Source organism: Pseudomonas cyclaminis (assembly GCF_015163715.1).
Classification (GTDB): Bacteria; Pseudomonadota; Gammaproteobacteria; order Pseudomonadales; family Pseudomonadaceae; genus Aquipseudomonas; species Aquipseudomonas cyclaminis.
Genome location: NZ_JADDUM010000078.1, coordinates 1 through 50,698, shown reverse-complemented (window position 1 = coordinate 50,698; position 50,698 = coordinate 1). Strand labels below are relative to the sequence as shown.

General features: G+C 61.7%; 36 protein-coding genes, 4 pseudogenes and 1 riboswitch. Of the genes and pseudogenes, 29 read left to right on the top strand and 11 right to left on the bottom strand.

Annotated features, from left to right (window positions below; genetic code table 11):
- Window positions 1–50: 50 nt before the first annotated feature.
- The 4 genes from msrA to aceE all read right to left on the bottom strand — a co-directional run bounded on the left by msrA (window position 51) and on the right by aceE (window position 8,075).
- Complete coding sequence (msrA, locus tag IQK56_RS11725) at window positions 51–698, bottom strand: peptide-methionine (S)-S-oxide reductase MsrA (protein ID WP_099583735.1); 648 nt, start codon at window positions 696–698, stop codon at window positions 51–53.
- 72 nt (window positions 699–770) lie between these two features.
- Window positions 771–3,464: a putative bifunctional diguanylate cyclase/phosphodiesterase gene (locus IQK56_RS11720; RefSeq protein ID WP_193901706.1), complete on the bottom strand. Its 2,694-nt coding sequence runs from the start codon at window positions 3,462–3,464 to the stop codon at window positions 771–773.
- Between the two features lie 304 nt (window positions 3,465–3,768).
- Entirely contained in the window at window positions 3,769–5,418 is a 1,650-nt protein-coding gene (gene aceF / locus IQK56_RS11715) for a dihydrolipoyllysine-residue acetyltransferase (protein WP_099583733.1), read from the bottom strand.
- An 11-nt stretch (window positions 5,419–5,429) separates the two neighbouring features.
- Complete coding sequence (gene aceE / locus IQK56_RS11710; RefSeq protein WP_099583732.1) at window positions 5,430–8,075, bottom strand: pyruvate dehydrogenase (acetyl-transferring), homodimeric type; 2,646 nt, start codon at window positions 8,073–8,075, stop codon at window positions 5,430–5,432.
- A gap of 383 nt (window positions 8,076–8,458) precedes the next feature.
- Here aceE and glnE point away from each other — a divergent pair, with 383 nt between their 5' ends.
- The 13 genes and pseudogenes from glnE to IQK56_RS11645 all read left to right on the top strand — a co-directional run bounded on the left by glnE (window position 8,459) and on the right by IQK56_RS11645 (window position 24,054).
- Entirely contained in the window at window positions 8,459–11,398 is a 2,940-nt protein-coding gene (glnE, locus tag IQK56_RS11705) for a bifunctional [glutamate--ammonia ligase]-adenylyl-L-tyrosine phosphorylase/[glutamate--ammonia-ligase] adenylyltransferase (RefSeq protein WP_193901705.1), read from the top strand.
- 54 nt (window positions 11,399–11,452) lie between these two features.
- A complete protein-coding gene (gene waaF, locus IQK56_RS11700; RefSeq protein WP_150760873.1) occupies window positions 11,453–12,487 on the top strand; it encodes a lipopolysaccharide heptosyltransferase II in 1,035 nt (344 codons plus the stop codon).
- Between the two features lies 1 nt (window position 12,488).
- Window positions 12,489–13,550 (top strand): lipopolysaccharide heptosyltransferase I, encoded by a 1,062-nt coding sequence (gene waaC / locus IQK56_RS11695; RefSeq protein ID WP_150674889.1) that lies wholly within the window; start codon window positions 12,489–12,491, stop codon window positions 13,548–13,550.
- Window positions 13,550–14,674, top strand: coding sequence for a glycosyltransferase family 4 protein (locus IQK56_RS11690; protein ID WP_193861800.1), 1,125 nt, complete (start codon window positions 13,550–13,552; stop codon window positions 14,672–14,674). The genes waaC and IQK56_RS11690 overlap by 1 nt, the downstream gene beginning before the upstream one ends.
- Window positions 14,671–15,477, top strand: coding sequence for a lipopolysaccharide core heptose(I) kinase RfaP (rfaP, locus tag IQK56_RS11685; RefSeq protein ID WP_122306256.1), 807 nt, complete (start codon window positions 14,671–14,673; stop codon window positions 15,475–15,477). The genes IQK56_RS11690 and rfaP overlap by 4 nt, the downstream gene beginning before the upstream one ends.
- Window positions 15,477–16,211 carry a lipopolysaccharide kinase InaA family protein gene (locus tag IQK56_RS11680; RefSeq protein ID WP_099583726.1) on the top strand — a complete coding sequence of 245 codons (735 nt, stop codon included), beginning with the start codon at window positions 15,477–15,479 and terminating at the stop codon, window positions 16,209–16,211. Before rfaP ends, IQK56_RS11680 begins: the two co-directional genes overlap by 1 nt.
- Window positions 16,208–16,960, top strand: a complete 753-nt coding sequence (locus IQK56_RS11675) for a lipopolysaccharide kinase InaA family protein (protein WP_150760875.1) — start codon at window positions 16,208–16,210, stop codon at window positions 16,958–16,960. Before IQK56_RS11680 ends, IQK56_RS11675 begins: the two co-directional genes overlap by 4 nt.
- Window positions 16,960–18,418, top strand: a pseudogene (locus IQK56_RS11670) (lipopolysaccharide kinase InaA family protein). The gene IQK56_RS11675 and the pseudogene IQK56_RS11670 overlap by 1 nt, the downstream one beginning before the upstream one ends.
- 72 nt (window positions 18,419–18,490) lie before the next feature.
- Window positions 18,491–19,369 carry a DUF3800 domain-containing protein gene (locus tag IQK56_RS11665; RefSeq protein ID WP_150674892.1) on the top strand — a complete coding sequence of 293 codons (879 nt, stop codon included), beginning with the start codon at window positions 18,491–18,493 and terminating at the stop codon, window positions 19,367–19,369.
- A gap of 310 nt (window positions 19,370–19,679) precedes the next feature.
- Window positions 19,680–20,666, top strand: coding sequence for a sugar ABC transporter substrate-binding protein (locus IQK56_RS11660; protein WP_193861799.1), 987 nt, complete (start codon window positions 19,680–19,682; stop codon window positions 20,664–20,666).
- Window positions 20,666–22,189 carry a sugar ABC transporter ATP-binding protein gene (locus IQK56_RS11655; protein WP_193861798.1) on the top strand — a complete coding sequence of 508 codons (1,524 nt, stop codon included), beginning with the start codon at window positions 20,666–20,668 and terminating at the stop codon, window positions 22,187–22,189. Before IQK56_RS11660 ends, IQK56_RS11655 begins: the two co-directional genes overlap by 1 nt.
- Window positions 22,182–23,132, top strand: a complete 951-nt coding sequence (locus tag IQK56_RS11650) for an ABC transporter permease (protein WP_122306261.1) — start codon at window positions 22,182–22,184, stop codon at window positions 23,130–23,132. The genes IQK56_RS11655 and IQK56_RS11650 overlap by 8 nt, the downstream gene beginning before the upstream one ends.
- Window positions 23,129–24,054: pseudogene (locus IQK56_RS11645) on the top strand (ABC transporter permease). Before IQK56_RS11650 ends, IQK56_RS11645 begins: the two are co-directional and overlap by 4 nt.
- A gap of 6 nt (window positions 24,055–24,060) precedes the next feature.
- On the opposite strand, the gene IQK56_RS11640 reads toward IQK56_RS11645, so the two are convergent.
- Entirely contained in the window at window positions 24,061–25,446 is a 1,386-nt protein-coding gene (locus IQK56_RS11640) for a surface-adhesin E family protein (RefSeq protein ID WP_193861797.1), read from the bottom strand.
- Window positions 25,447–25,703: 257 nt separating this feature from the next.
- Between IQK56_RS11640 and IQK56_RS11635 the strand changes: the two genes are divergently transcribed.
- From IQK56_RS11635 to IQK56_RS11605, 7 genes are all read left to right on the top strand, one after another.
- On the top strand, window positions 25,704–26,039 hold the full coding sequence (locus IQK56_RS11635; RefSeq protein ID WP_193861796.1) for a YceK/YidQ family lipoprotein: 336 nt from the start codon (window positions 25,704–25,706) through the stop codon (window positions 26,037–26,039).
- Window positions 26,040–26,172: 133 nt separating this feature from the next.
- Complete coding sequence (locus tag IQK56_RS11630) at window positions 26,173–27,930, top strand: carbamoyltransferase family protein (RefSeq protein WP_099583718.1); 1,758 nt, start codon at window positions 26,173–26,175, stop codon at window positions 27,928–27,930.
- A complete protein-coding gene (locus IQK56_RS11625; protein WP_193901704.1) occupies window positions 27,914–29,044 on the top strand; it encodes a glycosyltransferase in 1,131 nt (376 codons plus the stop codon). Before IQK56_RS11630 ends, IQK56_RS11625 begins: the two co-directional genes overlap by 17 nt.
- Window positions 29,044–29,940 carry an antimicrobial resistance protein Mig-14 gene (locus tag IQK56_RS11620; protein ID WP_150674898.1) on the top strand — a complete coding sequence of 299 codons (897 nt, stop codon included), beginning with the start codon at window positions 29,044–29,046 and terminating at the stop codon, window positions 29,938–29,940. The genes IQK56_RS11625 and IQK56_RS11620 overlap by 1 nt, the downstream gene beginning before the upstream one ends.
- Complete coding sequence (locus IQK56_RS11615; protein WP_122306267.1) at window positions 29,937–31,334, top strand: PIG-L deacetylase family protein; 1,398 nt, start codon at window positions 29,937–29,939, stop codon at window positions 31,332–31,334. The genes IQK56_RS11620 and IQK56_RS11615 overlap by 4 nt, the downstream gene beginning before the upstream one ends.
- An 11-nt stretch (window positions 31,335–31,345) precedes the next feature.
- The gene (locus IQK56_RS11610) at window positions 31,346–32,302 is read left to right on the top strand and encodes a glycosyltransferase family protein (RefSeq protein WP_122306268.1); all 957 of its coding nucleotides are present in this window, start codon (window positions 31,346–31,348) and stop codon (window positions 32,300–32,302) included.
- Window positions 32,303–32,349: 47 nt separating this feature from the next.
- Window positions 32,350–33,447 carry a glycosyltransferase gene (locus IQK56_RS11605; RefSeq protein WP_193862113.1) on the top strand — a complete coding sequence of 366 codons (1,098 nt, stop codon included), beginning with the start codon at window positions 32,350–32,352 and terminating at the stop codon, window positions 33,445–33,447.
- Here IQK56_RS11605 and IQK56_RS11600 read toward each other — a convergent pair.
- A complete protein-coding gene (locus tag IQK56_RS11600) occupies window positions 33,436–34,002 on the bottom strand; it encodes a BUD32 family EKC/KEOPS complex subunit (protein WP_183140469.1) in 567 nt (188 codons plus the stop codon). The two genes, IQK56_RS11605 and IQK56_RS11600, sit on opposite strands and share 12 nt — an antisense overlap.
- Before the next feature lie 148 nt (window positions 34,003–34,150).
- Here IQK56_RS11600 and IQK56_RS11595 point away from each other — a divergent pair, with 148 nt between their 5' ends.
- From IQK56_RS11595 to IQK56_RS11570, 6 genes are all read left to right on the top strand, one after another.
- Window positions 34,151–35,329 carry an O-antigen ligase family protein gene (locus tag IQK56_RS11595; protein ID WP_193862114.1) on the top strand — a complete coding sequence of 393 codons (1,179 nt, stop codon included), beginning with the start codon at window positions 34,151–34,153 and terminating at the stop codon, window positions 35,327–35,329.
- 9 nt (window positions 35,330–35,338) lie between these two features.
- A complete protein-coding gene (gene msbA / locus IQK56_RS11590; protein WP_099583710.1) occupies window positions 35,339–37,147 on the top strand; it encodes a lipid A export permease/ATP-binding protein MsbA in 1,809 nt (602 codons plus the stop codon).
- A 153-nt stretch (window positions 37,148–37,300) separates the two neighbouring features.
- Window positions 37,301–38,005, top strand: a complete 705-nt coding sequence (locus IQK56_RS11585; protein WP_193862115.1) for a sulfotransferase family 2 domain-containing protein — start codon at window positions 37,301–37,303, stop codon at window positions 38,003–38,005.
- On the top strand, window positions 37,998–38,606 hold the full coding sequence (gene cysC, locus IQK56_RS11580) for an adenylyl-sulfate kinase (RefSeq protein WP_193862116.1): 609 nt from the start codon (window positions 37,998–38,000) through the stop codon (window positions 38,604–38,606). Before IQK56_RS11585 ends, cysC begins: the two co-directional genes overlap by 8 nt.
- 103 nt (window positions 38,607–38,709) lie before the next feature.
- The gene (gene hldE / locus IQK56_RS11575; protein WP_193901703.1) at window positions 38,710–40,134 is read left to right on the top strand and encodes a bifunctional D-glycero-beta-D-manno-heptose-7-phosphate kinase/D-glycero-beta-D-manno-heptose 1-phosphate adenylyltransferase HldE; all 1,425 of its coding nucleotides are present in this window, start codon (window positions 38,710–38,712) and stop codon (window positions 40,132–40,134) included.
- Window positions 40,127–41,062, top strand: coding sequence for an NAD-dependent epimerase/dehydratase family protein (locus tag IQK56_RS11570; protein ID WP_193862117.1), 936 nt, complete (start codon window positions 40,127–40,129; stop codon window positions 41,060–41,062). Before hldE ends, IQK56_RS11570 begins: the two co-directional genes overlap by 8 nt.
- 55 nt (window positions 41,063–41,117) lie before the next feature.
- Here the strand turns inward: IQK56_RS11570 and IQK56_RS11565 are convergent.
- The 4 genes and pseudogenes from IQK56_RS11565 to IQK56_RS11550 form a co-directional block, all read right to left on the bottom strand.
- Window positions 41,118–42,076 (bottom strand): annotated as a pseudogene (locus IQK56_RS11565) (metal ABC transporter ATPase).
- Window positions 42,077–42,117: 41 nt separating this feature from the next.
- On the bottom strand, window positions 42,118–42,930 hold the full coding sequence (locus IQK56_RS11560) for an aldo/keto reductase (protein ID WP_150760885.1): 813 nt from the start codon (window positions 42,928–42,930) through the stop codon (window positions 42,118–42,120).
- Window positions 42,927–44,102, bottom strand: coding sequence for an NAD(P)/FAD-dependent oxidoreductase (locus tag IQK56_RS11555; protein WP_193901702.1), 1,176 nt, complete (start codon window positions 44,100–44,102; stop codon window positions 42,927–42,929). Before IQK56_RS11555 ends, IQK56_RS11560 begins: the two co-directional genes overlap by 4 nt.
- A gap of 99 nt (window positions 44,103–44,201) precedes the next feature.
- A complete protein-coding gene (locus tag IQK56_RS11550; RefSeq protein ID WP_003236297.1) occupies window positions 44,202–44,537 on the bottom strand; it encodes a DMT family transporter in 336 nt (111 codons plus the stop codon).
- A gap of 97 nt (window positions 44,538–44,634) precedes the next feature.
- Here IQK56_RS11550 and IQK56_RS11545 point away from each other — a divergent pair, with 97 nt between their 5' ends.
- Window positions 44,635–45,525, top strand: coding sequence for a LysR family transcriptional regulator (locus IQK56_RS11545; RefSeq protein WP_122305499.1), 891 nt, complete (start codon window positions 44,635–44,637; stop codon window positions 45,523–45,525).
- A gap of 23 nt (window positions 45,526–45,548) precedes the next feature.
- Window positions 45,549–46,826 (top strand): lipid IV(A) 3-deoxy-D-manno-octulosonic acid transferase, encoded by a 1,278-nt coding sequence (gene waaA, locus IQK56_RS11540; protein ID WP_193862118.1) that lies wholly within the window; start codon window positions 45,549–45,551, stop codon window positions 46,824–46,826.
- A 27-nt stretch (window positions 46,827–46,853) separates the two neighbouring features.
- Here the strand turns inward: waaA and IQK56_RS11535 are convergent, their stop codons facing one another.
- The gene (locus IQK56_RS11535; protein WP_122305497.1) at window positions 46,854–48,293 is read right to left on the bottom strand and encodes a TolC family outer membrane protein; all 1,440 of its coding nucleotides are present in this window, start codon (window positions 48,291–48,293) and stop codon (window positions 46,854–46,856) included.
- A gap of 196 nt (window positions 48,294–48,489) precedes the next feature.
- Window positions 48,490–48,595: riboswitch (TPP riboswitch) on the top strand.
- Window positions 48,596–48,743: 148 nt separating this feature from the next.
- On the opposite strand from IQK56_RS11535, the pseudogene thiC reads away from it, so the two are divergent.
- Window positions 48,744–50,632, top strand: a pseudogene (gene thiC / locus IQK56_RS11530) (phosphomethylpyrimidine synthase ThiC).
- Window positions 50,633–50,698: the final 66 nt, after the last annotated feature.

The window sequence follows — 50,698 nt, the reverse complement described above, 5'->3', positions numbered from 1 at the left end:
ACTCCGCCATCGGGGGCAAGCCCCCTCCCACATTTTGATTCATGTTGATCTTAGATCGGGCAAGTCACACCAGTGCCGCCGATCCCGCAGTAACCCTGGGGATTCTTCGCCAGGTACTGTTGGTGATACGTCTCGGCGAAGTACACCGTTGGCGCCTCGTCGATCTCGGTGGTAATCACACCAAGGCCCGCTTTGGTCAGTTCAGCCTGATACGCCTCGGCGCTGGCCTTTGCCGCAGCCAATTGCTCCGGCGTGGTCGCATAGATCACTGAGCGATACTGGCTGCCGATATCGTTGCCCTGGCGCATGCCCTGGGTCGGGTTGTGCAATTCCCAGAACATTTTCAGCAGGTCTTCGTATTTCACTTTGGCCTGGTCATACACCACCAGCACCACTTCGCTGTGGCCGGTCAGGCCGGAGCAGACTTCTTCGTAAGTCGGGTTTGGCGTGAAGCCGCCCGCGTAGCCGACTACGGTGCTGACCACGCCATCGCGCTGCCAGAACTTGCGCTCCGCACCCCAGAAGCATCCCAGGCCGAAGATCGCGAAGCCGACGTCGTCCATGAAGGGGCCCAGCAGGGGGTTGCCGTTGACGAAATGCGTCTCCGGCAGGTTCATCGGGGTTTCACGACCAGGCAACGCTTGTTCTTGAGTAGGCAGCACGTTTTTGTTCACCAGGATTTCCGAGCGCAAGACCATGATCAGTCCTCTCAGTCAGATTGAGTAAGGTAAGAATTCAGACAGCCAGTGTGCCCGAGTGTTACCGCGCTGTCAGGCGATTGGCCCGCGCGGGTAGCGTTTGAGCATCTCAAGCAGCTCTGCGCCGGGGATGGGCCGGTCGAACAGGTAGCCCTGGCCCACGTCGCAGCGATGCCGGCGCAGGAACGCCAGTTGCTCGGCGGTCTCGATGCCTTCGGCCACGACCTTGAGCTTGAGGTTGTGGGCCATGGCAATCACGGCGGAGGTGATTTCCATGTCGTCCTGGTTGTCCGGGATTTCGTGGATAAAGCTGCGATCGATCTTGATGATGTCGATGGGGAATTTTTTCAGGTAACTCAGCGATGAGTAACCGGTGCCGAAGTCGTCCATGGCCAGGGTCAGGCCGAAACTCTTCAACTGGTCCAGTTGCAGGCGCGTGTCTTCGGTGGCTTCCAGCAGCAGGCCTTCGGTCAGCTCCAGCTCCAGCAGGTTGGCTGGCAGCTTTTCTTCCTTGAGGATGGTGGCAATCGAGGCCACGAGGTCCGGGTCGGAGAACTGCTTGGGCGACAGGTTGATCGCCACCTGCAGGTTGCCCATGCCGGCGGCGCTCAGTTGCTTGCTCATGCGGCAGGCCTGGCGGGCGATCCATTTGCCGATGGGGATGATCAGCCCGGTCTCTTCCGCGACGCTGATGAACTGATCGGGGCGGATCATGCCCTTTTCCGGGTGGTTCCAGCGCAGCAGCGCTTCCATGCCCAGCAACCGGCCGCTGCGCAGGCACAGCTTGGGTTGGTAGAACACATCCAGTTCGTTCTGGGTCAGGGCGCGGCGCAGGTTGTTTTCCACGAACAGCTTGTAGCTGGCTTCGGCGTTCAGCGCTTCGGTAAACACCTGGACCTGGTGTTTGCCGTTGGCCTTGGCCTTGTGCAGGGCCAGGCCGGCGTTGCGCATCAGGGTCTGTGGATCGCGGCCGTGCAGCGGCGCGCAGGCCAGGCCCACGGAGCCGGTGACGCTGATGAGCTGGTTGTCGACGAACATCGGTTTGTCGAGCGTCGCCAACAGTTGGCTGGCAACCTGCTGGCCGCTCTCCAGGTCGGTGTCGTCGAGCAGCACCGCGAACTCGTTACTGGCAAAGCGCGCCAGGCTGCCGCCGGCGCTCAGGCTGTTGCGCAGGCGTCGGGCCAGGCTGATCAGCAGCTTGTCGCCGGTCTGGTGGCCGAGGCTGTCGTTGATGCGCTTGAAGTTGTCGATGTCCACCAGCAGCAGGCTGATCGGGCTGTCGCTGTCGCGGGCAAAGCGTTCATCGAGGTTGCGGATAAACGCCGGGCGGTTGCCCAGGTTGGTCAGGTTGTCGGTGTACGCCAGGCGCTCGATGCGCTGCTGGGCCAGCTTGGTCTGGGTGATGTCTTCGTAGATGCCGATGTAGTGCGTCAGCTCACGGTTGTCGCCATACACCTTGGAAATCGACAGCTGGCCCCAGTAGGGTTCGAGGTTCTTGCGCCGGCTCTTGAATTCGCCCTGCCAGCTGTTGCTCTTGGCCAGGCTCGACGGCGCGTCGAACAGCAATTCGCTGAGGTTTTCCAGCGCGGGCAGTTGCGCCAGGCGGTGGCCGTGGACTTCTTCGGCGCTGTACTGGGTGATCGCGGTAAAGCTCGGGTTGACGTACTCCACCACGCCGTCGCAGTTGACCAGCAGAAAGGCGTTGGCACTTTGCTCCACTGCCCGCTGGAACAGGTGCAGGGCGCTGGTGGCGGTGCGGCGGTTGTGGTTGTTGATCACTTGCGCAAACTGGTCCGCGAGCTCGCCGGCGAAGGCGATTTCGTCAGCCTGCCAGTCACGCGGGCTGCCGCACTGCTCCAGGCACAATACGCCGACCACCTGGCCGTCGACGCGGATGCTCGCATCGAGCATGGCGTGGATGTCTCTGTTGCGCAGGTTCTCGGCCATCTCGCGGGTGCGCGGGTCGCGCATGGCGTTGGTGGCATCGATGGCGCGGCTGCTGTGCAAGGCTTCCAGATAATCCGGGAAGCGGCTGGCATCGATGGGCTCGGGCAGATGGTGCTGTTGGTCGTCGCGGTGGTAAGCCGAGATGGGCGCCAGGCGCTGGCCTTCGAGGTTCCAGATGCTGGCACAGTCGATCTGGTAGATATCGCAGGCGCTGCGCGTGATCAGCTCGGCGGCTTCCTGCAACGAATTGTTGACGGTGTAGCGCTGGCGGGCCAGCAGCAGGATCAGCTCCTGTTGGGCGCGCACGCGTTCCAGATGCTGCAGTTGTTCCTGCTGGGCGCGTTGGTTGAGTTCCAGGGCGATTTGCAGGCGGCTGTTCTGGCTTTCCAGGTCCGCCGTGGGCGCAGCTGAAAAGGGTTCGCTGAACAGGCCGTCGACCACCATCAGGTAGCCGCGCAGCAGATGCCGATTGTGTTGTTTGTAGGCTTCGCCCATTTCCAGCAGGCTCAGGGGGCCGCCACTGGTGTGCAGGGTGTAGCGCACCAGATAGTGAGGGCTCAGGGTCAGTTGTTGCTGGATGGTGTCGTGCAGTTGATAGCGCGCCTGGGGCTCCATCAGGCTGGCATAGGGCGTGCCGAGCAGGGCACACAGTTCGACGGCCGGCAGGCCGAATTGGCGCTCGCAATTGGGGTCGAGGTACAGGAGGGCCCAGCTAGCCTCATTAAGCCGCTCGAAACGCAGCATACCGAGGCGCGAAGGCACCGGTAACTGCGTCACTACCTCGGCCGCCATACGGGCGACATCGGGTTGGCTTTTCATGGGGGGAACTCACTTCAAATAACGCGCACGGCGCCGGGCTCACGCCCTCTTTTCTGTTGCCTATGGCAAGGTTGCATCATGCAGCACAGACTGACAAGAGAGGATGAAGGCTAAGTGCTATAAGCGGGTTATCGGCCGAGCGGCGGATTTCTGTAGGCGCGGTGACAGAAGGTGTACAACCCTGTTCTGTCTGTATAAAAAAGCAAAAAAAAGCCCCGCCAAATTGACGGGGTTGAGGTACGAGCGTGGCGCTCGGAAATCGGTGCAACCAGACCCCCCCGGTAAAGGGGAGGCCTGTAGAGACTTACAGCAAGATAGTGCGAATGTCGTTCAGCAGCTGGCTCAGACGCTGGGTAAAGCGTGCAGCGGCCGCGCCGTTGATCACACGGTGATCGTAGGACAGCGACAGTGGCAGCATCAGCTTCGGCTGGAACGCTTTACCGTCCCAGACTGGCTGGATGGTAGCCTTGGATACACCCAGGATCGCCACTTCCGGCGCGTTGACGATTGGCGTGAAGCCAGTGCCGCCAATGTGCCCGAGGCTGGAGATGGTGAAGCAGGCGCCTTGCATGTCGTCTGCGGTGAGCTTCTTGTCGCGGGCCTTGGCAGCCAGCGCAGCCGCTTCGGCAGCGAGTTGCAGCAGGCTCTTCTGGTCGACGTTCTTGATGACCGGTACCAGCAGGCCGTCAGGAGTGTCTACCGCGAAGCCGACGTTCACGTATTTCTTGCGAATGATCGCTTTGCCGCTTGGCGCCAGCGAGCTGTTGAAGTCCGGCAGTTCCTTGAGCAGGTGTGCACAGGCCTTGAGCAGCAGTGGCAGCACGGTCAGTTTCACGCCAGCCTTCTCGGCCACGGCTTTCTGCGCAACGCGGAAAGCTTCCAGGTCGGTGATGTCGGCCTGGTCGAACTGGGTCACGTGCGGGATATTCAGCCAGCTGCGGTGCAGGCTCGACGCGCCGATTTGCATCAGGCGGGTCATCGGCACTTCTTCGGTCTCGCCGAAGCGGCTGAAGTCCACGACCGGAATCGGTGGAATGCCTGCGCCGCCGGTAGCAGCGCCGGCAGCCGGAGCTTCCTTGGCTTTCTGCATCATGGCCTTGACGTAAACCTGCACGTCTTCCTTCAGCACGCGGCCGTGTGGGCCAGTGGCCGATACGGCGTTCAGCTCGACGCCGAATTCGCGGGCCAGTTGGCGTACCGCCGGGCCAGCGTGAACCTTGGCGCCGCTTGGCGCAGGTGCGGCAACAGCAGGGGCCGGTGCGGCCTCGGCTTTTGCAGCAGGTGCAGGGGCGGCGGCCGGTGCAGCTTCAGCCTTTGCAGCAGCCGGAGCGGCGGCAGGTGCTGGAGCGGCAGCCGGTGCGGCGCCTTGTACTTTCAGCTTGAGGATGAAGTCACCGGTGCCGACTTCGTCTTCCAGCTTGACTGCGATGCTCTCCACCACGCCGGCAGCCGGCGAAGGGATTTCCATGGAGGCCTTGTCGGACTCCAGGGTGATCAGCGACTGGTCGGCTTCGACGGTGTCGCCGACCTTGACCAGCAACTCGATGATCTTGGCCTTGCCCGACGAGCCGATGTCCGGGACGTGAATGTCCTGAACAGAGGCGGCGGCTGGTGCAGCAGCCGGGGCCGCTGGGGCCTCGGCAGCAGCGGCAGGCTTTTCAGCGGCAGGCGCCGGTGCAGCAGCGGCTGCAGGGGCAGCCGCAGGGGCCGCATCAGCGGCACCTTCGATTTCCAGTTCCAGCAGTTCGTCGCCTTCTTTCAGGCGGTCGCCCAGCTTCACTTTCAGGCTCTTGACCACGCCGGCCTTGGGAGCAGGGATTTCCATGCTCGCCTTGTCCGATTCCAGGGTCAGGATGCTCTGGTCGGCTTCGACTTTGTCGCCGACCTTCACAAACAGCTCGATTACTTCACCTTCACCGCTGCCGATGTCAGGTACGCGAATGAGTTCGCTCACAAAAAATCTCCTCAGCAGTCCAGTGGGTTGCGTTTTTCCGGGTTGATCCCGAACTTGACGATAGCGTCAGCCACTACCTTAGGTTCGATCTCACCACGGTCAGCCAAGGCTTCCAGGGCTGCCAACACCACGAAGTGACGGTCGACTTCGAAGAAGTGACGCAGCTTCTTGCGGCTGTCACTACGGCCGAAACCGTCGGTGCCCAGGACTTTGAATTCCTTGGACGGGACCCACTGGCGAATTTGTTCAGCAAACAGTTTCATGTAGTCGGTAGAGGCAATGACTGGACCTTTACGGCCGGCCAGGCACTCTTCGACGTAGCTCTTGGCTGGCTTCTGGCCAGGGTGCAGGCGGTTGCTGCGCTCTACGGCCAGGCCGTCGCGACGCAGTTCGTTGAAGCTGGTAACGCTCCATACGTCGGCGCCGACGTTGAATTCGTCACGCAGGATCTTCGCCGCTTCACGCACTTCGCGCAGGATGGTGCCGGAGCCCATCAGCTGTACGTGGTGCGCTGCTTCCTTGGTGTCTTCTTCGAGCAGGTACATGCCCTTGATGATGCCTTCCTCGACACCGGCCGGCATGGCTGGCTGCTGGTAGGACTCGTTCATCACGGTGATGTAGTAGAAAACGTCCTGCTGCTCTTCGGTCATCTTCTTCATGCCGTCCTGGATGATCACCGCCAGCTCATAGCCGTAGGTTGGATCAAAGGTGCGGCAGTTCGGGATGGTGGCAGCCAGGATGTGGCTGTGACCGTCTTCGTGTTGCAGGCCTTCGCCGTTCAGCGTGGTGCGGCCGGCGGTGCCGCCGATCAGGAAGCCACGGGTACGGCTGTCGCCTGCTGCCCAAGCCAGGTCGCCAATGCGCTGGAAGCCGAACATCGAGTAGAAGATGTAGAACGGCAGCATCGGCTGGTTGTGGCTGGAGTACGAAGTACCGGCAGCGATGAAGGAGCTCATGGCGCCCGCTTCGTTGATGCCTTCTTCGAGGATCTGGCCCTTCTTGTCTTCCTTGTAGAACATCACCTGGTCTTTATCGACTGGCTCGTAGAGCTGGCCGACGGAGGAGTAGATGCCCAACTGACGGAACATGCCTTCCATACCGAAGGTACGGGCTTCGTCCGGGATGATCGGGACGATGCGCGGGCCGATGTCCTTGTCCTTGACCAGTTGCGCGAGGATCCGCACGAAGGCCATGGTGGTGGAGATTTCACGGTCGCCCGAGCCGTCCAGGATGGCCTTGAGGGTGCTCAGGTCCGGCGTCGGTACGGCGAAGCTGTTGGCGCGGCGCTGGGGTACGAAACCGCCCAGTGCAGTACGGCGCTCGCTCAGGTAGCGGGCTTCGGCGCTGTTTGGCTCTGGCTTGAAGAACGGCAGGTCTTCCAGCTCTTCGTCCTTGACCGGGATGTCGAAGCGGTCGCGGAACAGCTTCAGGCTTTCAACATCAACCTTCTTGGTGTTGTGCGCAGTGTTCTTCGCTTCGCCAGCACCCGTGCCATAACCCTTGATGGTCTTGGCCAGGATGACGGTCGGTTGTTCTTTGTGGTTCACCGCTTCGTGGTATGCCGCGTAGACCTTGTACGGGTCGTGGCCGCCACGGTTGAGTTTCCAGATCTCGTCGTCGGACAGGTCGGCAACCATCGCCTTGAGTTCAGGCGTGTTGAAGAAATGTTCACGTACGAACGCGCCGTCTTTGGCTTTGTAGTTCTGGTACTCGCCGTCGATGACTTCGTCCATGCGACGTTGCAGGATGCCGTCCACGTCCTTGGCCAGCAGTGGGTCCCAGAAACGGCCCCAGATGACTTTGGTCACGTTCCACTGAGCACCGCGGAACACGCCTTCGAGTTCCTGGATGATCTTGCCGTTGCCGCGAACCGGGCCGTCGAGGCGCTGCAGGTTGCAGTTGATGACGAAGATCAGGTTGTCCAGCTTCTCGCGGCCGGCCAGGGAGATGGCGCCCAGGGATTCCGGCTCGTCGCACTCGCCGTCGCCCAGGAAGCACCAGACTTTCTGCTTGCCTTCCGGAATGAAGCCACGGGCTTCCAGGTACTTCATGAAGCGAGCCTGGTAGATCGCCTGGATTGGACCCAGACCCATGGAAACGGTCGGGAACTGCCAGAAATCAGGCATCAGCCAAGGGTGTGGGTAGGACGACAAGCCGCCACCGTCCACTTCCTGGCGGAAGTTGTTCATCTGGTCTTCGGTGATGCGACCTTCCATGAACGCACGGGCGTAGACGCCTGGCGAGGTGTGGCCCTGGAAGTAGATCAGGTCGCCGCCGTGTTCGTCGGTCGGGGCCTGGAAGAAGTAGTTGAAGCCGATGTCATACAGGGTTGCGCTGGATGCGAAGCTGGAGATGTGACCGCCCAGGTCCGAATCTTTCAAGTTCGTGCGCATTACCATCGCCATGGCGTTCCAACGTACCAGCGAGCGAATGCGGCGTTCCATGAACAGGTCGCCAGGCATGCGTGCTTCGTGGGTAACGGGGATGGTGTTGCGGTATGGCGTGGTGATGGCGTAAGGCAACTGCGAGCCGCTGCGGGTCGCGAGTTCGCCCATACGGGTCATCAGGTAGTGAGCACGGTCTTCGCCTTCTTTGTCGAGAACCGATTCCAGGGCGTCCAGCCATTCCTGGGTTTCGACGGGATCGAGGTCTTGCATGGCTTGCTCCAGGGCGGAAAGGCTACCAGAATCGGTTGCCTGAAGTTTGCGACTGGCCTTGTGGGCAGACGACATAAATTCTTGGATGGCCGAAGGTTGCTTCGGCGTCCTGTAGTTTTACTACAAATCGTCGGCCATTTCAGCCTTTCGAATGTATATACGAGTAGTAAAACTACACAAGACTGAGCGTATGGCTCGGTCTGGCTGGTGAGCATAATCGTTATTGTTGATCTTTTGCGAACAAGAAAAGGTATGAGCTTAATGTTACCTGCCAATAATTATCAATTTTCAGCTATTTATAACCTTTGTTCGACAGTCCTTCATCGAGCGCGGTGCTTGCGTTCACAACTACAAGCCATTTGCGCGCCGATCAAGGATAGACCATGAGCCTTCCAACGCTGGCCGAATTGCCGGCCATTCTCCTTTCAATTGCCCAGCGGGCCGAGCAGTCATTTCGTGACGCAGTGGCCGCGCTGGACGACGATCATGGCCTTTCTGCGTGGACGCCGCAACGCTGGGCCGACTTCACCCGCGTGTGCGCCGCCAGTGATTTCGTGATTGAACAGAGTGTTCGTGACCCTTTGATGTTGCTGGAGCTGGTGGCCTGGGGCGAGCTGGACCGCGGCTTTGCGCCGGGCGAGCTGTGCGGGCAGATTGCAGGCGCTGTGCAACAGGCTGAAACAGAAGACGAACTGGGCCGCGTCTTGCGTCGCCAGCGCACGCGCCAGCAAGTACGGATTATCTGGCGCGACCTGACCCGCCAGGCCGATCTGGTGCAAACCTGCCGTGATCTTTCCGACATGGCCGACGCCAGCATCGACCAGGCCTATCAATGGTTGTACCAGCGCCACTGCGTGCAGTTCGGTACCCCCACCGGCCGGCGCAGCGGCGAGCCGCAGCACATGGTCATCCTGGGCATGGGCAAGCTCGGCGCGGTGGAGTTGAACCTCTCGTCGGATATCGACCTGATCTTCGCTTACCCCGAAGGCGGCGAGACGGTGGGCGTGAAGCGTTCACTGGATAACCAGGAATTCTTCATTCGTCTTGGTCAAAAACTGATCAAGGCCCTCGACCCAATGACCGTCGACGGTTTTGTGTTCCGCGTCGATATGCGCTTGCGTCCCTACGGTTCGGCCGGTGCACTGGTCCTCAGCTTCAACGCGCTGGAGCAGTACTACCAGGATCAGGGCCGCGACTGGGAACGCTACGCCATGATCAAGGCGCGTGTAGTGGCCGGCGACCAGGTGGCCGGTGCGCAGTTGCTCGATATGCTGCGACCGTTCGTGTACCGCCGCTACCTGGACTTCTCCGCCATCGAAGCGCTGCGCACCATGAAGCAGCTGATCCAGCAGGAAGTGCGGCGCAAAGGCATGGCCGACAACATCAAGTTGGGCTCTGGCGGCATCCGCGAGGTGGAATTTATCGCCCAGGCGTTCCAGTTGATTCACGGCGGTCGTGACTTGAGCCTGCAGCAACGCCCGCTGCTCAAAGTGCTCGGCACGCTCGAAGGCCAGGGTTACCTGCCGCCGGCGGTGATCGCCGAGTTGCGCAATGGCTATGAATTCCTGCGCTACACCGAACACGCGATCCAGGCGATTGCCGACCGCCAGACCCAGATGCTGCCCAACACCCCGGAAGACCAGGCACGCATTGCCTTTATGCTGGGCTTTGCCGACTGGGCCGCGTTCCATGAGCGCCTGATGTACTGGCGTGGCCGGGTGGACTGGCACTTCCGCCAGGTGATTGCCGACCCGGATGAAGAAGAGGGCGAAGAAAGCGAGTTGGTCGTAGGCGGTGAGTGGTTGCCGCTGTGGGAAGAATCCCAAGATGAAGACGCCGCCTGCCGTCAATTGACCGAAGGCGGTTTCACCGACGCGCCCAAGGCGCTCAAGGCCCTGGCCGGTCTACGCGGCAGCCCGCAGTTGCGTGCGATGCAGCGCCTCGGCCGTGAGCGCCTGGATGCGTTCATCCCACGCCTGCTGGCCCAGGCCGTCGAACATGCCAATCCGGACTTGGTGCTGGAGCGCGTGCTGCCACTGGTGGAGGCCGTCGCCCGCCGCTCCGCCTACCTGGTACTGCTCACGGAAAACCCCGATGCCTTGCGCCGCCTGCTGACCCTGTGCGCCGCCAGCCCGTGGATTGCCGAGCAGATCACGCGTTTCCCGCTGCTGCTGGACGAGTTGCTCAACGAAGGTCGCCTGTTCAAGCCACCCCTGGCGCCGGAACTCGCCGCTGAACTGCGCGAGCGCCTCACGCGTATTCCCGAGGACGACCTTGAGCAGCAGATGGAAGCCCTGCGCCACTTCAAGCTTGCCCACCGCCTGCGCGTGGCCGCTTCGGAAATCGCCGGCAGCCTGCCGTTGATGAAAGTCAGTGACTACCTGACCTGGCTCGCCGAGGCCATCCTCGAACAAGTGCTGGCCCTGGCCTGGCGCCAGACCGTGGCGCGCCACGGCTCGCCGCAGCGGCTGGACGGCACCCTGTGCGATCCTGGGTTCATCATTGTCGGATATGGGAAAGTCGGCGGCATCGAACTGGGGCATGGTTCGGACCTGGACCTGGTGTTTATCCACGATGGCGACCCGCAGGCCGAGACCGATGGCGCCAAGCCGATTGACGGCGCGCAGTTCTTCACGCGCCTGGGCCAGCGCATCATTCACCTGCTGACCACCCAGACCAACTCCGGCCAGTTGTACGAAGTGGACATGCGCCTGCGGCCTTCCGGTGCGTCGGGCTTGCTGGTGAGTTCCCTCGGCGCATTTGACCGCTATCAACAAAATGAAGCATGGACCTGGGAACATCAGGCCCTGATCCGCGCGCGGGTACTGGTGGGCAGCCAGGATGTGGGCCGTGCGTTCGAGCAGGTACGGGCTAAAGTGTTGGGACGTGAACGAGACCTGGCGAAGCTGCGCCAGGAGGTCAGCGAGATGCGCGCCAAAATGCGTGACAACCTGGGCACCAAGGCCACTACGGCCGGTACCGGCGCCAATGCCTTCGACGCCACGACGGTGTTCGACCTCAAGCAGGACGCCGGAGGTATCGTCGATATTGAATTTATGGTGCAATACGCGGCTTTGGCGTGGTCTGCCCAGCACCCGTCGTTGCTGCGCTACACCGACAATATCCGCATTCTGGAAGGCCTGGAGCAGGTGGGGTTGATGCCCGCCGCCGATGCCCATCTGCTGCGCGAGGTGTATAAGGCCTACCGTTCCGCCGCGCATCGCCAGGCCTTGCAAAACGAGGCCGGTACGGTCACTGGCGAACAGTTTGCCGACGAACGGCGACAGGTGATGCGTATCTGGCAGGCGCTGGGGTTGAGCTGAAACACTATTAGGGCGGGGAGGCATAAGCCTCCCCGCATCGTTTGTGGAAACTACATGAATATTCTGATCGTTGGGCCCAGTTGGGTCGGTGACATGGTGATGGCACAGACACTGTTCCAGTGCCTGCGCCAGCGCCATCCAGACTGCCAGATCGACGTGCTCGCCCCTGAGTGGAGCCGGCCGATCCTTGAGCGCATGCCCGAAGTACGCAAGGCCTTGAGCTTCCCGCTCGGCCACGGCGCCCTGGAACTGGCGACCCGTCGTCGCATCGGCAAATCCCTGGCCGGCCAGTACGACCAGGCGATCCTGTTGCCCAACTCGCTGAAGTCGGCGCTGGTGCCGTTTTTTGCCGGCATCCCCAAGCGCACCGGCTGGCGCGGCGAGTTTCGCTACGTGCTGCTTAATGATGTGCGCACATTGGATAAAGCGCGCTACCCGCTGATGATCGAACGCTTCATGGCGTTGGCGTATGAGCCTGGCGCGGAGTTGCCCAAGCCGTACCCGCGCCCGAGCCTGCAGATCGACCCGGTAACCCGTGACGCGGCCCTGGCCAAGTTCGGCCTGGCCCTGGATCGTCCGGTGTTGGCGCTGTGTCCAGGCGCGGAGTTTGGCGAGTCCAAGCGCTGGCCGGCGGAGCACTACGCCAAAGTCGCCGAGATGAAGATTCGCGAAGGCTGGCAGGTGTGGTTGTTCGGTTCGAAAAAAGATCACCCGGTGGGTGAAGAGATTCGCCAGCGCCTGATTCCCGGCCTGCGCGAAGAATCGGTCAACCTCAGTGGCGACACGTCGCTGGCCGAGGCGATTGACCTGCTGTCCTGCGCGGATTCGGTGGTTTCCAACGACTCCGGCCTGATGCACGTGGCGGCGGCGCTGAACCGGCCGTTGGTGGCGGTGTACGGTTCGACGTCTCCGGGTTTCACCCCGCCCCTGGCCGACAAGGTCGAAGTGGTGCGCCTGGGCCTGGAGTGCAGCCCGTGTTTTGACCGTACCTGCCGTTTCGGCCACTACAACTGCATGCGCCAATTACTGCCGCAGCCGGTGAACGAAGCTTTGCAGCGGTTGCAGGGCACTGTGGTCGAGGTTCACTGAGTTGCGGGTACTGGTAATCAAGACCTCATCCCTGGGCGACGTGATTCATGCGCTGCCGGCACTCACCGACGCGGCGCGGGCGATCCCCGGCATTCAATTCGACTGGGTGGTGGAAGAAGGCTTTGCCGAGATCCCCACCTGGCACCCGGCGGTGGACAAGGTGATCCCGGTGGCGATCCGCCGCTGGCGCAAGAACCTCTGGCAGACCCTCAAGAGTGGTGAGTGGCGGCGTTTCAAGCAGCAGATCCAGTCGACCAAATACGACCTGGTGATCGACGCCCAAGGCCTGCTCAAAAGTGCCTGGCTGACCCGCTATGTGCGTGCGCCGGTAGCAGGCTTCGACAAGAACTCTGCCCGTGAACCCATCGCGGCGCGCTTCTACTCGCGCCGTCTGGCTGTGGCCCGCGGGCAACACGCGGTGGAGCGTCTGCGCCAGCTGTTCGCCGTGGCGCTGGGCTATGACTTGCCCAAAGGCCTGGGCGACTACGGCCTGAGCACCGAAAAGCTGCTCGGCCTGCCGCCGAAAAAACCCTTCGTGCTGTTGCTGCACGGCACCACCTGGGACACCAAGCACTGGCCCGAAGCCTATTGGCGCGAGCTGGCCGAGCGCATGGGCCGCCTGGGTGTGGACGTGAAGTTGCCGTGGGGCAACGCCGCCGAAAAAGCCCGCGCCGAGCGTCTGGCCCAAGGCCTGAACAACGCCGAAGTGCTGCCCAAACTCAATCTGGCTGGCGTCGCCCGTGTCTTGGCCGGCGCCCGTGCCTGCGTGGCGGTGGACACGGGGCTCGGCCACCTGGCTGCCGCGCTGGACGTGCCGACCATTTCCCTGTTCGGCCCCACCAACCCCGGCCTGACCGGCGCCTACGGCAAGGGCCAGATTCACCTGGGCAGCGACTGGTCGTGCGCCCCGTGCCTGCAAAAGCAATGTACCTATCAACCCACGGCCGACGACCTGCGTCGGTTCGACATCAAGCGCGAGTCGCCCCTGTGCTTCACGCGCCTGAACCCTGAGCGTGTGGCAAGCCGGCTGAGCACGTTGTTATTGGCTGAGGAGCTGCACTGATGCAACTGGCTTTTGTTCTGTACAAATACTTCCCCTTCGGTGGCCTGCAGCGCGACTTCATGCGCATCGCCCTGGAGTGCCAGCAGCGCGGCCATCAGATTCGGGTCTACACGCTGATCTGGGAAGGCGACATCCCGCCCGGCTTCGAAGTGCTGGTGGCGCCGGTCAAGGCGTTCTTCAACCATAAGCGCAACGAGAAGCTCAGTGCGTGGATGGAGGCCGATCTGGCCAAGCGCCCCGTGGACCGCCTGATCGGTTTCAACAAGATGCCCGGCCTGGACGTTTACTACGCCGCCGACGGCTGCTTCGAAGACAAGGCGCAAAACCTGCGTCATTCGCTGTACCGCAGCTTTGGCCGTTACAAGCACTTCGCCGAGTACGAGCGTGCGGTGTTTGCCAAGGACGCCAAGACGCAAGTCCTGATGATCTCCGAAGTGCAGCAGCCGCTGTTCATCAAGCATTACGACACCCCGCTGGAGCGCTTCCACCTGTTGCCGCCGGGGATTGCCCAGGACCGTCGCGCGCCGCCGAATGCGGCCGAAATCCGCGAAGGTTTCCGCAAGGAATTCAACCTCGGCGATGACGACCTGTTGCTGGTGCAGATCGGCTCCGGCTTCAAGACCAAAGGCGTCGACCGCAGCCTCAAGGCCTTGGCCGCGTTGCCGTCTGAGCTGAAGAAGCGCACGCGCCTGTTTGTAATCGGCCAGGACGACCCCAAAGTCTTCCAACTGCAAAGCGCTACCTTGGGGCTGGGCGACAATGTGCAGTTCCTCAAGGGCCGCAGCGATATTCCGCGCTTCCTGCTGGGCGCCGACCTGCTGATCCATCCGGCGTACAACGAAAACACCGGCACCGTGTTGCTCGAAGCCGTGGTGGCCGGGTTGCCGGTGCTGGTTTCTGCCGTGTGTGGCTATGCCCACTACATCGGCGAAGCCGACAGTGGCCTGGTGCTGGATGAGCCGTTCGAACAGGCGCAGTTGAACCAGTACCTGGCGCAGATGTTGACCGATTCTGCACAGCGCGCGGCCTGGGGCCGCAATGGGTTGGCCTTCGCCGAGACGGCCGACCTCTACAGCATGCCGCAGCACGCTGCGGATGTGATTCTGGCGGAGCCAAAACGATGAAGTTGATTCTTGCCGAACCGTTCAAGACGTTATGGGCCGGGCGTGATGCCTTCGCCGAAGTCGAGAAGCTCGAAGGCCAGGTATTCCGTGAACTGGCGGCGCGTCGCACGTTGCGCACGGTGGTAGATGGCCGGCCGTATTTCGTGAAAATCCACCGGGGCATCGGTTGGGCGGAAATCTTCAAGAACCTGATCACCGCCAAGCTGCCGGTACTGGGCGCGGGCCTGGAATGGGATGCCATCCACCGCTTGCAGGAGATCGGCGTACCGACCATGACCGGCGTGGCCTTCGGCGAAAAAGGCAGTAATCCGGCGGACCAGCACTCGTTCATCATCACCGAAGAACTGGCGCCGACCCTCAGCCTCGAAGACGTAACCCTCAACTGGGTCGCCGAACCGCCTGCACCGGCTTTGCGCCATGCGCTCACCGCCGAGCTGGCGCGCATGGTCGGCGACATGCACCGGGGCGGCGTGAACCATCGCGACTGTTACCTGTGCCACTTCCTGCTGGACACGTCCAAGCCGATCGACCCATGCGACATCAAGCTCTCGGTGATCGACCTGCACCGCGCCCAGATGCGTGCCCATCTGCCACTGCGCTGGCGCGACAAGGACCTGTCCGCACTGTACTACTCGGCGTTGGACATCGGCCTGACCCGGCGCGACAAGTTGCGCTTCCTCAAGGGCTATTTTCGCCAGCCGCTGCGCCAGATCCTGACCGAGCAATCGGCGTCCCTGAGCCTGATGCAGCGCAAGGCCGACAAGCTTTACGCACGCAAGCAACGCTACGGGGATGCGATCTGATGGCGGGTTGGAACCTGGAACCTGCTTATGCCGCCCTGGCGGATGATTTTGGAAGCCTCGAAGCGGTGTTCGCCCTGCAAGGCGAGCGGCTGACCCGCGACCCGTTGTCGGAAGTGATCCGGGTAGAGCGCGGTGGGGTCAATTACTACGTCAAGCGCTACACCGGTGCCGGCAAGGGCCTGCGGCGTTATCTGGGCAAACCTCGGGTCAAGTCCGAATGGCAGAACCTCAAGCGCTTCGCCAAGTGGGGGATTCCCACTGCCGATGTGGTCGCGTGGGGCCTGGAGCGCAATGGCCTGGCCTACGACCGTGGCGCGATGATCACGCGTGAGCTGCCCAATACCGAAGACCTTTCGGTGCTGGCCGAGCGTCAAGATGCGCGCCTGCGCGACCCCAAGTGGGTCGATGTCGTCAGCCGCCAGCTGGCCGAGTACACGCGCACGATGCACGACCAGCGCTTTACCCATAACGATTTGAAATGGCGCAACCTGCTGATCGACGACCAGCAGACCCTGTACCTGATCGACTGCCCCAACGGCGATTTCTGGCGTGGTTTCTGGCTCAAGTACCGCATCACCAAAGACCTGGCCTGCCTCGACAAGGTGGCCAAGTATCACCTGTCGGCCACCCAGCGCCTGCGTTTCTACATGCAGTACCGTGGGTGCCGGCACCTGAGCGATTCGGACAAGCGGCGGATCCGCCACGTAGTGAAGTTTTTCGAGGGACGCGAATGAGTGATTTCCTGGCGGCTGAAGACCGTGCCTTGCTGGAGCGCCACGGCCTCGCGACATTCGACGCGCTGTGGGCCAAGCAACTGGACGCGGTGGATGAGCCCAACACCAGCCGTGGCGGCTGGAGCAGCGTGTTTCGCCTGGAGCTTGATGGCCACGGGTATTACCTCAAGCGCCAGAGCAACTACCTCACGCGCAGCTTGCACCGACCGTTGGGCGAGCCGAGTTTCTCCCGCGAATTTCGCAATATCAGCCGTTACCGCACGCTGGGTATCCCGGCATTACAGGCGGCTTTTTACGGCGAGCGCAAAGTCGCCGGTGAACACCGTGCGATGCTGCTGACCCGTGCCCTCGACGGCTGGAATGACCTGGATTCATTGCTGGAGCAGTGGCCGCAACTGAGCGACGCCCAGCACCAAGCCATCCTGCTGGCGTGCGGCCAACTGGCGCGCCGGTTGCACAGCGTCGGCCAGGTGCATGGCTGTTTTTACCCCAAGCATATTTTCCTGCAGGCGACCGGCGACGGTTACGCCGCGCAGTTGATCGACCTGGAGAAAACCCGCCCGTTGCTGTTCGGCTGGCGTGATCGGGTCAAGGACCTGGAGCCGTTGCTGCGCCGCGCACCACAGTGGTCGGACGCGCAGGTGCGCCAGCTGTTGGCGGCGTACCTTGATCAGTCTGAAGACAGCGCCCTGGTCGCCACCTGGCTGCAACGCCTGACGGCCCGGCGTAGCCACAAGGAGAACCGCTGATGCGTCTGTCCGAGCTGAAAAGCGCCGGCCGCACACCGAGCCTGCCCCTGACCCTTGACCTCGCGGATGCGGCCGGCCCTGGCCAACTGCAACTGCTGAGCCTGTTGCGCGTGTTGCCTGGCGAACGTTACGTGGGCGCAGCAGTGTGGCGCGGGCGCCCGGTGCTGGCCAAGTTATTGGTGGGCGGCAAGGCCGCTCGGCACTTTCAGCGTGAACTGGCTGGCGTACGCCTGCTGGCCCAACAGGGCCTGACCACACCGCTGTTGCTCGCCGATGGCCTGCAGGAAGGCGAGGGCGGCTGGCTGTTGTTCGAATTTATCGAAGGCGCCGAAAGCCTGGCCGATGCCTGGCATGCCGTTGAAGGCCTGCCACCGTTGGCCGACGAACAAACCGCCGTGCTTGCCGAGGCACTGGGCGCGATTGCGCAGATGCACGCCAAAGGGTTGTGGCAGGAAGATCTGCACCTTGACAACCTGCTGCGCAAGGACGGCAAGTTGTACTTGATCGACGGCGCAGGTATCCGCGTCGAAGAGGCCGGCAAGCCGTTGTCACGTAACCGCGTGCTGGAAAACCTCGGGGTGTTTTTCGCCCAGTTGCCGAAAAAGCTTGAGCCGTTTACCGAAGAGTTGCTGGTGTACTACCTGCTGGGCAACGGCGAGCACGCATTGCCACTGCAAGCGCTGGAAAAACAGGTACGCAAGGTCAGCGCCTGGCGCTTGAAAGACTTTTTGAACAAGGTCGGCCGCGAATGCACGCTGTTCAGCGTGGAGCGAGGCGCCTTTGGCCTGCGCGCAATGCGTCGCGAAGAAGAGCCTGCGATGCGGCCGGTGCTGGAACAGGCCGATGCGCTGCTCGACCAGGGCCACCTGTACAAGACCGGGGGGGGCTGCAAGCGTGGCCAAGGTCGAAGTGGCCGGTCGCCCGCTGGTGATCAAGCGCTACAACATCAAGGGTTTTGCCCACTGGCTCAAACGCTTCTGGCGCCCGAGCCGCGCCTGGCATTCCTGGCGCGAAGGCAACCGCCTGGCATTCCTCGGCATCGCTACGCCAAAGCCACTGGCGGTGTTGGAAAAGCGCTTTTTATGGCTGCGCAGCCGTGCCTACCTGATCACCGAATACTTGCCCGGCCCGGACATCATCGAGCGCTTCGCGCCTTACATCGAGCAAGGTGACGCACCGGAAAACGAGCTGCTGGCGCTGGACCATTTGTTTGCCGAGCTGATCCGCGAACGCATCAGCCATGGCGATTTCAAGGGCCATAACCTGTTCTGGCACGAAGACCGCTGGGCCCTCATCGACCTCGATGCCATGCGCCAACACAGCTCGGCCACCAGCTTCGCCCCGGCATTCGCGAAGGATCGGGCGCGGTTTATGCGTAACTGGCCGCAGGAAAGCGCGCTGTACAAGCTCATTGATCAGCGACTGCCCAAAGAGATTCTGACTGGTGGCCCTCTGTAGCTGAGCGGGAGGGCACTATGCGCGCAGATGGACGCCTCCAAAAACGCGTATATATCCAGGATTTAACATCCCATGGCTGATGGAAAACCAAGCTCCCCACAGTTCTTGCTCTTTGAAAGTGAAAGTGAAGCTGAGTGCGCTGCAGAAGTGGCGGCAGCGACACCACCCAACGGGCCGTTCAGTGATTTCATAGTGTATGTGGATGAAAGCGGCGATCACGGGATGCAGACACTCGATGTCAACTACCCCATGTTTGTTTTGGCTTTCTGTGTTTTCCATAAGAGGCACTATTGTGAAAAGGTCATCCCGGCGCTTCAGAAGTTCAAGTTCAATCATATGGGGCATGATCTTGTAGGCTTGCATGAACTGGAAATTCGCAAGGAAAAAGGTGCGTTCTCCAGCATGTTCGCCTCTCGCCAGCACAAGCATCTTTTCCTGGAAGAGCTGACCAGCATCATCGAATCGAGCAATTTCGTCTTGATCAGTTGTGTGATTGATAAAGCCACCCTTCGCGAGCAGCAAGGTCCAATACACAACCCTTACCATCTGGCATTGGGTTTCTGCCTCGAGACGCTCTACGAGTTTTTACAAGAGAAAAATCAGCAGAGTGCGTTGACGCATGTGATTTTCGAGCGTCGGGGTCGTAAAGAAGATAACGAGCTTGAGTTGGAGTTTCGTCGGATGTGTGACGGAGCCAATCGTCTGGGGATCCGCTTGCCGTTTGATGTGGTGTTTGCGACCAAGCAGGTCAATTCGACAGGGTTGCAGCTTGCGGACCTTGTTGCCCGACCCGTCGGCATGAGCGTTTTACGGGCGGGCCAGGAAAATCGCGCTTTTGACGTGCTTAAGCGCAAGTTTTATTGCAGCGGGGGGCGGAGCAGGGTGGGCGAGGGGTTTGAAAACTGGGGGCTTAAAATTTTCCCTGCCGTAGAAAGCGAAAAACCCCGGTGAAACTCACCGAGGCTATAACGCCGACCGGGATCCCCCAGTCCATTTGCGGCAGATTCTATGCTTGCGATTTTTGAGTGTCAACGCGGGGCAACTGCGTAGTCGCCGGGCCATGATCCTGCTCAGTCAACTGACACGCTCAATGCCGATAGCTGTTGCCTGAGCAACAGCTATCGGACATTTCTTGGCTGAGAGCGACAGCCTGCTTTCACTCAAATTTTTCAGCCTATTGGTTTTAAAGGATAAAAATCCTGGCACGGCCTCTGCAACGCCTCCTGGTGAACCCTTTCACCAGCCGCCCGCGGAGCCTTGTATGCCTTTGAGCCTTTCCTCGCTTTCCCGTCTGATCTGCCTCGGCGCCACTGTGCTGCTGGGCCACGCCGCTGTCGTCCAGGCTGCCGACGGCGATGACGCCGTGCCGTCCCTGGCCGGTAAGCGCATTGCGGTAAGCATGACTGGCACCAGTCACTATTTCGATATCAAGGCGTTCCAGGCCCAGGTGGATGAGATCAAGCGCCTGGGCGGTACGCCGATCACGCTCGACGCCGGGCGCAATGACAAGAATCTGGTGACCCAGCTGCAAACCGTGGTCACGCAGAAGCCCGATGCGGTGATCCAGACCCTCGGCACCCTCAGCGTGATCGACCCCTGGCTCAAGCGCATCAGCAAGGCCGGGATTCCGTTGTTCACCATCGATGCGCCGTCGCAGTACAGCCTCAACAACACCACGTCCGACAACGTCGCCACCGGCAAGGCCCTGGCTGATCAACTGATCAAGGACGCCGGCGGCAAGGGCAAGATCCTGGTGTTCAATGGTTTCTATGGTGTGCCGGTGTGTGCGATTCGTTATGACCAGTTGAAGCTGGCGCTCAAGGACTACCCACAGCTGGAAATCATCCAGCCCGAGCTGCGTGACGTAATCCCCAATACCGTGCAGGACGCCTACTCCCAGGTGTCGGCGTTGCTCAACAAATACCCGCAGGGCAGTGTTTCGGCGATCTGGTCGGCCTGGGATATTCCGCAACTGGGCGCGAGCAAGGCGTTGATCGATGCCAAGCGCACTGAGATCAAGACCTACGGCGTCGATGGTACCCCCGAAGTCCTGGCGCTGCTCAGTCAGGCGAACTCGCCAGTGGGTGCGGTGGTGGCGCAGCAACCGGCGCTGATCGGCAAGACGGCCGTGCAGAATGTGGCGCGCTACCTGGCCGGGCAACGTGATCTGCCCAAGGAAACCCATGTGGCCACCTTGCTGACCACCGCCGGCAACCTGGCGCAGGTTCAACAACTGCGGGGTGACTGATGGCCGCCTTGCACCTGCAACACCTGCGCAAGCGCTTTGGCGCAACCCAAGCGCTGGATGATGCGAGCCTCAAGGTCGAGCGCGGCAGCATCCATGGGCTGGTGGGCGAGAACGGCGCGGGCAAGTCGACCTTGATCAAGATCCTGGCCGGTATCCACAAGGCGGACGCGGGGCAGGTGAGTATCGACGGTCAGTCGTACGCCGCGTTGTCACCGCGCCAGGTGGATGCGCTGGGTGTGCAGTTCATTCATCAGGAACGGCTGTTGCCCGCCAGTTTTACCGTGGGCGAGGCGCTGTTTTTCGGGCATGAATTGCGGCGCGGGCCCTTTGTGGATCGACGCCGCCAGCGACGTGAGGCCGAGCGCTTGCTGGCGGAATATTTTGATCTGCAATTGCCCGCCGGCGCGCTGGTGAGTGAACTGAGCAGTGCCGAACGCCAGGTGCTGCAAATCACTCGGGCGCTGATTCGCCAACCCAAGATCCTGGTGTTCGACGAGCCCAGCGTGGCGCTGGTCAAGCGCGAAGTCGACCAGTTGCTGCGCATCGTCAAACGCCTGCGCGACCAGGGTTTGTCCATCCTGTACATCTCCCACTACCTGCAGGAAATCGACAGCCTCTGCGATGAAGTCACGGTGCTGCGCAATGGCCGGGACGTGGCGGTGGTGCAACCACGGCATACGTCCAGTGCCGAGATCGCACGGCTGATGGTTAACCGCGAGGTGCAGGAGATGTACCCCAAAGCCAAGGTTGCACTGGGGGCGCCGTTGTTGCAGGTACGCGGGTTGAGCCTGGCGCGGCGCTATCGGCAAATCGACCTGGAAGTGCGACGCGGAGAAATCGTTGGCCTGACTGGGCTGGTCGGCTCGGGAGCCAAAGAGTTGTTCAAGACACTCTTCGGTGTCGAGCGTGCCGACAGCGGCAGTGTGCATCTGGATGGACGCTTACTGCGCCTGCGTTCGCCGGGCCAGGCGATTGCCGAGGGCATTGCGCTGGTGCCGGAAGAGCGGCGCAGCCAGGGGATTTCGCCAGTACTTTCGGTGCTGGAAAACCTGACGCTGGCGGGGCTCGGGCGGTTCAGCCGCTGGGGCTTGTTGAGCCGCCGCAAGGAACAGGTGCAAAGCCTGCGGCTGATCGACGAATTGGCAATCAAGGCGCCAGGGCCCCAAGCGGCCGTCAGCCAGCTCAGTGGCGGCAACCAGCAGAAGGTCGCCCTGGGTAAATGGCTGAGCCGCCGCTCGTCGGTGTACCTGTTGGACGAACCCTGCGTGGGGGTGGATGTGGGGGCCAAGGTGGAGATCTATCGCTTGATCGGGCGCTTGGTGGAAGAGGGTGCGGCGGTGCTGGTGTTGTCTTCGGATTTGCCGGAGTTGTTGGGGATCAGTGACCGGATCCTGGTGCTGCATCGCGGTGAGATTGCCGGAGAGTTTCGGGCGGGCGAGGCCGACAGCGACCAGTTGCTGGCGTGTGCCACCGGCGCGGTGCCGGCCGCCGCTGCGCAGGTGCGGGAGGTCGAGCATGCTTGAAGCAATACTGCGACGTGGTTCGGTGGGGGTGTTTGTGGCGATCCTGCTGGGGTTTGCCGTGGCTGCGCCGAACTTTTTGTCGGTGGGCAATCTGGCCAACGTGTTCAGCCAGTCGGCGATTCTCGGCGTGCTGGCCTTCGGGCTCACCTGCGTGATTATCGGCGGCGGTTCTAACGTGGTGGCCGGCGGGTTGGACCTGTCGCTGGCGGCCAACCTGGGCTTGTGCGCGGCGGTGTTCAGCCGCCTCAATAATGCCGGCCTGGATCTCTGGTTGACGTTGCTGCTGACCCTGGGCTGCGGCCTGGCGGTTGGCTTGCTCAATGGGCTGGCCGTGGTGGCGCTGCGTTTGCCGCCGTTGCTGGCGACCCTGGCGAGCATGAACGTGCTGGCCGGGCTGGAGTTGGTGCTGACGGAAAATACGGTGGTCTCCACGGACTCGCCGTTACTGGACCTGCTCAGTGGTGGCGCCTGGTTGGGCGTGCCGGCCCTGGCCTGGGTGCTCCTTTTGGCCGCGGGTGTACTGACGTTGCTGATCCAGCACTCGGTCTATGGGCTGCGCCTGCATGCGGTGGGCGAATACCCCCAGGCGGCAGAAGCGGCTGGCCTTGGCGTGTCCGGCTACGTGCTGTCGAGCTATGGGCTGTCTGGTCTGTGCGCCGCCGTAGCTGCGTTGTGTTCGGCTGCGTTCTTCAGCGGCAGCACCACAGGTTCTGGCGACATGCTGCTGTCGGTGGTAGCGATCGCCTTCCTCGGCGTGGTGTTTTCCCGCAGGCTGGTGGCGAGCATTCCGGGGACTTTGCTGGCGGCGCTGTTGATCGGTTTTCTGATTAATGGCTTTCAACTGCTTAACCTCTCCAGCTTCTGGGTCAATGGTGTACAGGGCGTGTTGATCTTGCTGGTCGTTGCGGCGTCCAGTGCATTGAACCGAGGGGCGACGGCATGAACGCACGCGCATTGTTGCCGCTGACATTGCCACTGGTATTCACGCTGATTGTCGTGGTGTTTGCGCTGCAAGCTCCGGGCTTCCTCAGTGCGGGCAACCTGCAAAGTCTGGTGTTGAACAACTTCGTGCTGCTGGCGATTGTCGCCATCGGCATGACCTACGCGGTGGCGGCCGGTGGTATCGACCTGTCGGTGGGCACGGCGCTGGATTTCGCCAGTCTCAGCTTTGTGGTGCTGCTCAATGGCGGCCATGGCTGGGCGGTGGCCGGCACCGGCGCGCTGGCGGCGGCGTTGCTGGTGGGGCTGGTAAATGCCGGCCTGATTGCCGGGCTGCGGATCAGCCCGTTCCTGGCCACCCTGGGCACTTTGTTTATCGGCACCAGCGCCCAGCAACTGCTTTCGGACGGCGGCCAGCCGATCTATATCAGCCAAGGCTTGAAGCCTGAGTTCACGGGGCTGACACCGCTGCTGATCGTATTGGGGCTGGCGCTGTTCTACGGCCTGGCCCTGGCGCGCGGACGCCTGGGCGCGAGTTACTGGCCCAGGGCACCCAGCCGCTGCTGGCGTATTACTCGGGGTTGTCGGTGCGGCGCATCGTCAGCGTCGTGGCCCTGGCTACCGCCCTGGCCTGTGGGGTGGCGGGCGTGTTGCTCAGCTCGACAGTCAGCGCTTATGTGCCGCTGTCGGGTAACGCGTTTTTGCTCAACGCGATTGGCGCGGTATTTATCGGCACGACCTTGAGCCGGCAGGGCCGGGCAAATATTCCCGGGACACTGCTGGGCGTGCTGTTTATCAACGTGATCGCCAACGGCCTGCTGTTGATCGGCTGGAACTTCTACTGGCAGCAGGTGGCGACTGGGGTGCTGATCTTTATCGTGTTGAGCTTCAGTTTTGCCAGCCGGCGAATGTTGGAGCGCAACTAGCCGGCGCTATTCAGCCTTTACCAGGGTGGTGCGGGTTTTATAGTCACCGTTGACCACACTCTGGCGGGTGAAGAAGTACCCGTAATCTTGCAAGTACACCTCGGTGCTGGTGGCGTTGTACCTCTCGCCAATCACCGTGCAATTCAGTTCCGTGGCGTTGCCACTCAGGGCCGCGTTGATTTTGCTGGCCGAGAGTTCACGCGCCACCAAGCAGGTATAGGTGCGCCAGAGTACCCGGTCGTCTTCGGCGGTATCGCGGTTGAGGTCTTTGAAGCTGAACCCTAGCGTTGCACCGACCGGCATCTGTTTCCAGTCGCCGCTGAAACTCAGTTGTTGAACGTGGCTGGCGGCTGAGCGGGACAGCCCCTCCCATTCAAATTGAGACTGGTAGGTCAGGTTGAAAAGGCCTCGCAAGGATGTGGTGACAGAGGTTGAGTAATTGGAGACGTTGCGGATGTGTAACTGGCCGCTATCATCGTTCGGCTCGATAAACAGGTCGTGCAGCAGGGTGGTCGAGCTTTCGCTCTTTTCCACCAGATGGCGCAAGGACTTGGCGGGAGTGGGCATGCCCAGTGCGTTGATTGCGCTCACCACGTCTGCCGATAGTGGCGCGGGGGTCAGTATTTCCCGGGCCTTGGTGCGGGCAGTCGCAACCGGCAGCTGTTCGAGCGGTGGTGCGCAGGCCGCCTTGAGCAAGGCCTGGGTATTGGCTTCGGCCGAGCTGAAGGGCGCGTCCTGAGGCGCGGTTTCGATATTGCCGAAAGTGACCACGTTGTTCTGATTCAGGCCGAACGTTGCCAGGGGGCGGTAGGTCTGGCGGCTGCAATCGGTCTGCAAAAGCATGCGTGTTTGGGCGTAGTGCACCTTCTTGAGTTTGTTGGTGAGGATGAATGGCTCATCAACGGCTCCCCAGAACTTCACGCTATCACCCGTGCGCTTTACGCTGGCGCGGTCGATCAGCAACTGCCGTTGAGTCCCTGTGCCGCTGATCACCCGCCAGTCTGCGCGTGGCGTGTGGGCGCAGGCGTCGATAAATCCGGTGTTCTGTTTGAGATTGGCGATCACGACTGGCGTCAGGTCACGCATCACGTTAAAGCGCGTGGGCTGGCCGTTGGCGGCCAAGGTACCTGGGGACTCCAGGAACAGCAGGCTGGCTTCCGGTGCGGCGCACGATGCGCGGACCTGTGCGATGTCCGGCACGCTGGAGCCTTTGCGCGGTGTTACCTGAACCTGGTAGCTGAGTTTGTCGCCATCGCGCAGGATCGAATCGGCCAGTGGGGGTTGCTTGAGCACTTCGGCAAACGCCGGCTCGGCCTTGGCCCCGTTCCTCATGGCTTGAAGGCTGCAACCACTGAGCAAGCCGAGGGCGATGACAACCGCGATGCGTTTCATGGGCGTTCCTTGCGGACAAAGGGATTCATGATGATCAACCGTTTTCGGCTGAACCCTGTGCTTCTTGAGGGCGGCGTACTGGTTAGAACGGGTAAGCCGAGCCGGCGCCGGCATAGCCTCTTGTTCTGCCGAGTTCCTTACTGCAGGTCGGAACCGGAAGCTTCCTACGCTATGCATCGACCCTGGACACCTGAGTCGCTGGTTTCGTGATGCTAGGTTTTCGGTCCCTGCATTCAACCAAGAAAAGACGAATAAATATGCGCAACCTTATCGTGCGGCTGCTGGTGTTGGTGGGAGTACCTTTGATCATGGGCGGTTGCGGTACGGTGAACACGGTTTTTCGTGACGATGGCGTCACCGTGAGGGACCTTAAGGAGAAGAAAACCTATTGCCAGACTGTTCCGCGTGTATACAGCGGCGTGGCCTACGACCTGTGCGTCCTCCATGGGCCGCCGAATTCCGCAGGCGGGCTTTCGTTGAACGGGATTCCCTGGGCCGTTCTCGATGCGCCGGTCTCCGGTGTTCTCGATACGCTTATCCTGCCCTACACGATCTACCGGCAAAGTGTCGACGGCAGTATCGAGGTCCGCTAACCGCTCGCCGCTAACAGCTTCCTACTGCTTTTACGCTATAATCCCGCCCTTTAGCTGTTTCCTGCCCAGGCAGGAAGCACACTTTTTTCAGGCGCCACCCGCCTGCATGCAGACTAAAAGAGGCTAGACCCCTGTGGCATTGACGATTCTTGGCCTGTCCGGCGCCCTTAGCCATGATCCTTCCGCAGCCTTGTATATCGACGGCAAGCTGATCGCGGCCGCCGAAGAAGAGCGCTTCGTACGCGACAAACATGCAAAGAACCGCATGCCCTACGAATCGGCGAAGTTCTGCCTGGAACAGGCCGGTATCAAGCCTTCCGACGTTGACGTGGTAGCGATTCCGTTCGCCCCGATCAGCCTGTTCGGTGAGGCACGCTGGCACTATGCCAAGCGTTACTGGTACGCCCCGGACCGCGCACTTGACGCGATCCTGATGGGCAACCGTCGCTACAAGCGCTATCGCAACAAGATCGTCTGGTGCCTGGAGCAACTGGGCTTCGATCCGAAGAAAATCAAGATCGAACCGGTTGAACACCACCTGGCCCACGCTTCCAGCGCTTACCACTGCTCCGGTTTTCAAGAAAAAACCGCGATCCTCGGGATCGACGGCAAGGGTGAATACGCCACCACGTTCTTCGGCTACGGCGAAAACGGCAAGATCCACAAGATCAAGGAATTCTACGACCCGGACTCCCTCGGCGGCCTGTATGGCGCGATCACCGAGTTCCTCGGTTTCGAGATGCTCGACGGTGAGTTCAAGGTCATGGGCATGGCGCCGTACGGCGATGCCAGCAAATACGACTTTTCGCGCCTGGCCTCCTTTGAGAACGGCGAGTTGGTGATCAATACCGACTATGCCAACGTCATCGGCCTGCGCCGGTATAAAGAGAAGGGCAAGGGCTTCTACTTCTCGCCGAAACTGATCGAGTGGCTGGGTCCCAAGCGCGAAGGCGACATCGCCGACGAGCCGTACATCCACTACGCCGCGAGCATGCAAGCGCTGTTCGAGAAACTGGCCTTGCAGATGATCGACCATTACCTGGGCGACATCCTCAAGGACACCGGCAAGCTGGCCTTCGCCGGCGGCTGTGCACTGAACGTCAAGCTGAACCAGAAAATCATTGCCCGCGACGACGTGAAAGAGCTGTTCGTGCAGCCGGCGTCCGGCGATGCCGGTACGGCGGTGGGCGCGGCGGCCTACGTGTCCCACGCCCGCGGTGTGCCGGTGGAGAAGATGGAACACGTCTACCTCGGCCCGTCCTACAGCAACGAAGACGTGATTGCCGCGTGCGCCAAGCACGAGAGCAAGCCGGTCTGGCGCAAGATCGACAACATGCCCCAGCGCATCGCCAAGATCATGGTCGACGGCAACCCGGTTGCCTGGTTCCAGGGCCGCATGGAGTTTGGCCCGCGTGCGTTGGGCGGTCGTTCGATCATCGGTTGCCCAAGTGCTACCGGCGTGGCTGACCGTATCAACCACCAGATCAAGTTCCGCGAGCGCTGGAGGCCTTTCTGCCCGTCGATGCTCGACACCGTGGCCCCGCAGATGATCAAGGTCGATCACCCGGCGCCGTTCATGACCTTTACGTTTGAAGTCTCGGAAGAGTGGAAAACCCGCGTGCCGGAAGTGGTCCATGAAGATGGCACCTCCCGCGCCCAGGTGCTCAAGCGCGAATACAACCCGCGCTACTACGACATGATGAAAGAGCTCGAAGTGCTGACCGGCAACGGCGTGTCCCTGAACACCTCGCTCAACCGTCGTGGCGAAGCGATGATCTGCTCGCCGAAGGACGCGCTGGACATGTTCTTCGGCTCCGACCTGCAATACCTGATCATGGAAGACATCCTGGTCGTCAAAGACGGCGTGGACCCTTATGACGCGCTCGGCTGATCGCCACGTCCTGCAGTTCTGCCACGGCTATTACGGGCCGTTCCTGGATTGCGCGCGGCAGTACGCGAGCCTGTTCGCTGGCTCCGGCTATAAAGTGACCACGGTGTTTCTCACCGGGGTCGCCGATCCGCAGGTGGCTGCCGAGTGTGCGTCGGACGAAGTGTTGTTCATGGAATTCAGCTCCAGGGCCGTTCGCGGCCTGAAGCTGGGTGCCATCCGTGAGCTGCGCAAGATCGCCGCGTCGCGCAACTTCAGCTTTTGTATCGCTCACCGCTTCAAGCCGATCTACATCGCCTTGCTCGGTACGCGGCTGCCGGTAATCGGCGTGCATCACGCCTTTGGTGATTATCAGCGTCAAAGCCGCACACTGTTCGCCGGGTTCTTCCGCAAGCGCCTGAGCCTGCTGGGGGTTTCCGACGCGGTGCGTGATGACATGCGCCGCTGCCTGCCGGGCTGGCCCGCAGCGCGTATCCAGACCTTGTACAACCGTATTGATGTCGACGCGTTGCAGGCCATTCAGGTGCCGGCCGATGAGGCACGCGATGCCTTGGGCTTGTCGCCGGATGAATGGGTGGTCGGCAATGTCGGCCGCCTGCACGCGGACAAAGACCAGGCCACGCTGCTCAAGGGCTTTGCCCTGGCGTTGCCGCACTTGCCGGCCCAGAGCCGTTTGGCGATTCTCGGCAGCGGCCGCCTGGAGCAAAGCCTCAAGGAGTTGGCACACGAACTGGGGATTGCCGGGCAGGTGCTGTTTCTTGGCCAGGTGCCGGATGCACGCCGGTATTTCCGTGCGTTCGACGTGTTTGCCCTGAGCTCCGATCACGAACCGTTCGGCATGGTGTTGCTGGAAGCCATGGCGGCCGGTGTACCGTTGCTGGCCACGGCCTGTGGCGGCGCGAAGGAAGTGGTCGAAGGCGTCGGTATCCTGTTTCCCTTTGGCGACGCCGAACACCTCGCCCAGGGGTTGCGCCACTTGGCCTCGATGGATCACCACCAGCAACGGCAGTGCGCCGACATGATGCTGGAACGCCTGCGCACGCGTTTCTCGGATCAGGCGGTACGCGATACCTTCTGGCAATTGCCGCACGTTATTGAACTGACCGCGGGGGCTTGATGCTCAATCGATTCCAAGGCTGGCGCGAGCGAGGCTGGTCCGTCGTCGACGCGCCTGCCTATAGCGATGCCTGGCAACGTTTTGGCGGCAGCGTCGCGACCCATCCCCAAGTGATCGAGCGCCTGGCCGGGCTGGCCGATATTCCGGTGCGCTACCTGGCCTGGGAGCAGGGCGGTGAAACGCAGGCGTGCATCGCCACCTGGGGCCGCGACCTGGCGTTGTCCAAGGACGTACTCAAGCAACAGGGCAAGAAAGGCCTGTTTGATCTGGGTAACGCCGAATTGATCCTGCCAGCCGCCGCGAATGCCCAGGCGCCGCTGCGCCACCGCGCACGCTACCTGTCGGCCCTGAACGAAGGCCGTTTCAGCGGCCTCAAGCCTCAGGCCGAGCAGTTGGCCATGGCCCGCACCCCGGAAGACCTGTCGAAGAAATTCCGCTACAACCAGCGCCGCGAACTGCGTTTGCTCGAAGAGGCGGGTGGCATCGTGCGCCCGGTCAGTGAGTTTTCCAGCCAGGAATTGGCCGCGATCTACTGCGATCTGTTCCTGCGCCGCTGGGGGTTTGTCGCCACCGGTGCCGAGCGCATGGCTGAAGTGATCGAGCTGCTGCGCGAGTGGCTGATCGGCTCGGTGATTTTCCTTAACGATGCGCCCATCGCGGTCCAGTTGGTGTACCGGGTCGAGTCGCCCGAGTGGATCAGCGTGGAATACGTCAACGGTGGTGTCGACCCTGAGACCCGTGCGTTCAGCCCGGGCAGCGTCCTGAGTTTCCTCAACACCCAGAGCGCCTGGGAGCAGGCACGAGAAGTCGGCAAGCCGCTGCGCTTTTCCTTCGGGCGTGCCGACCGCGAGTACAAGGACCGTTGGTGCAACCCCGTGCCGGTGCTGACCGTATGACCCGCAAACAGCAATTGCTCAAGCGTCATCGGCGCAACAAGCGGGTTGCCCTGCTGATCGGCCTGTTGCTGCTGGTGGTGATCGGCGTCTGGGTCGCCTGGTGGTTGCCGTTGTTACTCGGCGTGCTGGCCTGGGTCGCCCATGAGGCCTGGTTTGCCGACCATCTGTTTTATGCTCCCGGCGAAGACTATCAATACCGGTTCTCGGCGGATGCCGAAGTGGCGGGAGTTCGCCTCGACGGCGGGCAACTGCGGGTTGATTCACCCCTGCAGGCCGATGCGACATTGATGTTGGCCATCAAGGTCAAGAGCAGTTGGTTGGGGCGTTTTCTGGATCCGGGAATTGAGATTTCGGGCGCTGACAGCGCTGATCGACAGGTTTTCGAGCGTGGTGTGAACGGGGTTCGTTATCTCAACCTCAGTGGGCTGGCGCCGGCCCTGGCGACAGGTGAGTTGCGTTTGCGCGGGCGTTTTTGCACCTTGCACGGCGCGCCCCGCTTGTGGGCCTGGGTCGATCCGGATTATTCAGAACAGCGGGTGATGGTCATCGCGCCCCATGCCGATGATGCCGAGCTGGCTGCTTTTGGCTTATACAGCCAGGCTGAAAAACCGTGGATCGTAACCCTCACCGCCGGTGAAATCGAAGCCGAGCATTACCAGCAAATGGGCCTGGATTCGGTCGAAGCCTCGCGCATCAAAGGCCGCCTGCGCGCCTGGGACAGCATTGCCGTGCCGCTTTGGGCCGGTGTGCCGCAGGCCCATTGCGTGCAGTTGGGCTACTTCTGCCTGCAATTGCCGGCGATGCGCACGACGCCTGATCAGCCAGTGGCTTCGCGCGAAGCGCAGCTGTCGGATATCCGCCTGTTTCGCCAGTTCAATCCGTTCCCGTTACCGGCGGATGCCGACGGCCTGCCGACCTGGAACAACCTGTTGGCCGACCTGCGCCAGTTGCTGCTGACGGCGCGTCCCGAAGTGATCGTGTTGCCGCATCCGGTACTCGACCCTCACCCAGACCATATCTGCGCGCAGCAAGCGGTGGTCGAGGCGTTGCAAGGCTTGGAATGGCAGCCGACCATCATCCTGGGCTACGCCAACCATCTGCATGACAACGACCGCTGGCCCATGGGTGACGCGGGCGCCGGGATTGCCTTGCCGCCGCTGTTCGACGACACGCTTGAGCTGCGCCCCTGTAGCTTGCCGCTGTCGTTGGCGCAGCAGCGCGACAAAGCCATGGCGCTTGGCATGATGCATGACCTGCAACCCGCGCCGCCGTTCAAGCGTCGGGTACGCCGCTGGCTCCAGCGGGTGCTGGCGGGCCGTGCGCGGTCGCCTTATGGCGAGAACGAGTTTTTCCGCAAGGCCGTACGACGGCATGAGTTGTTCTGGCGTTTGTGAAAGGAAAGGTCATGAAAGTTTTGTTTCTGGTACAGAAAGAACAGCGTGCGATTCTGGATCGCTTGTACGAAGGCATTGCCGAGCACTGCGAGTGTGATACCCGCTGGCTGAGCAGCGATGAGCAGCGCAACCTGCGCGGTTACTTCAAGCGCGAAGTCGACGTGACCCGCTATGACCGCATCGTGTTTTTCCTGCGCTTCAAGCAGGAAATCCGCCAGGCCGGGTTTATCCGTACGATCCCGAACCTGGTGATCCTCGAACACGACGCCTACCAGAACTACATTCCCTGCAAATACACCGGCAAGTTCAGTGCGCACTACCGCCGCTTGCCGTGGGCGCGGGTGATCAGCTCCGGCTACAGCGTGGCCGAGCGCCTGCGCGCCGAAGGCTTTGATGCGGTGTTCGTGCCCAAAGGCTACGACCAGGCGCTGTTGCAGCACCAGGGTCTGGAGCGCGACATCGAGCTGGCGTTTGTCGGCAGCACCAACAGCGTGGCCTATAGTGGCCGCAAGGCGCTGCTTGATGAGTTGGCCCGCGTTGAGCCGCTGGTGGTCACGCGCACCAAATCCGGTGAGGAATACTGCGCGACGCTTAACCGGATTCGTTTTTTCGTCAGTGCCGATGTGGGCATGGGCGAGTACATGATCAAGAACTTCGAGGCCATGGCCTGTGGCTGTGTGCTGCTGGCGTTTGACCAAGGGGCTGCGGAAAACGAAGCCCTTGGTTTCAAGGACATGGTCAATGTGGTGTTCTACAAGGACATTCCACAGTTGCAGGAAAAGCTCTCGCAGCTGCGCGCCGACCCGCAACTGGCAGCAGAGATTGCGCGCAATGGGCAAGACCTTGCCGTCAGCCAGTTCAGCTTTGCGCGCATCGGCCAGCGTATTGTCGAAGTGCTCCAGCCACCCCTGCGGCCTCGTGCGCCGTTGAACTGGCTGGAGCGGTTGCGCCTGACACTCGGTGTTTGATCCGCAAAGTACAAAGAGCCACACCCACGCCGCATAAGGTTTTTTCGATGAGCATTCTCAACATCATGTGGGCCGGTGGTTCTGCATTTGCCTCGGTGCAGAAGGTGCACCAGCAGATACTGTCCCATACCGACAGCGGCGCTCCCGTTCACCACTGGCTGCTTCAGGGCAGTGCGGCCGGCAGCGATGGCCTGGTCGAGCGTGCTGTGGAGTGGAACCTGTCTTCTGCAAAGCTCAAGGGCCGGCACCTGTGGAAGTGGTTGATGCCGTGGATGCATGCGCGCTTTCGCAAGGCCTTGCCCGACGATGTCCAGGTGGTGCTCCTTGACGGGATCGGCGTCGCCCGTGTGTTCCTGCCCGTGCTCAAGCGCTTGCCGCATGTGCGCGCCGTGGTGATATTTCATGGTGTCACGCGTTTACGCAGTGCGGATCAACAGTTGTTCGACTCGTTCCCTGCGTCGCAACTCACGGTGACGGCAGTGTCGCAGACCCTCGCCGGTTCGCTGGAGCGTGACCTCAAGCGACCTGTGGTTGTGCTGCGCAGTGCTTTCGACCCTGTGGTTTTTCGTGCTGCGGTGCTTTCCCGTGAACAGGCTCGCTCCCGCCTGGGCCTGTCGTTGGAGGCCGCGCCGGCGATAGGTGCGGTCGGTCGACTGGTCGATGGCAAGGGGTTTGCCTGTTTGTTGGACGCCTTTGCCACTGCGACGGCTGATCAGCCGGATGCGCGCCTGGTGATTATCGGCGAAGGCCCCGCGAGACCTGGGCTTGAGGCGCGTATCGAGGCGCTTGGCGTGCGCGACAAAGTGTCCTTGCCAGGGCATCTGCCTGAGGCGGCGAGCCTGTACCGGGCGTTTGACTGGGTGGCCATTCCTTCGACGGAAGAGGGCTTGGGGCTGATCCTGCAAGAGTCGGTGATGGCCGGCGTGCCCGTGTTGACCAGCGAGCTGGCGGTGTTCCGCGAGCAGTTGGGGGATTGCGGTTGGTACGCGCCTGCAGCCGATCCCGCGTCCTGGAGTGGCCTCCTGACCCGTGCGTTCGCGAGTTCCGGTGAGGAGATCGTCGAGGCTCAATCGCGGGCGCTGGCGCCGGAGAAAGCCTGGAGTGATTTCACTGAAACCACTCGACGGCTGTTTTCATGCCGCTAGCAGGGCGTTCTCCAGTGCTTGCATTGGAAAGCGTTCGTTCAGGTTCTCACGCGCAATATAGCGTGCGAAATGTTGCAGGTTGCGCCGAGCCAGTTCCGGGTTCAACGGAGCGCGCAGGAAGCGCATATCGGCCACGTCGATCAGGCCCATTTCATTGTCGGGCGTCACGACAATATTGCCCAGGTGTAACGAACGGAAATAAATGCCCGCGTCATGCAGGCGACGAATAAGGGCCACCAGCGGGTCGAGGTTCGCCTGCCACTCAAAGCCTTCGCGGTTGGAGATCTGGCGCAGCGTCTCACCCGGCAACGGGCGGTACAGCACGGCAGTCATGCCGGGCGCCGTCAGTTGAAAGAACGCGAGTACGCTCAAGGTGGGGATGCCACGCTGCTGCAGTTGCGCCACATTGTCGATAAACCGCTTGGAGTACGGGCGAAACAACGCAGAGGAGAACAGGCGTTTGCGGCGAAACAGTTTGAGGATGTTCCCGTCGGTCAGCAGGTAGACTTTGGGGCCGTAGCTGTCCTTCTCCAGGATTTTGGCACCTTCAATCATCGCGGTTAAATCGGCCTGGGGGAGCCTTGAACATTGCATCGTCGGAAAGCCTTGTGGGAGTCGCGGGCACAGTGGTCGGTAATAATGCCGAAAGTTTTGGGTTTTAACCATGCCGGGTTGGCGGGTTGAACGTATTCAGGAGCGGGTGATGCAAGCAAGTCGTTGGGCGCAGGTATGGATGATTTTCGGGTTACTTTGGTTTTTGCTGGCAGTTGCCTTCGCGCCGACCAATAAGATCTATCAACAAGGCTTGACGCTGTTCCTGTGGTTGCCGGCGATGGTGTTTGCCTGGGGGGCGCGTGAGCGTCTCAAGGAGGTCTGGCACGAACAGCGCTGGATCTGCCTGATGATTGCCGCGCTTGCTGTCTGGGGCGCGATCAGCCTGTTGTGGACCAACGCCGAAGACCCGTCCCGCGAGGCCAAGCGCCTGCTGTATATCGGCGTATTCCTGCTGTTTTTCCCGGTGTTTGCGTGTGGTCAGCCCGAGCGCGTCATTCGCGTGATGCAATGGGGGGGCTTCGGACTGGCATTGTCGTCGCTGCTTGCAATCATCAAGTTCTATGGCATTGAGCATAATAGCTGGACGGCGCGTCTGGCCGGCTTGGGCCAATTGTCCCACCCCATCCTGGGCGCCTACGTGATCGGCTTGGCGGCCGTCTGGCTGTTGCACTGGGCTCCCCGGGGGCGCTGGATGCAAGTGGGTTGGGTGCTGGCCGTTGGGTTCCTCGGGTTGTTCGTGGTGTTGAGCCAAAGCCGTGGCGCCGCGCTGGCGTTGCTGCTGACAGTGGTGGCGATGCCTGCCTGGTGCCGTGACCGGCGTAGCGCCGTGATTGCCATTGGCGCAGTCCTGGCGGCCCTGGCGGTGTTCTTCGCGATGCAATCGCTCATGCTGGCCCGTGGCGTGTCTTACCGCCCGCAGATCTTCATGGCGGCCGTGCAAATGATCAGCGAGCACCCTTGGACTGGCCTCGGGCTGGGCGGCAACTACAAGATATTTGCCGATGACCTCTTTTTTGACCACTCCCATAACCTGTTCACCCATGTGAGCATCGAGTTGGGCCTGCCGGGCCTGCTGCTGTGGTGTGGCCTGTGGTTCGGCGTGCTGTGGCAAGCCTGGAAGGCCCGCGACACCCTCTACGGCAAGGGCGTCATCGGCATGTGGGTGTTTTCGTTCCTGGCCATGCAGTTCGATGCCGCCAGCCTGACAGGTACGCCGCGTGCCGAGTGGTTCATTTCCTGGCTGCCGATTGCGCTGGCCAGTGTTTTGGTCTGGGCTCGGGCCAAACCCGACGCGTGTGATAAAGTTCGCGTCCTACCCAATCAGTGAGCTCGACACATGAGTGACGCACCGCCCAAAGCGGACCAGGAATCCAGCCTGAAAATCTATTTCCGGCTGCTGGGCTATGTGAAACCGTACCTCGGCATGTTCCTGCTGAGTATCGTGGGCTTCGTGATCTTTGCTTCGACCCAGCCAATGCTCGCCGGGATCCTCAAGTACTTCGTGGATGGCTTGAGCAATCCCGATGTGGTGTTTTTGCCCAAGGTCCCGTTTTTCAAGGACCTGAAGTTGCTGATGGCCGTGCCGCTGCTGATCATCCTGATCGCCGCGTGGCAAGGCCTCGGCTCTTTCCTGGGTAACTACTACCTGGCCAAGGTGTCCCTGGGGCTGGTGCATGACCTGCGGGTCCAGTTGTTCAACAAGCTGTTGGTGCTGCCTAACCGCTACTTCGACACCCATAACTCGGGGCACCTGATTTCCCGCATCACCTTCAACGTGACCATGGTCACCGGCGCGGCCACGGATGCGATCAAGGTCGTGATCCGCGAAGGCCTGACGGTGGTGTTCCTGTTCGGCTATCTCTTGTGGATGAACTGGAAACTGACCCTGGTGATGCTGGCAATCCTGCCGCTGATTGCAATCATGGTCGGCAGCACCAGCAAGAAATTCCGCAAGCAGAGCAAGAAGATCCAGGTGGCGATGGGCGACGTGACCCACGTTGCCTCCGAGACCATCCAGGGTTACCGCGTGGTGCGCAGCTTCGGCGGCGAAGACTACGAGCAGCGCCGCTTTGCCGCCGCCAGCCAGGGCAACACCGACAAGCAGCTGAGCATGAACAAGACCGGTGCGGTCTACACGCCGATGCTGCAACTGGTGATCTACACGGCCATGGCCGCGTTGATGTTCCTGGTGCTGCTGTTGCGCGGTGAGGCGACGGCAGGTGACCTGGTGGCCTACATCACGGCGGCGGGCCTGCTGCCCAAGCCGATCCGCCAGCTGTCGGAAGTCAGCTCGACGATCCAGAAAGGTGTGGCCGGTGCAGAAAGCATCTTCGAACAACTGGATGAAGTGCCTGAAGTCGACGGCGGTACCGTGGAGCGTGATCGCGTCAGCGGTCGCCTGGACGTGCGCAACCTGAGCTTCACTTACCCCGGCACCGAGCGCGAAGTGCTCAAGAACATCAGCTTCAGCGCAGCCCCTGGACAGATGATCGCCCTGGTCGGACGCTCAGGCAGCGGCAAGTCGACGCTGGCCGCCCTGATTCCGCGTTTCTACCATCATGAAACCGGGGAAATCCTGCTGGACGAAGTCGAGATCGAAGACTATCGCCTGCGCAACCTGCGCCGCCATGTGGCCCAGGTTACCCAGCATGTGACCCTGTTCAACGATACCGTGGCCAATAACATCGCCTACGGCGACCTGGCCGACGCGCCGCGTGCCGACATCGAAAAAGCAGCGGCCGATGCCTACGCCATGGACTTCATCGCGGAGCTGCCCAAAGGCCTGGACACCGAAGTCGGTGAAAACGGCGTGCTGCTCTCCGGTGGTCAGCGCCAGCGCCTGGCGATCGCCCGGGCCCTGCTGAAAAATGCCCCGCTGCTGATCCTGGATGAAGCGACCTCGGCGCTGGATACCGAGTCCGAGCGGCATATCCAAGCCGCACTGGACAAGGTCATGAAAGGCCGCACCACCCTGGTGATCGCACACCGTTTGTCCACCATCGAAAAGGCCGACCTGATTCTGGTAATGGATCACGGCGAAATTGTCGAGCGTGGTACGCATGTCGAACTGCTGGCCAAGGGCGGCTATTACTCGCGCCTGCACGCCATGGGGCTGGACGAGCCGGTCGCGAACAACATCACCTGAACCAACGGGGCGCGCAATGCGCCCCGCTGTTTGTATCAAGACCCTTACAGGGCTTGACCAAAGCCAAATAATTCGCTGCCTGTCGTTTGTTATGTTGGCCTTCTCGATTCGAATGACGAACGAGAGGGCTAACCTTCTTGCGTGGGTAATGGAATGTTGCAACGTCTGTTGTGGAAACTGCTTCCCAAACCCCAGAGGGTGTTCTTGCTGGGGCGTTTGTCGGTGGTGGATCGCCAGGCAGTCAATAAATCCCTGTCTGGGGTGACCACCCTCAATCCGGCTTTCGAACGGCACAACTGTGTGTTTATCCATGTGCCCAAATGCGCCGGCAGCAGCGTGTGCTCGGCACTTCTCGATGGGCGCTGGCCGGGGCACCTGCCGTATTACTGGTATGAGCAGCAGTTTCCCGAACACTGCGAGCGCAGTTTCAAATTCGCCTTCGTGCGTGATCCGCTGGAGCGTGCCTACTCGGCCTACAACTACCTGCGCAGTAACCACATGGGCGCCCGCGATCTGCAAGCCCAGGCGCTGGTCAGCAACTACCGCGACTTCGACCATTTTGTGGCCGGCTGGCTGCACCCGGACAACCTGCGGCGCCAACTGCATTTCGCGCCCCAGACCGACTTTCTGGTCGATCACCTGGGCCAAATGGCCATGGATTTCCTCGGGCGCCAGGAATCCCTGGAGCACGATTTCCAGCACCTGTGCGAGCGCCTTGGCGTGACCTCATCCCTGCCACATCTGAATGTTTCACTGGGGCGGCGAAGCGAGCCGGTGAGAGCGTTTTGCTCCGTGCGCACGCGCCGTTTGGTCAAGCGCGCCTATCAGCGTGATTACGAGGTGTTGGGTTATGAATAAGCAGTCGCTGGCCAGAGACGCCGCTGCCATCCGTCCTTTTGCCTTGTCGTTGTCGGTGGCCGCACGGGCGGCGCTCAAGCATCAACAGCCGTGCTGCCTGTGGTTGACGGGGTTGTCCGGGTCCGGCAAGTCGACCCTGGCCAATGCCCTTGAGGTGCAACTCAATGAGCAGGGGCGCCACACCTTTGTGCTCGATGGCGATAATTTGCGCTCGGGCCTGTGCAATGACCTGGGCATGAGCGATGCGGCGCGCAAGGAAAATATCCGGCGCATCGGTGAAGTGGCGCGGTTGATGGTGGACGCGGGATTGATTGTGATTGTGTCAGCCATCTCGCCGTTCAGCGTCGACCGGGCGACCGCCAGGGCGCTGTTCGAGCCTGGGCAGTTCTTTGAGGTTTACGTCAGCACGCCGTTCGACGTATGTGCGCGGCGTGACCCCAAAGGGTTGTACCGCGCGGCGCTGGACGGGCGTATCAAAGCGTTCACCGGTTTGGACAGCCCCTACGAGGCGCCTCAGCAGGCCGACTGCGAAATCAACACCGATGAGGTCGAATTGGGCGAAGCCGTAGAGCGCATTCTCGCGATTTTGTTTAAAAATTAACCAGTTTTGGCGCGTGATGCCGTGCGGATAAAGCTCTCGAACTAGGCGGCGCTCACCCTGTGCTAATATCGCGCCCCTGTTCATTTTGTATGTGGGTTGCTCCATGAAGTTGTCCATGCCGCGATTCGATCAAGCCCCTGTCTTGGTGGTCGGCGATGTCATGCTCGACCGTTACTGGCATGGTGGTACCTCACGGATTTCCCCTGAGGCGCCGGTACCGGTAGTCAAGGTCGAGCAAATCGAAGACCGTCCAGGTGGCGCTGCCAACGTTGCCCTCAATATTGCCGCTCTCGGCGCCCCGGCCTCCCTGGTGGGTGTGACCGGCGACGACGAAGCCGCCGACAGCCTGGCCAACAGCCTGCGCGGTGCCGGCGTGCGTGCGCTGTTCCAGCGCATCGCCCATCAGCCGACCATCGTCAAGCTGCGGGTCATGAGCCGTCACCAGCAATTGCTGCGTATCGATTTTGAAGAACCCTTCGCCACCGACGCTTTGGCCCTCAGCGGCCAGGTCGACGAATTGCTCGAAGGCGTCAAGGTGCTGGTGCTGTCCGACTACGGCAAAGGCGCGTTGAAGAACCACCAGATGCTGATCCAGGCCGCCAAGGCCAAGGGTATTCCGGTGCTGGCCGATCCCAAGGGCAAGGACTTCTCGATTTATCGGGGCGCCAGCCTGATCACGCCGAACCTCAGCGAGTTCGAAGCCATCGTCGGCGGTTGCGTCGACGAGCACGAACTGGTCACCAAAGGCGCGGCGCTCATGGCCAATCTCGACCTCGGCGCCTTGCTGGTGACCCGTGGCGAGCACGGCATGACCCTGCTGCGTCCCGGCCACCCGGCGATGCACCTGCCGGCGCGGGCCCGTGAAGTGTTCGACGTCACTGGCGCCGGCGACACCGTGATTTCCACCCTGGCTGCCTCCATTGCGGCCGGCGAAGAACTGCCCCACGCCGTGGCCCTGGCCAATCTGGCGGCGGGCATCGTGGTCGGCAAGTTGGGTACGGCGGCCATCAGCGCACCTGAACTGCGCCGTGCCATCCAGCGCTCCGAGGGCTCGGAGCGCGGAGTGCTGACCATCGAGCAACTGCTGCTGGCGATTGACGATGCGCGTGCGCACAACGAAAGCATTGTGTTCACCAACGGCTGCTTCGACATCCTGCACGCCGGCCACGTGACTTACCTGGAGCAGGCCCGCGCCCAAGGCGATCGCCTGATCGTCGCGGTCAACGACGACGCTTCGGTCAGCCGTCTGAAGGGCCCTGGCCGTCCGATCAACAGCGTCGACCGGCGTATGGCCGTACTGGCCGGCTTGGGTGCAGTGGACTGGGTGATCAGCTTCCCTGAAGCGACCCCGGAAAACCTGCTGGCCCAGGTCAAACCGGACGTGCTGGTCAAGGGCGGCGACTATTCCGTCGACCAGGTGGTCGGTGCCGATATCGTCAGCGCCTACGGCGGCACGGTCAAAGTACTCGGCCTGGTTGAGAACAGCTCGACCACGGCGATTGTCGAGAAGATTCGCAACAATGAGTAAGGCTGATCCGATGGTCCTGATCACGGGGGGCGCGGGCTTTATTGGCTCGCATCTCGTCGATGCCTTGCTTGCCAAAGGCTACGCAGTGCGTGTGCTGGACAACCTGTCCACCGGCAAACGCAGCAACCTGCCGCTGGGCGACCCGCGTGTCGAGTTGCTCGAAGGGGATGTCGCCGATGCAGCGCTGGTGGCGCGTGCCGCTGTTGGCGCGACGGCGGTGGTGCACCTGGCGGCAGTGGCGTCCGTGCAGGCCTCGGTAGATGATCCGGTGAGTACGCACCAGAGCAACTTCGTCGGCACCCTGAATGTCTGCGAAGCCATGCGTCAGGCAGGGGTCAAGCGTGTGGTGTTTGCCTCCAGTGCGGCGGTGTATGGCAACAACGGCGAGGGTGCTTCGATTGACGAAGAGACCACCAAGGCACCGTTGACGCCTTACGCGTCCGACAAGCTGGCCGGCGAGCAGTACTTTGATTTCTATCGCCGCCAGCATGGCCTGGAGCCGGTGATATTCCGCTTCTTCAATATCTTCGGTCCGCGCCAGGACCCGTCGTCGCCTTACTCCGGCGTGATCAGTATCTTCAGCGAACGTGCCCAGCAGGGTTTGCCGATTGCCGTGTTTGGCGATGGCGAGCAGACCCGCGACTTCATGTACGTGGAAGACCTGGTGGATGTTTTGGTGCAGGCCATCGAAGCGCCGGACGCGCCGTTGGGTGCGATCAACGTGGGCTGGAACCGCACCACCACCCTCAAGCAAGTGTTGCAGGCGTTGGAAGAAGCGGTGGGCAGTTTGCCGGCTGTGACCTACGGGCCTGCGCGGTCAGGGGATATCCGCCATTCGCGGGCGAATAACCAGCGGTTGTTGGCGAGTTTCAAATTGCCCGAACCGACCCCGCTGAAAGTCGGCCTGCAACGACTGATCAACGGCTAAACGCTACCAATTGTGGGAGGGGGCTTGCCCCTCCCACATTTAGATTGCAGCTCACTCAGCCCTTGGCTTTCTTCTTCGGCACGATCTTGCGCAGCACGCGCCGCGCCAATCCCTTCAGCTTCGATTCTTTCTCCGGCTCCGCCAGGCCTTGCTGGCGCAGCCAATCCTTCCAGCGAATGCGCTCTTCACGCACCAGCCAGCCTTCCTGCTTGGCGAAGCTTTCTGCCAGGTACAAACCCCGCGTACTGGCCGGGTACAGCTGGTCTTTCTTCACGGTGTACAGCTCGGGAAGGGGCTGGCCGTCCTTGAGTGGCATCAGGTACAGGTCAGGACGTTTGCGATCCAAGCGTGCCACCAGTTGGTCGCCCTCCAGGCGCTCGTCTACATGGAACAGGCTCAGGGACTTGGCTTCCTTCGGCACTTCCAGGCGCAGGTCGTAGATCAATTGCAGCGACGCCGTGGGCAAATGCACATAGGCCCGTGGGCGTTCGATCAACTGGGTGGTGGCGCAACGCACCGGTCGCGCGCGCCGGACAGCGGGCTGAGGCGAAACGGCAGCGCTTCGCGGTAATGCAGGGCGGCGGAGTAGGGCGCGGGTAGCCAGGTGTCGTTGAAGCGCCCGCCGAGCCAGCCTTCGGGCGTTTCCAGCAGGCATTCTTCGGCAATTTCCTGGATGGCGGTATGCAGCGGCAGGTTCAGTTCGTGGGCCGGGACATAGCCGGAGATCAGCTTGAGCACCACGTCACCACGGTCCTGGCGACGCTGGCGCACCAGCACCCAGTAATCGCGGTTTTGCCAGTGCAGGGTCAGGCGTACCGAGACGCCGAGGTTGGCCAGTTCGAGTGCGAAACGTTCCGGGTCTGCCACCTCCACCGGCTTGCGCCGTTGCAGGGTCTGGGCGAAGTTGAGCGGCATGCCCACGCTCTGGTAGCTCAGGCCTTCGGGGGTGGCTTCGACGTGCAGCGGCAGTGTTTTAAAGTTGCTGGGGTTTTTTCTTATGAGCGTTCGCGGCATGTCGGCTCCTTTTTGCGACGGGGTCGGCCGCGTGGGCGGCATCAGAGTTGACGAATGACCTTGGCAGCGGTCGCCACGTTATGGGCCAGGTGCAGCGGATTAATGGTCCCGACAATAGCACTGGCGACGCCGGTTTGCGCAAACAACAGCATGAAACTCGCATGTATTGGATCCATTCCAGGCTCAAGGCAAACATGGCCGCTGGCCAGCGCCTTTTTGACCAGGATGCCCTTGCCCTGGGCCGCCGCATATTCAATGACGGCTTTCTCGGCCTGTTCGTTCAGATTGTAGGTGACCATCGCGCAATCACCCTGTTCCAGAGCCTTCAAACCGCCTTCGACGGTTTTGCCGGAGAAGCCGAAGCCGCGAATCTTGCCCTCTTTTTTCAGCTCCGCCAGAGTCTGGTAAACCTCGCAGTCGTTGAGGATGTGCAGGTCGTTGCCATCGGAGTGCACCAGCACCAGGTCGATAAAATCCGTTTCAAGTCGTTTCAAGCTGCGCTCAATGGACAGCCGGGTGTGGGCAGCACTGAAGTCGTGCTGCGAGACGCCATTTTCGAACTCTTCGCCGACCTTGCTGACGATCACCCAATCCTTGCGCTGGCCGCGTAACAGCGGCCCCAAGCGTTCTTCGCTGCGCCCATAGGCCGGTGCGGTGTCGATCAGGTTGATGCCCAACTGACGGGCCTGGCGCAGGAGCATCCGCGCTTCATCGTCATCCGGAATCTGGAAGCCGTTGGGGTATTTCACACCCTGGTCGCGGCCGAGCTTGACGGTGCCCAGGCCCAGCGGCGAGACCAGAATGCCGGTGCTGCCCAAAGGGCGATGCAGGTCGTGCAAGGTGGGTAGGCTCATGGCAGCAGTTGCTCCCAGGCCGGTACGCCGAGGGCGGGTTTAGGCAGCTCCGGCAGTGGCTCGGAGGCGCTCGGGCGGATACCGTCACGTTCGAGACTGTTGATCACCCGATCGGCGAAGTCTGGCGCCAAGGCCAGTTTGGTCGGCCATCCCACCAGCAGGCGACCGTCTTCGGCGACAAAGGCATTGTCGGGGCGGCTCAGGCCTGATTGCAGCGGCTCGGCACGGTCCACGCGCAGAGTGGCCCAGCGGGTCTGGCTCATGTCGATCCAGGGCAGCAATTGTGCGAGTTCTTTCTGGGCGGTGGCGATTTGTTCTTCGGCCGTGCGCGCCACGCCGTCGGCCTCGGCAATATCGCCGCCCATGTACCACACCCAGTTGCCATCGGCAGCCGGGTGGGTGGTCACGGTGATACGCGGCTTGGTGCCGCCGCCCAGGCAGTGGGCGTACAGCGGCTTCAGGCCGGGGCCTTTGGCAATGATCATGTGCAACGGGCGCTTTTGCATGGCCGGGTTGCTCAGGCCCAGCGCTGCCAGGAGTTCAGCGGTGCCGCCACCGGCGCTCAGGACGATGCGCTGGGCGCGGATCTCGCGGCCATCGACCTTCAAACCCACCAGTTTGTTGCCTTCGTAAAGCGGGTCGATCTGTTGCCCTGCAAGCAAGCCGTCACCGGCCAATTGCGCGAGGCGGTCGATCAGGCTTGGCACATCCACCACCAACTCGGCCAGGCGATACACCTTGCCTTTGAAGCGGCGGTCTTGCAGTGCCGGTGGCAGGTCGTCGCCCTTGACCTGATCGACACGACCACGCACGGCCTTGCTGGCGAAAAAGCTGGTGAGGTTGCCGGCGATCGTGCCGGGGGACCACAGGTAATGGGCTTCGGACAGCAAGCGCACGCCGGACAGGTCCAGCTCACCGTGGCCCGCCAAGGCTTCACGCCAGCGGCGCGGCATATCGGCTATCGCTTCGGAGGCGCCGGTAAGGGCGCCGTGCAGGGCGTATTTCGCCCCGCCATGAATGATCCCCTGGGACTTCAGGCTTTGCCCGCCACCCAACGTGGCACTTTCCACCACCACCGTGGAAAACCCCTCGCGGCGCAGACGCGCATTCAGCCAGAGGCCGGCAACCCCGGCGCCGACAATCAGAACGTCGGTGGATATAACGGATGGCATGGGCGACCTCATTTCTGAACAAGGCCGCAAGTATACATTCTCAAACCATGCACACCGTAGGCGCTGTCGCGCTTTAGCGAGGCTGCGAATGTTGCGTGCTTAATGCCCGGCGGTTTTCGAGAACAACTGGATAACCACCACGCCCAGCACAATCAAGCCCATCCCCAGCATCGCCGGGACATCCAGCTTCTGCCCGTAGATAAACAGCGCCGCGATACTGACCATCACGATGCCCATCCCGGCCCACACGGCGTAGGCCACGCCCACCGGCACCGTGCGTACCACCAGCGTCAGCATCCAGAAGGCCACGCCGTAGCCGACGATCACCAGCAGCAACGGGATCGGCGTGCTCCAGCCCTTGATGGCTTTCATCGAGACGGTAGCAATCACTTCCGAGCAAATGGCGATAGCCAGGTAATAGTAGGCAGGGTTCATGGCGTCAATCCTCGGTGTGCAGCGCACTTGATAAGGTCGGCATTCTAGAGCTTTGCCAGATGGGGTAAAGTCATTACCTATCCGATTTGGAGATGGGTTGGCCATGCAGTGGAATTTGGAACAGATGCGCCTGTTTGTCGACGTCGCCGAGCAGCGTTCGTTTTCGGCCGTGGCGCGCGGGCAGCGCAAGGCGCAATCGGCGGTGAGCAATGCAATTGCACTGCTGGAGGCAGACCTGAGCGTGAGCCTGTTTGAGCGTAGCAGTGGCCGCCAGCCGCGCCTGACGGCAGCCGGCAGTGTGTTGCTGGAAGAAGCGCGCGAAGTGCTGCGTCAATGTGAGCGGCTCAACGGCCGGGCGCTGTCGCTGACCCGTGGTGAAGAAGCCTGCCTGCGCCTGGCTCAGGACGAGGCGATGCTGTTCCAGCCGGTGCTCGACAGCCTTGAGGCACTGGCGGTGCAATACCCGTTGCTGGAAGTGCAGCTGTCCAGTGCCGCCCAAGGCGACGTGGCGCGCAAATTGGTGGAGCGCAAGGCAGACCTGGGCCTGCTGTTCTATCACGACCAGATTCCCGAGGCCCTTGAGCGGCGCGTGGTGGGCAGTGTGGAAATGGTCACGGTCTGCGGCGTGAACCACCCGCTGGCCAAGGACGGGTACGTGACGTGCCAGCGCCTGGCCCAGTACCGGCAGTTGCTGATGTCGACGCAGACCAGTGTCTATCCCGGCAGCGAAGCCGCCAGCCCGCTGGTGTGGCGCGCCGACAGTTTCTACGTATTGGCCGAATGGCTGATGAGTGGCCTGGGTTGGGCCTGGCTGCCGCGGCACATCGTGCAATATCCGACTTATCAGCAACAAATGGTTGAGTTGGACAGCGAGTGGACGCCGCCGGCCCTGGTGGTGGAGCTGGTATGGCGCCGCGACGAGCACCTCGGGCCTGCGGCACGTTTCCTCGCCGAACGTTTTGCCGAGTGCCTGCGGGCGATTGATTGAAAAAGTGGATAAACTCCGCCGCCATGAATAGAACTCTCTACAGCTGTCTGTTTTACCTGGCGCTGCCGTTGGTGGCTTTACGTCTGTGGCTGCGCGCCCGCAAGGCGCCAGCCTACGCCAAGCGCGTGGGCGAGCGCTTCTCCTATGGCTTGCCGGTGATGAAACCGGGCGGGATCTGGGTGCATGCCGTGTCCGTGGGCGAAAGCATTGCCGCCGCGCCGATGATCCGCGGGCTGCTGGAACGTTATCCACAGCTGCCGATCACCGTCACCTGCATGACGCCCACCGGTTCCGAGCGGATCCAGGCGTTGTTCGCCAACGAGCCGCGCATCCAGCACTGCTATTTGCCCTATGACTTGCCGTGCGCGGCCAAGCGTTTTCTCGATCGCGTGCAGCCCAGGCTCGCGGTGATCATGGAAACCGAGCTGTGGCCCAACCATATCCACGCCTGCGCCCAGCGCGGTATTCCGGTGGCCCTGGCCAATGCGCGGCTGTCGGCCCGTTCGGCCAAGGGTTATGGGCGCTTCGCCAAGCTGACGGCGCCGATGCTGGCTGAAATGAGTTTGTTTGCTGTGCAGACGCACACCGAAGCCCAACGCTTCTTGAGCCTGGGCGCGCGGCCGGAAAGCGTAGAGGTGACCGGTTCGATCAAGTTCGACCTGACCATCGACCCGCAATTGCTGGAGCGAGCGGCCGCGTTGCGCGAGCAATGGGGCGCCAGCGAGCGTCCGGTGTGGATCGCCGCCAGTACTCACGAAGGTGAAGATGAGGTGGTGTTGGCGGCTCACCGGCAGTTGCTCAGCCACTATCCCAACGCATTACTGATTCTGGTGCCGCGTCATCAAGAGCGTTTTGGCCCGATGTTCGAGCTGTGCAAGCAGCAAGGGTTTGCCACGGTGCGCCGTTCCACCGGCGAGCCCGTCAGTGCACACACCTCAGTGTTGCTCGGCGATACCATGGGCGAGTTGCTGTTTCTCTACGCCCTGGCCGACAGCGCCTTCGTCGGCGGCAGCCTGGTGGCGACCGGCGGGCACAATCCGCTGGAGCCGGCGGCGCTGGCGAAGCCGGTGATCATGGGGCCGCATGTATTCAACTTCCTCGAAATCACCGCGATGATGCGCGAAGCGGGTGCGTTGCGTGAGGTGGATGACGCGCAAGGGTTGGCCGAAGCCGTGCGGCAGCTGTTCGAACTGCCGCAGGATGCGCACCGGATGGCGCAGGCGGGGCTCAAGGTGATGCAGGCCAACCAGGGCGCGCTGAAGCGCTTGCTGGATGGGTTGGCCAGACTGATCACCCGCTGACTCAACCATGAGCCAAATGTGGTGTTTTCAATAACCCGGTCGGGCCTTGAGTTGCTCGGCGGCTGCCTTGGCCAGGTCCGGCGGCAGGAAGTCTTTATCCGGGTTGTAGTCCGCCTTCAGGTAACGCGCCAGGTCCTGCAAATCCCCTGGGTTCAAGGTGCCCGCTGCCTGCTTCAGGCGCAGGTTGTCGAGGATGTAGTCGTAGCGGCTGTTGTTGTAGTTGCGCACCGACGAGTAGAGCTGGCGCTGTGAGTCGAGCACGTCGACGATATTGCGCGTACCCACCTGGTAACCGATTTCCGTGGCTTCCACTGCGCTCTGGTTGGAGATGATCGACTGGCGGCGCGCCTGCACCTGTTCCACATCGGTGTTCACGGCGCGGTGCAGGTTGCGCGTATTTTCCACCACCTGGCGGCGCAGGCCTTCGCGCTGCTGCTCGGTCTGGCCCAGGCGCGAGTACGACTCACGCACCTGCGAGCTGGTCAGGCCGCCGCTGTACAGCGGGATGCTCAGGCGCAGGCCGATGGTGCGTTGCTCGACATCACCGCGATACGGCGTGCCGAAGGCATTTGGGTTGCTGAAGCCGAGGGCGTCGTTATCGCCTTTTTCGTACTGCGCCACCGCATCCAGGGTCGGCGCGTGGCCGGCCTTGCGCTGCTTGAGGGTTTCTTCGGCGGCGGTGACGGCGTAGTTGCTGGCCAGCAGGTTGAGGTTCTGGCGGCCAGCGGTTTCGACCCACGCCTTGGCGTCGTTCGGCAGCGGCGGCAACACCGGCAACGTGTGCACGATGCCCTGGATCGAGTTGTACTGGCGGTTGGTCAGGGTGATCAGCGCTTCAAAGGCGTCATCCACCTGGCGCTGGGCCAGGATGCGGTTGGCGCGAGCGGTGTCGTAGCTGGCTTGGGATTGCAGCACGTCGGTCTTGTCCGACAGGCCCACGTCGAAGCGCTCGTTGGACTGGTCCAGTTGGCGCTTGAAGGCATTCTCTTCGGCCTTGGTGGAGGCCAGGTTGTCCTGGGCGCGCAGCACGGCGAAGTAGTTTTCGGCGCTTTGCAGGATCAGGTTCTGTTCGGTGGCCGACAGTTGCAATGCGGCCTGCTCGTTGACGGCCTCGGCGGCTTGCAGCTGGAACCAGCGGTCGGCGCGGAACAGCGGCTGGCTCAGGGTTGCGCGCCAGGAATGGGCATCGCGGTTGGCGGTGGCTGCCGGCGTGTCGATCTGGGTGCGCACGTTGTTGATATCGGCACCGGCCGACAGGTTCGGCAGCAACCCGGCGCGGGCCTGGGGCACCACTTCTTTTTGCGCACCGTATTGGGCGCGGGCGGCAGCCAGGTCGGCGTTGTTATCCACCGCTTCCTGATAGACGCTGACCAGATCGGTTCTGGCAGACAAGGGCGCTTCAGCTGCCCAGACCATTCCGTTGGTCGCACAAGACACGGCAACAGCCAGTGAAAGTTTGCGCAGCATGAGGCGATCCCTAGTGTGAATATTACGATGATAATTTAGCGCTCAAGGCTACGGCTGGCCAATCCTGGCGTCAAGCCTTGAGGCAGCACCCGAGTGTAGTGGTGCGACCCCGGCACAACAATCCTGTAATTGCGCCATTCATCACGCTGAATGCTCCACTGTTGGCAATTTGCCCACGGCATGGTCTAGACTGGCCGCGTTCTTGTCGGGGTGCCTTGTTGGAAGGCTGAGATCGGTAAATACCGGATCCCGTTGAACCTGATCAGGTTAGCGCCTGCGTAGGGAACAAGATTTCTCGTCACCCGGCGAGTCCTCTTGTGCTTCGTCCGGGATGCTGTTCGACAATCGAACAGTCCTCGTGCGCCAAGCACAGCACTGGTTTCAGTGCGTCCATCCGTCACAGGTTCGCTCCGACAAAAATCCACCGCCTGGATAGTTGGAGAGCCCGTGATGACGACAAAACTAAAAAATACTGTGCACTTGAGTGAATCGGCCAAGGTCGACTCCGGCTCTGTGCAGCCGTTTACCCGCTCGCAAAAATCTACGTGCAGGGCACGCGCCCGGACATTCGTGTGCCGATGCGTGAGATCAGCCTGGACGTGACGCCCACCGATTTCGGCGGTGAAATCAACGCCCCCGTGGTGGTCTATGACACCTCCGGGCCGTACACCGACCCCAATGTGATCATCGACGTGCGCAAAGGCCTGGGCGATGTGCGCTCGCCGTGGATCGAAGTGCGCGGCGACACCGAGCGCCTGTCCGGCCTGAGCTCGCACTTCGGCCAGCAACGGCTCAGCGACGCCGAACTGACCGCATTGCGCTTTGCCCACGTGAAGAACCCGCGCCGCGCCAAGGCCGGTGCGAACGTCACCCAGATGCACTACGCACGCAAAGGCATCATCACCGCCGAGATGGAATACGTCGCCATCCGCGAAAACATGAAGCTTGAAGAGGCCCGCGCCAGTGGCCTGCTGGACCAGCAACACGCGGGCCACAGCTTCGGCGCCAGCGTGCCGAAAATCATCACCCCCGAGTTTGTGCGCGAAGAAATCGCCCGTGGCCGCGCAATCATCCCGGCCAACATCAACCACACCGAGCTGGAGCCGATGATCATCGGTCGCAACTTCCTGGTGAAGATCAACGGCAACATCGGCAACAGCGCCCTGGGTTCGTCCATCGAAGAAGAAGTGGCGAAACTCACCTGGGGCATTCGCTGGGGTTCGGACACGGTGATGGACCTGTCCACCGGCAAGCACATCCACGAAACCCGCGAGTGGATCATCCGCAATTCGCCCGTGCCCATCGGCACCGTGCCGATCTACCAGGCCCTGGAAAAAGTCGGTGGCGCCGCCGAAGACCTGACCTGGGAGCTGTTCCGCGACACGCTGATCGAGCAGGCCGAGCAGGGCGTCGACTACTTCACCATCCACGCCGGCGTTTTGCTGCGCTACGTGCCGCTGACTGCCAAGCGCGTCACCGGCATCGTGTCCCGTGGCGGTTCGATCATGGCCAAGTGGTGCCTGGCGCACCACAAGGAGAACTTCACCTACACGCATTTCGACGAAATCTGCGAAATCATGAAGGCCTATGACGTCAGCTTCTCCCTCGGCGACGGTCTGCGCCCCGGCTCGATTGCCGACGCCAATGACGCCGCGCAGTTCGGCGAACTGGAAACCCTCGGCGAGCTGACCAAGACCGCCTGGAAGCACGACGTGCAAACCATGATCGAAGGCCCCGGCCACGTGCCGATGCAGTTGATCAAGGAGAACATGGACAAGCAGCTCGAATGCTGCGACGAGGCGCCGTTCTACACCCTCGGCCCGCTGACCACCGACATCGCGCCGGGTTACGACCACATCACCTCTGGCATCGGTGCGGCGATGATCGGCTGGTTCGGCTGCGCCATGCTGTGCTACGTCACGCCCAAGGAACACCTGGGCCTGCCGAACAAGGATGACGTGAAGACCGGGATCATCACCTACAAGATCGCTGCCCACGCGGCTGACCTTGCCAAAGGCCACCCCGGCGCGCAGATCCGCGACAACGCCCTGAGCAAGGCGCGCTTCGAGTTCCGCTGGGAAGACCAGTTCAACCTCGGCCTGGACCCGGACACCGCACGTTCTTATCACGACGAAACCCTGCCGAAGGACTCGGCCAAGGTCGCGCATTTCTGCTCGATGTGCGGGCCGAAGTTCTGCTCGATGAAAATCACCCAGGAAGTGCGTGAATACGCGGCCAACCAGCGCATTGAAGCGGTGGATGTGGATGTGGCCAAGGGGTTGGCGGAGCAGGCGGAGCGGTTCAAGCAGGAAGGGAGTCAGCTGTACAAGAAGGTCTGATCAGATTTTAGGTGCCTGTAAGGGCCTCATCGGGGCGGTGCGACGACTCGACAAGCCCCTCCCACA

Bases quoted from the DNA above. Each gene is read 5' to 3' on its own strand.
- IQK56_RS11585 (WP_193862115.1), top strand. From the start codon at position 37,301: ATGTTGCAACGTCTGTTGTGGAAACTGCTTCCCAAACCCCAGAGGGTG.
- IQK56_RS11560 (WP_150760885.1), bottom strand. From the start codon at position 42,930: ATGAGCCTACCCACCTTGCACGACCTGCATCGCCCTTTGGGCAGCACC.
- IQK56_RS11600 (WP_183140469.1), bottom strand. From the start codon at position 34,002: ATGATTGAAGGTGCCAAAATCCTGGAGAAGGACAGCTACGGCCCCAAA.
- aceE (WP_099583732.1), bottom strand. From the start codon at position 8,075: ATGCAAGACCTCGATCCCGTCGAAACCCAGGAATGGCTGGACGCCCTG.
- IQK56_RS11605 (WP_193862113.1), top strand. From the start codon at position 32,350: ATGAGCATTCTCAACATCATGTGGGCCGGTGGTTCTGCATTTGCCTCG.
- IQK56_RS11660 (WP_193861799.1), top strand. From the start codon at position 19,680: ATGCCTTTGAGCCTTTCCTCGCTTTCCCGTCTGATCTGCCTCGGCGCC.
- IQK56_RS11570 (WP_193862117.1), top strand. From the start codon at position 40,127: ATGAGTAAGGCTGATCCGATGGTCCTGATCACGGGGGGCGCGGGCTTT.
- waaF (WP_150760873.1), top strand. From the start codon at position 11,453: ATGAATATTCTGATCGTTGGGCCCAGTTGGGTCGGTGACATGGTGATG.
- IQK56_RS11620 (WP_150674898.1), top strand. From the start codon at position 29,044: ATGCTCAATCGATTCCAAGGCTGGCGCGAGCGAGGCTGGTCCGTCGTC.
- msbA (WP_099583710.1), top strand. From the start codon at position 35,339: ATGAGTGACGCACCGCCCAAAGCGGACCAGGAATCCAGCCTGAAAATC.
- IQK56_RS11610 (WP_122306268.1), top strand. From the start codon at position 31,346: ATGAAAGTTTTGTTTCTGGTACAGAAAGAACAGCGTGCGATTCTGGAT.
- IQK56_RS11535 (WP_122305497.1), bottom strand. From the start codon at position 48,293: ATGCTGCGCAAACTTTCACTGGCTGTTGCCGTGTCTTGTGCGACCAAC.
- cysC (WP_193862116.1), top strand. From the start codon at position 37,998: ATGAATAAGCAGTCGCTGGCCAGAGACGCCGCTGCCATCCGTCCTTTT.
- IQK56_RS11595 (WP_193862114.1), top strand. From the start codon at position 34,151: ATGCAAGCAAGTCGTTGGGCGCAGGTATGGATGATTTTCGGGTTACTT.
- IQK56_RS11655 (WP_193861798.1), top strand. From the start codon at position 20,666: ATGGCCGCCTTGCACCTGCAACACCTGCGCAAGCGCTTTGGCGCAACC.
- waaA (WP_193862118.1), top strand. From the start codon at position 45,549: ATGAATAGAACTCTCTACAGCTGTCTGTTTTACCTGGCGCTGCCGTTG.
- IQK56_RS11550 (WP_003236297.1), bottom strand. From the start codon at position 44,537: ATGAACCCTGCCTACTATTACCTGGCTATCGCCATTTGCTCGGAAGTG.
- IQK56_RS11680 (WP_099583726.1), top strand. From the start codon at position 15,477: ATGGCGGGTTGGAACCTGGAACCTGCTTATGCCGCCCTGGCGGATGAT.
- msrA (WP_099583735.1), bottom strand. From the start codon at position 698: ATGGTCTTGCGCTCGGAAATCCTGGTGAACAAAAACGTGCTGCCTACT.
- rfaP (WP_122306256.1), top strand. From the start codon at position 14,671: ATGAAGTTGATTCTTGCCGAACCGTTCAAGACGTTATGGGCCGGGCGT.
- IQK56_RS11665 (WP_150674892.1), top strand. From the start codon at position 18,491: ATGGCTGATGGAAAACCAAGCTCCCCACAGTTCTTGCTCTTTGAAAGT.
- IQK56_RS11720 (WP_193901706.1), bottom strand. From the start codon at position 3,464: ATGAAAAGCCAACCCGATGTCGCCCGTATGGCGGCCGAGGTAGTGACG.
- IQK56_RS11635 (WP_193861796.1), top strand. From the start codon at position 25,704: ATGCGCAACCTTATCGTGCGGCTGCTGGTGTTGGTGGGAGTACCTTTG.
- IQK56_RS11690 (WP_193861800.1), top strand. From the start codon at position 13,550: ATGCAACTGGCTTTTGTTCTGTACAAATACTTCCCCTTCGGTGGCCTG.
- IQK56_RS11625 (WP_193901704.1), top strand. From the start codon at position 27,914: ATGACGCGCTCGGCTGATCGCCACGTCCTGCAGTTCTGCCACGGCTAT.
- IQK56_RS11675 (WP_150760875.1), top strand. From the start codon at position 16,208: ATGAGTGATTTCCTGGCGGCTGAAGACCGTGCCTTGCTGGAGCGCCAC.
- IQK56_RS11555 (WP_193901702.1), bottom strand. From the start codon at position 44,102: ATGCCATCCGTTATATCCACCGACGTTCTGATTGTCGGCGCCGGGGTT.
- hldE (WP_193901703.1), top strand. From the start codon at position 38,710: ATGAAGTTGTCCATGCCGCGATTCGATCAAGCCCCTGTCTTGGTGGTC.
- glnE (WP_193901705.1), top strand. From the start codon at position 8,459: ATGAGCCTTCCAACGCTGGCCGAATTGCCGGCCATTCTCCTTTCAATT.
- IQK56_RS11650 (WP_122306261.1), top strand. From the start codon at position 22,182: ATGCTTGAAGCAATACTGCGACGTGGTTCGGTGGGGGTGTTTGTGGCG.
- IQK56_RS11640 (WP_193861797.1), bottom strand. From the start codon at position 25,446: ATGAAACGCATCGCGGTTGTCATCGCCCTCGGCTTGCTCAGTGGTTGC.
- IQK56_RS11615 (WP_122306267.1), top strand. From the start codon at position 29,937: ATGACCCGCAAACAGCAATTGCTCAAGCGTCATCGGCGCAACAAGCGG.